Annotated in this window: 48 protein-coding genes and 1 pseudogene (2 of these 49 only partly in view); 26 read left to right on the top strand and 23 right to left on the bottom strand. The window is 65.1% G+C overall.

Translation table 11 applies throughout. The features are described 5' to 3' along the window. The 4 genes from GKC70_RS01555 to GKC70_RS01540 all read left to right on the top strand — a co-directional run. Positions 1-665: the 3' portion of a helix-turn-helix domain-containing protein gene (locus tag GKC70_RS01555; RefSeq protein WP_029612851.1), read on the top strand. Its footprint begins 139 nt before the window's first position; 665 of the gene's 804 nt are visible here — the last part of the coding sequence; its start codon lies beyond the left edge, outside the window; its stop codon occupies positions 663-665. Between the two features lie 166 nt (positions 666-831). Further along, complete coding sequence (locus GKC70_RS01550; protein ID WP_039581397.1) at positions 832-1302, top strand: YMGG-like glycine zipper-containing protein; 471 nt, start codon at positions 832-834, stop codon at positions 1300-1302. A gap of 215 nt (positions 1303-1517) precedes the next feature. Next, on the top strand, positions 1518-2321 hold the full coding sequence (locus GKC70_RS01545) for a protein-glutamate O-methyltransferase CheR (protein ID WP_342650244.1): 804 nt from the start codon (positions 1518-1520) through the stop codon (positions 2319-2321). 118 nt (positions 2322-2439) lie between these two features. Next, positions 2440-3096 carry a response regulator transcription factor gene (locus GKC70_RS01540; RefSeq protein ID WP_029612855.1) on the top strand — a complete coding sequence of 219 codons (657 nt, stop codon included), beginning with the start codon at positions 2440-2442 and terminating at the stop codon, positions 3094-3096. Here the strand turns inward: GKC70_RS01540 and GKC70_RS01535 are convergent. The 3 genes from GKC70_RS01535 to hslO all read right to left on the bottom strand — a co-directional run bounded on the left by GKC70_RS01535 (position 3086) and on the right by hslO (position 6281). Next, the gene (locus tag GKC70_RS01535; RefSeq protein WP_342650243.1) at positions 3086-3520 is read right to left on the bottom strand and encodes a thioesterase family protein; all 435 of its coding nucleotides are present in this window, start codon (positions 3518-3520) and stop codon (positions 3086-3088) included. The genes GKC70_RS01540 and GKC70_RS01535 overlap by 11 nt on opposite strands. 134 nt (positions 3521-3654) lie before the next feature. Then, positions 3655-5202, bottom strand: a complete 1548-nt coding sequence (locus GKC70_RS01530; RefSeq protein WP_342650242.1) for a phosphoenolpyruvate carboxykinase — start codon at positions 5200-5202, stop codon at positions 3655-3657. A 179-nt stretch (positions 5203-5381) separates the two neighbouring features. Further along, entirely contained in the window at positions 5382-6281 is a 900-nt protein-coding gene (hslO, locus tag GKC70_RS01525) for an Hsp33 family molecular chaperone HslO (protein WP_029612857.1), read from the bottom strand. A 117-nt stretch (positions 6282-6398) separates the two neighbouring features. Here hslO and GKC70_RS01520 point away from each other — a divergent pair, with 117 nt between their 5' ends. Continuing rightward, entirely contained in the window at positions 6399-7199 is an 801-nt protein-coding gene (locus GKC70_RS01520) for a phosphatase PAP2 family protein (protein ID WP_029612858.1), read from the top strand. Between the two features lie 63 nt (positions 7200-7262). On the opposite strand, the gene GKC70_RS01515 is transcribed toward GKC70_RS01520, so the two are convergent. Then, entirely contained in the window at positions 7263-7664 is a 402-nt protein-coding gene (locus tag GKC70_RS01515) for a S4 domain-containing protein (protein ID WP_342650241.1), read from the bottom strand. A gap of 175 nt (positions 7665-7839) precedes the next feature. Between GKC70_RS01515 and GKC70_RS01510 the strand changes: the two genes are divergently transcribed. Then, the gene (locus GKC70_RS01510) at positions 7840-8256 is read left to right on the top strand and encodes an ATP-dependent zinc protease (RefSeq protein WP_240327028.1); all 417 of its coding nucleotides are present in this window, start codon (positions 7840-7842) and stop codon (positions 8254-8256) included. Beyond that, the gene (gene rimK / locus GKC70_RS01505; protein ID WP_295481226.1) at positions 8253-9158 is read left to right on the top strand and encodes a 30S ribosomal protein S6--L-glutamate ligase; all 906 of its coding nucleotides are present in this window, start codon (positions 8253-8255) and stop codon (positions 9156-9158) included. The genes GKC70_RS01510 and rimK overlap by 4 nt, the downstream gene beginning before the upstream one ends. Before the next feature lie 35 nt (positions 9159-9193). On the opposite strand, the gene GKC70_RS01500 is transcribed toward rimK, so the two are convergent. Together GKC70_RS01500 and ompR are read right to left on the bottom strand one after the other, a co-directional pair. Continuing rightward, positions 9194-10507: an ATP-binding protein gene (locus GKC70_RS01500; RefSeq protein ID WP_029612861.1), complete on the bottom strand. Its 1314-nt coding sequence runs from the start codon at positions 10505-10507 to the stop codon at positions 9194-9196. A 97-nt stretch (positions 10508-10604) separates the two neighbouring features. Next, positions 10605-11345 (bottom strand): two-component system response regulator OmpR, encoded by a 741-nt coding sequence (gene ompR / locus GKC70_RS01495; protein ID WP_342650240.1) that lies wholly within the window; start codon positions 11343-11345, stop codon positions 10605-10607. Positions 11346-11572: 227 nt separating this feature from the next. Here ompR and GKC70_RS01490 point away from each other — a divergent pair, with 227 nt between their 5' ends. From GKC70_RS01490 to GKC70_RS01475, 4 genes and pseudogenes are all read left to right on the top strand, one after another. Beyond that, positions 11573-13906, top strand: coding sequence for a Tex family protein (locus GKC70_RS01490; protein ID WP_342650239.1), 2334 nt, complete (start codon positions 11573-11575; stop codon positions 13904-13906). Then, positions 13906-14289 carry a PaaI family thioesterase gene (locus GKC70_RS01485; RefSeq protein ID WP_342651578.1) on the top strand — a complete coding sequence of 128 codons (384 nt, stop codon included), beginning with the start codon at positions 13906-13908 and terminating at the stop codon, positions 14287-14289. The genes GKC70_RS01490 and GKC70_RS01485 overlap by 1 nt, the downstream gene beginning before the upstream one ends. Before the next feature lie 216 nt (positions 14290-14505). Further along, a pseudogene (gene gshA / locus GKC70_RS01480) lies at positions 14506-16082 on the top strand (glutamate--cysteine ligase). Further along, complete coding sequence (locus GKC70_RS01475; RefSeq protein ID WP_342650238.1) at positions 16082-16714, top strand: TetR/AcrR family transcriptional regulator; 633 nt, start codon at positions 16082-16084, stop codon at positions 16712-16714. Before gshA ends, GKC70_RS01475 begins: the two are co-directional and overlap by 1 nt. Positions 16715-16750: 36 nt before the next feature. Here the strand turns inward: GKC70_RS01475 and GKC70_RS01470 are convergent, their stop codons facing one another. From GKC70_RS01470 to GKC70_RS01435, 8 genes are all read right to left on the bottom strand, one after another. Further along, the gene (locus tag GKC70_RS01470) at positions 16751-16966 is read right to left on the bottom strand and encodes a molybdopterin-binding protein (RefSeq protein ID WP_008095172.1); all 216 of its coding nucleotides are present in this window, start codon (positions 16964-16966) and stop codon (positions 16751-16753) included. Between the two features lie 31 nt (positions 16967-16997). Next, positions 16998-17810, bottom strand: coding sequence for an aliphatic sulfonates ABC transporter ATP-binding protein (gene ssuB, locus GKC70_RS01465; RefSeq protein ID WP_342650237.1), 813 nt, complete (start codon positions 17808-17810; stop codon positions 16998-17000). Further along, positions 17807-18604 carry an aliphatic sulfonate ABC transporter permease SsuC gene (gene ssuC / locus GKC70_RS01460; protein WP_317871409.1) on the bottom strand — a complete coding sequence of 266 codons (798 nt, stop codon included), beginning with the start codon at positions 18602-18604 and terminating at the stop codon, positions 17807-17809. The genes ssuB and ssuC overlap by 4 nt, the downstream gene beginning before the upstream one ends. A gap of 10 nt (positions 18605-18614) precedes the next feature. Beyond that, positions 18615-19763 (bottom strand): FMNH2-dependent alkanesulfonate monooxygenase, encoded by a 1149-nt coding sequence (gene ssuD / locus GKC70_RS01455; RefSeq protein WP_342650236.1) that lies wholly within the window; start codon positions 19761-19763, stop codon positions 18615-18617. Positions 19764-19824: 61 nt separating this feature from the next. Further along, a complete protein-coding gene (locus GKC70_RS01450) occupies positions 19825-20790 on the bottom strand; it encodes a sulfonate ABC transporter substrate-binding protein (RefSeq protein WP_039581436.1) in 966 nt (321 codons plus the stop codon). An 85-nt stretch (positions 20791-20875) separates the two neighbouring features. Beyond that, on the bottom strand, positions 20876-21469 hold the full coding sequence (ssuE, locus tag GKC70_RS01445) for an NADPH-dependent FMN reductase (protein WP_342650235.1): 594 nt from the start codon (positions 21467-21469) through the stop codon (positions 20876-20878). Positions 21470-21693: 224 nt separating this feature from the next. Continuing rightward, on the bottom strand, positions 21694-22332 hold the full coding sequence (locus GKC70_RS01440; RefSeq protein WP_029612867.1) for a peroxiredoxin: 639 nt from the start codon (positions 22330-22332) through the stop codon (positions 21694-21696). A gap of 164 nt (positions 22333-22496) precedes the next feature. Next, the gene (locus GKC70_RS01435; protein WP_342650234.1) at positions 22497-23828 is read right to left on the bottom strand and encodes an OprD family porin; all 1332 of its coding nucleotides are present in this window, start codon (positions 23826-23828) and stop codon (positions 22497-22499) included. 477 nt (positions 23829-24305) lie between these two features. Here GKC70_RS01435 and tauA point away from each other — a divergent pair, with 477 nt between their 5' ends. Genes tauA through tauD form a run of 4 tightly spaced genes read left to right on the top strand, consistent with a single transcriptional unit; the run spans position 24306 to position 27807 of the window. Next, positions 24306-25277 carry a taurine ABC transporter substrate-binding protein gene (gene tauA / locus GKC70_RS01430; protein ID WP_342650233.1) on the top strand — a complete coding sequence of 324 codons (972 nt, stop codon included), beginning with the start codon at positions 24306-24308 and terminating at the stop codon, positions 25275-25277. A gap of 39 nt (positions 25278-25316) precedes the next feature. Further along, positions 25317-26108 carry a taurine ABC transporter ATP-binding subunit gene (tauB, locus tag GKC70_RS01425; RefSeq protein ID WP_029612871.1) on the top strand — a complete coding sequence of 264 codons (792 nt, stop codon included), beginning with the start codon at positions 25317-25319 and terminating at the stop codon, positions 26106-26108. Then, the gene (gene tauC, locus GKC70_RS01420) at positions 26105-26944 is read left to right on the top strand and encodes a taurine ABC transporter permease TauC (protein ID WP_342650232.1); all 840 of its coding nucleotides are present in this window, start codon (positions 26105-26107) and stop codon (positions 26942-26944) included. Before tauB ends, tauC begins: the two co-directional genes overlap by 4 nt. Before the next feature lie 29 nt (positions 26945-26973). After that, positions 26974-27807 carry a taurine dioxygenase gene (gene tauD / locus GKC70_RS01415; protein WP_342650231.1) on the top strand — a complete coding sequence of 278 codons (834 nt, stop codon included), beginning with the start codon at positions 26974-26976 and terminating at the stop codon, positions 27805-27807. 57 nt (positions 27808-27864) lie between these two features. Here tauD and betT read toward each other — a convergent pair whose 3' ends face one another. Together betT and epsC are read right to left on the bottom strand one after the other, a co-directional pair. Further along, positions 27865-29826 carry a choline transporter BetT gene (betT, locus tag GKC70_RS01410; protein WP_209435543.1) on the bottom strand — a complete coding sequence of 654 codons (1962 nt, stop codon included), beginning with the start codon at positions 29824-29826 and terminating at the stop codon, positions 27865-27867. A 268-nt stretch (positions 29827-30094) separates the two neighbouring features. Next, positions 30095-31027 carry a serine O-acetyltransferase EpsC gene (epsC, locus tag GKC70_RS01405; RefSeq protein ID WP_039581456.1) on the bottom strand — a complete coding sequence of 311 codons (933 nt, stop codon included), beginning with the start codon at positions 31025-31027 and terminating at the stop codon, positions 30095-30097. Positions 31028-31262: 235 nt separating this feature from the next. On the opposite strand from epsC, the gene tcyJ reads away from it, so the two are divergent. The 9 genes from tcyJ (at position 31263) to GKC70_RS01360 (ending at position 40527) form a co-directional block, all read left to right on the top strand. Then, entirely contained in the window at positions 31263-32057 is a 795-nt protein-coding gene (tcyJ, locus tag GKC70_RS01400; RefSeq protein WP_029612873.1) for a cystine ABC transporter substrate-binding protein, read from the top strand. Then, positions 32057-32722 carry a cystine ABC transporter permease gene (gene tcyL, locus GKC70_RS01395; protein WP_342651577.1) on the top strand — a complete coding sequence of 222 codons (666 nt, stop codon included), beginning with the start codon at positions 32057-32059 and terminating at the stop codon, positions 32720-32722. Before tcyJ ends, tcyL begins: the two co-directional genes overlap by 1 nt. 2 nt (positions 32723-32724) lie before the next feature. Beyond that, positions 32725-33486 carry an L-cystine ABC transporter ATP-binding protein TcyN gene (gene tcyN, locus GKC70_RS01390; protein ID WP_342650230.1) on the top strand — a complete coding sequence of 254 codons (762 nt, stop codon included), beginning with the start codon at positions 32725-32727 and terminating at the stop codon, positions 33484-33486. Between the two features lie 646 nt (positions 33487-34132). After that, entirely contained in the window at positions 34133-35374 is a 1242-nt protein-coding gene (locus GKC70_RS01385) for an SfnB family sulfur acquisition oxidoreductase (RefSeq protein WP_342650229.1), read from the top strand. A gap of 45 nt (positions 35375-35419) precedes the next feature. Then, positions 35420-36601, top strand: a complete 1182-nt coding sequence (locus tag GKC70_RS01380) for an SfnB family sulfur acquisition oxidoreductase (RefSeq protein WP_342650228.1) — start codon at positions 35420-35422, stop codon at positions 36599-36601. Further along, entirely contained in the window at positions 36601-37989 is a 1389-nt protein-coding gene (locus GKC70_RS01375) for an LLM class flavin-dependent oxidoreductase (protein ID WP_342650227.1), read from the top strand. Before GKC70_RS01380 ends, GKC70_RS01375 begins: the two co-directional genes overlap by 1 nt. Next, positions 37982-38782: a MetQ/NlpA family ABC transporter substrate-binding protein gene (locus tag GKC70_RS01370; RefSeq protein ID WP_342650226.1), complete on the top strand. Its 801-nt coding sequence runs from the start codon at positions 37982-37984 to the stop codon at positions 38780-38782. The genes GKC70_RS01375 and GKC70_RS01370 overlap by 8 nt, the downstream gene beginning before the upstream one ends. Before the next feature lies 1 nt (position 38783). Then, a complete protein-coding gene (locus GKC70_RS01365) occupies positions 38784-39893 on the top strand; it encodes an ATP-binding cassette domain-containing protein (protein WP_342650225.1) in 1110 nt (369 codons plus the stop codon). Continuing rightward, entirely contained in the window at positions 39883-40527 is a 645-nt protein-coding gene (locus tag GKC70_RS01360) for a methionine ABC transporter permease (RefSeq protein ID WP_295481242.1), read from the top strand. The genes GKC70_RS01365 and GKC70_RS01360 overlap by 11 nt, the downstream gene beginning before the upstream one ends. Before the next feature lie 76 nt (positions 40528-40603). Here GKC70_RS01360 and dibA read toward each other — a convergent pair whose 3' ends face one another. Next, on the bottom strand, positions 40604-42499 hold the full coding sequence (dibA, locus tag GKC70_RS01355; RefSeq protein ID WP_342650224.1) for a phosphodiesterase DibA: 1896 nt from the start codon (positions 42497-42499) through the stop codon (positions 40604-40606). A gap of 250 nt (positions 42500-42749) precedes the next feature. On the opposite strand from dibA, the gene desA reads away from it, so the two are divergent. Together desA and GKC70_RS01345 are read left to right on the top strand one after the other, a co-directional pair. Then, positions 42750-43934: a delta-9 fatty acid desaturase DesA gene (desA, locus tag GKC70_RS01350; protein WP_342650223.1), complete on the top strand. Its 1185-nt coding sequence runs from the start codon at positions 42750-42752 to the stop codon at positions 43932-43934. Between the two features lie 98 nt (positions 43935-44032). Then, the gene (locus GKC70_RS01345; protein ID WP_029614953.1) at positions 44033-45061 is read left to right on the top strand and encodes a diguanylate cyclase; all 1029 of its coding nucleotides are present in this window, start codon (positions 44033-44035) and stop codon (positions 45059-45061) included. Positions 45062-45221: 160 nt separating this feature from the next. Here GKC70_RS01345 and GKC70_RS01340 read toward each other — a convergent pair whose 3' ends face one another. The 6 genes from GKC70_RS01340 to GKC70_RS01315 form a co-directional block, all read right to left on the bottom strand. After that, positions 45222-45833 (bottom strand): GAD-like domain-containing protein, encoded by a 612-nt coding sequence (locus GKC70_RS01340; RefSeq protein ID WP_342650222.1) that lies wholly within the window; start codon positions 45831-45833, stop codon positions 45222-45224. A gap of 78 nt (positions 45834-45911) precedes the next feature. Further along, a complete protein-coding gene (locus tag GKC70_RS01335; protein WP_342650221.1) occupies positions 45912-46295 on the bottom strand; it encodes a DUF596 domain-containing protein in 384 nt (127 codons plus the stop codon). A 5-nt stretch (positions 46296-46300) separates the two neighbouring features. Then, positions 46301-47182, bottom strand: a complete 882-nt coding sequence (locus GKC70_RS01330) for a PoNe immunity protein domain-containing protein (protein ID WP_342650220.1) — start codon at positions 47180-47182, stop codon at positions 46301-46303. Beyond that, positions 47182-56109, bottom strand: a complete 8928-nt coding sequence (locus GKC70_RS01325; RefSeq protein WP_342650219.1) for a hemagglutinin repeat-containing protein — start codon at positions 56107-56109, stop codon at positions 47182-47184. Before GKC70_RS01325 ends, GKC70_RS01330 begins: the two co-directional genes overlap by 1 nt. A 21-nt stretch (positions 56110-56130) precedes the next feature. Further along, on the bottom strand, positions 56131-56649 hold the full coding sequence (locus GKC70_RS01320) for a toxin-activating lysine-acyltransferase (protein WP_029614153.1): 519 nt from the start codon (positions 56647-56649) through the stop codon (positions 56131-56133). 9 nt (positions 56650-56658) lie between these two features. Next, on the bottom strand, positions 56659-57223 hold the final stretch of the coding sequence (locus tag GKC70_RS01315; protein WP_342650218.1) for a ShlB/FhaC/HecB family hemolysin secretion/activation protein. It continues 1190 nt past the right edge of the window; the window shows 565 of its 1755 coding nt (coding positions 1191-1755); its start codon lies off the right edge, out of view — the gene reads right to left on this strand; its stop codon occupies positions 56659-56661.

The raw sequence follows: 57223 nt of genomic DNA, 5'->3' as shown, positions 1-57223 counted from the left end.
ATCCGGCAGCACGTTATGTGCTGGCCAACAGCACCTTGGTGCAGCGTTGCGGCTTGAGGCGCCTGCAGCCACTGCTGGGCAAGACCAGCGCCGAGGTGTTCCCGGCGCAGTTGGGGCCGGGCTATACCGAGCAGGACCGGCGAGTGTTGCAGGAGGGGCGGGTGCTGGAGGACCAGTTGGAGCTGCATCTGTACGGCAGCCGCGAGCCGGGCTGGTGCCTGACCCACAAGCGCCCGCTCTACAATCATCTGGATGAGATCATCGGCCTGGTGGGCATTTCGGTCGACCTGCAGGCCGCTGCCGACAGCCACCCCGCCTATCGACGCCTGGCGGCGGTGGACGAGCATATCCGCAGGCACTTCCATCAGCCGATCAGCCTGCGCGAGCTGACCCGCATCGCTGGGATTTCCGTGGCCCAACTGGAGCGCTACTGCAAACGGGTGTTCCACCTGACACCGCGGCAGATGATCCACAAGGCGCGATTGGAGCAGGCGCATCGGCTGTTGCTGAGCGACAGGCCGATCACCGAGGTGGCGATGGCGTGCGGCTACACCGATCACAGCGCCTTCAGTCGTCAGTTCAAGCAACTGACCGGCTTCACCCCACGCCAGTATCGTCAGGCCACCTCGCGCAGTGCAGACGACGCAGTGCCGAATCGGTGCTGAACGAGGCACGTGAAGTAATCTAGGACTGCCGAAAAAGCACAAAGTTTCATACGCAAATCAACAACTTAGAAGATTGTGTACAACTCGTGCCAATCGTCGGATTTCCGTTGCCAGCCCCCGCTTCGAGCGGCAAATTCCGCCTCGTCATCCCTATGAGGCTCTGTTGATGAAGAAGTACTCCTCGATTCTGTTGTTGTCTCTCGGCCTGCTCAGCGGCGCTGCCATGGCCGGCGGTACCACCGAAGCCGGCGTTGGCGGCGCATTGGGCGGGGTACTCGGCTCGGTGGTCGGCCAGTCCATCGGCGGCAACACCGGCTCGGCCATTGGTGCGGGCTTGGGTGGTGCAGCGGGCAGCGCCGTCGGCGCCGACAAACGCCAGCGCGGTGAAGCGGCCATTGGCGGCGCACTGGGCGCAGCGGGCGGTAACGTGGTGGGTCGCCAGTTGGGCGGCAGCACCGGCAGCCTGGTGGGCGCAGCGGCCGGCGGCGGCGCCGGTGGCGCGTTGGGCAACTACATGGGCAATCGCGCCGACCAGGACGATCGCCGCTACCGCCGCGACGACCGTCGTCACTGGGACCACGGCCCGCGTGATCGCCACTACGGCCACCGCAAGCACGGGCGCCACGGCCGGCACTGATACACGCCACGCCCTACGCCTGACACCTAAGGCCTCGCCCTCACCCGGCGAGGTCTTTGCGTTTGGGCAAATGCCAGGGCTTAGGGGCCTCCCCGATATGGAGGCCGAGAGTCACTGGATATGATTTCCCATCCGCCATCAGAACACGGGACGCAGGGAATGCGCACGAGCATCGTCGATCCAACATGCCAGCCCGGCCCCGGGGAGGCCCTAGGATGACGGACGCCACCTGCACTCCAACGCTGGATCAGGCCTGCTTCGAGCGTATCCGTCAGCGGGTCTGCCAGGCCACGGGCTATCGCCTGGCCGACGAGCGCCGCGCGGTGGTCGCCAGTCGCCTGCAATCACGCCTTCAACACCACGGCCTGACTAGCTTCGAAGCCTATCTCGAACGCGTCGACGAACAGCCCGCCGAACAGGCGTTGCTGTTGAGCCTGCTGATCGCCCGCGACACCTATTTCTTCCGCGAACACCGCCACTTCGAGCATCTGTTCCGCTGGCTGCCGAGCCTGGATCATCCACCGCGTCTGTGGAGCGCCGCCTGCGCCAGTGGCGAGGAAGCCTGGAGCCTGGCCATGGTGGCCGACCAGAGCGTACCGACCGGCTGGGAAGTCCTGGCCAGCGACTACGACAGTGGCTTGCTGCAACAGGCCGCCCGTGGTCGCTACGACCTGTCCCAGGCACGCTATTTCCCTCCTGGCTGGATGAGCCGCTACTGCCTGTGTGGTGCCGAGCCCCCTGCCAGTCGTCTACAGATCGCCTCCGGTCTGCGGGAGCGGGTACGCTTCGAGCTCATCAATCTGATCCAGCCATTGCCGGATGAGCTGGGTGAGTTCGACGCGATCCTGCTGCGTAATCTGCTCGCGGGTTTCGACCAGCGATGCAAGGCCGATGTGCTGCTGCGCCTGATGCCCCACTTGCGCCCCGGCGGGCTGCTGATGATCGGTCACAGCGAAAGCATCCACGGCCTGGACCTGCCACTGCGGCCGATACTGCCGTCAGTGTTCGAACGCTTATGATGAACAGCACTGCCGCATCGAACGGCAGACAAGGACTGGTCGCGCTCCCGCGCGGCAGTGCGCTTGTGGATCGAGCAGGCCTGCCGCCCCCCTTCCCTTGCGAAACAGGCCTTGACCCATGCCTTGCCGAATCCTGCTTGCCGACGACTCGCCCCTTTTCCGCGCCGGCCTGCGCGCCCTGCTCGAACAGAAGAAGGAATACGCCGTCGTAGCCGACACCAGCGATGCCATGAGCGCCGTGGCCCTGGCGGAAAAGCTGCGGCCGGAAATCGTCGTGCTGGACATGAACAGCGACACCCTGAACCGCCAGCAAGTGCTGCAAGAGCTCTTCATCCGCGTACCGGGCAGCCGCGTGCTGATGCTGTCGGCGCGCTCGGAACTGGAGCATGTGATGAACTGCCTGCAGCTCGGGGCACAGGGTTTCCTGCTCAAAAGCGCCACGGTCTGCGAATTCGAACAGGCCTTGCAGACCTTGCGCAGTGGCGGTCAGTACCTGTCATCGACGGTGCTGCCGATGGTCATCGGCCAGGCCCTCAAGCATAACCGCAAGCGCCCGGCCAGCCCCGCACAGGCCCCGCTGACCCCACGCCAACTGGAGATCCTGCGCCTGATCGCACGAGGCGAAAGCACCCGTTCGATCGCCGATGGCCTGGGCCTGAGCGTCAAGACCGTCGAAGCCCATCGCTCGCAGATCATGCACCGCCTGCAGATCCACGATGTCCCCGGACTGGTGCTGTTCGCCGTCCGCGAGGGCATCATCTGCCTCAACGATTGAGCGACAACCCGGCCAGGATCAATTGCAGGGTTTCGGGCAGCGGTGCAGCACGGCCCGTGGCGCGCTCGACGAACACCTGCACCACTCGGCCCATCGCGCAGGCTTCTGACTCACCCGGACGATACAGTGCCAGACGGAACTCGACGGTGCTGCCACCCAGGCGCGAGACACCCAGCGCCACTTCGAGCACATCGGGGAAGCCTGGCAAGGCGAAGAAATCGGCCGCCGAACTGACCACCAACGCCGCCAGCTCGCCTTCACGCAGGTCGAGTTCGGCCTGCTCGATCAGAAAAGCCTGGATGGCGGTTTCGAACAGGGCATGCACGGTGGAGCCGGCCATGTGGCCGTTGTGGTCGTTGTCCTGCGGGCGGGTGAGGATGGGGTGGAAATGCGAGAAGGCACTGCGCTGGATGGACTCGGTCATGGGGTATCCAAAGCGGGTGGCGGGAAAACAAGCTTCCCACATTTGCCCGAAGACACTCCAGAGCCACGCGCAGCCCCCTCGCCAGTCACAAAAAAGCCGCCCCGAGGGACGGCTCTTCGTCGCGTGGGACGCGCTTACAGCTGCGGACCGGCCGCCTTGATGGCGTCGGAGACGTCGAACTTGTTGAAGTTCTCGGTGAACAGCTTGGCCAGGCCTTTGGCGGCCTCGTCGTAGGCCGCCGGGTCAGCCCAGGTGTTGCGTGGGTTGAGCAGTTGAGTGTCGACGCCCGGAACGGCCTTCGGCACGTCCAGGTTGATGATGTCCAGGTGCTCGGTTTCGGCACCGATCAGCGCGCCGCTCTGGATCGCAGCGATCACGGCACGGGTAGTGGGGATGCAGAAACGCTTGCCAACGCCATAGCCACCGCCAGTCCAACCGGTGTTGACCAGGTAGACCTTGGAGCCGAAGCCTTTGATACGCTTGATCAGCAGCTCGGCGTACTCACCCGCCGGACGCGGGAAGAACGGTGCGCCGAAGCAGGTGGAGAAGGTCGACTTGATGCCGCTGCCCGAGCCCATTTCGGTGGAACCGACCAGCGCGGTGTAGCCGGACAGGAAGTGATAGGCCGCCTGCTCGTTGTTCAGGATCGACACAGGCGGCAGCACGCCGGTCAGGTCGCAGGTCAGGAAGATGACGGCATTCGGCTCGCCACCCAGGTTGGCCTCGGAACGCTTGGCGACGTGCTCCAGTGGGTAGGCGGCGCGGCTGTTCTGGGTCAGGCTGAAGTTGGCGTAGTCGGCATGGCCGGCCTCGTCGATGATCACGTTTTCCAGCACTGCGCCGTGCTTGATGGCTTTCCAGATGACCGGCTCGTTCTTCTCGGACAAGTCGATGCACTTGGCGTAGCAGCCGCCTTCGATATTGAAAACGACGCCCTCGCCCCAGCCGTGCTCGTCGTCACCGATCAGGTAACGGCTTTCGTCGGCCGACAGGGTGGTCTTGCCGGTGCCGGACAGGCCAAAGAACAGGGTCACGTCGCCTGCCTCGCCAATGTTGGCGGCGCAGTGCATAGGCAGTACGTCAGCAGCCGGCAGCAGGAAGTTCTGCACCGAGAACATGGCCTTCTTCATTTCGCCGGCGTAGCACATGCCGGCGATCAGCACCTTCTTCTGGGCGAAGTTGAGGATGACGCAGCCATCGGAGTTGGTGCCGTCACGCTCGGGCACGCACTCGAAATTGGCGACGTTCAGCACCTGCCACTGGTCGCGACCGGCCGGGTTGAACTGGCCGTCTTCCGGGGTGATGAACAGGCAGCGGCCGAACAGGTTCTGCCAGGCGGTCTGGGTGGTCATCTTGACCGGCAGGTAGTGCTCCTGGGCAGCACCGACGTGCACGTAGGAAACGAAGTGTTCCTGGGCGTTGTTGAACGCCTCGACGCGGTCCCACAAGGCATCGAACTTTTCGGCCGGGAACTTGCGGTTGATCGGGCCCCAGGCAATGGCGGCAGAGGTGCTCGGCTCATCGACGATGAAGCGGTCAGCGGGCGAACGACCGGTGCGGTGACCGGTTTTCACGACCAGTGCGCCAGTATCGGCCAGCACGCCTTCCTTGCGAGACAGCGCTTGTTTCACCAGCTCGTCGACGCTCAGGTCGGTGTACACGGTGTTGTTGGCTTGCGTCATGAGATACCCCATCCGGCCCGAGGCCGAGTGCTCCAAACGTTTTTGTAGTGGTCTGTTTCAAACTACTACAGCGAAAAATTGGCCGGATTATGCCAGAAACGCCCAAAAAAAGTAGACCCCTCCTGTCGTATCTGCGCTTTTGCGCAGTTAGACAGGAGAATCTCCTGCGATGAAGCGTTTCAGTGGAGAGTTTCTGATGCCCCATCCGTGCCACCGCCAGCGAACAATTGCGCCACATCGGTTGCATCGAAGAGATAGCGCTCGTTGCAGAACTGGCAATCGATTTCCACCGTGCCGCCGCATTCCTCGACCAGCGCCTTGGCATCGGCCTCGCCGAGGCTGACCAAGGCATTGCCGGAGCGCTCTCGGGAGCAACTGCAACTGAAGCGCAGTGGCTCGACATCGAACAGGCGCACAGCGTCCTCGTGATAGAGGCGGTGCAGCAGGGTTTCGTTGTCCAGCGCCCACTCCTCGGCCTTGAGGGTACTGGCCAGGGCCACTACATGCTGCCAACTCTCATCACGTTCTTCGTCATCGGGCTGGCGATCGCGCGGCAACTGCTGCAACAACAGGCCACGGGCCTTGCCGGCGGAAGCATCGAGCCAGAAGCGGGTGTTCAACTGCTGGGACTGCACGAAGTAGTTGGTGAAGCACTCGGACAGGTTCGCGCCATCCAGGTCGACGGTGCCCTGGTAGCGCTGGCCTTTGATCGGGTCGATGGTCAGCGTGAGGTGACCGTCGGGCATCAGCTCGGCGAGGCCGGCCTCGTTGGCGATCTGGTCGGCCTCGTAGCGGGCCATGCCGCGGATGTCGCGCTCGCCCGAGCACTCGACCATGAGCAGCGGGATAGGCCCTTGCGAGCGCGCCTGGAGAATCAGCAAGCCGTCGAACTTGAGTGCACCGACCAGGAGCGAGGTGGCGGCCATCAGTTCACCCAGCAGCGTGGCGACCGGCTGCGGATAGGGATGACGCGCCAGCACTTCGCCGTAGCTGTGGTCGAGGGAGACCCATTCGCCACGCACGTCGCGGTCTTCGAAAAGGAAGCGTTGGGTGAAATCGGTGTCAGGTAAATCGCTCATGGTTTCCCGGCTATCTGAATATTCTGAAAAGGATGACAAAATGATTGCAAGAGCCTACAAAGGCCCGTCGAAAGCGCCCACAAGGCGCTGAACTCAAGCTGGCGATCGAGGTATTTTATGGATAATCGGCCACTGTTCCAACCAAGGTGGTCCTGGGGACCACTGGCATTCTGCACCCTGCTGCCTATTGCACTACTGTGTTTCTGGTTGTGGCCGTTTGGCCAGATCCTGTTTCTGACTTTCGACGAGTGGCTGTTCCGCAGCCTCAACACGCCATTGGCCGACAACGCCGTGTGGCGCTGGATCTGGACCGTGGGCAGCCTGCGGCCCTTCGATATCGTCGTCGGCCTGATCCTGCTCGCCTTGCTGATCAAGGGCGACTGGGTGTTCAAGGCCGTTCAGGTTCGCCAGGCATTCTTCGGCTTTTTCGTCAGCCTGCTGCTGTTAGTGGTGGTGCGCGCGCTGTTTTCCAAGTGGGTCGATGCATCCGGTTGGCAGCATGACAGCCCGTCGATCGTGTTCGACGACGCCGTGCGCCTGAGCCAGTACTACCCGCACCTGGAAGAACACTGGGAACTGAAGGACCGGTCGAGCAAGAGCTTCCCAGGCGATCACGCCTCGGTGTTGCTGCTCTGGGCACTGTTCATGAGCCTGTTCAGCCGGCGCCTGGTCCAAGCCCTGGCGATCTGGGCACTGGCCACGCTGTTCATGCTGCCACGGCTGGTGGCCGGCGCGCACTGGGGCCAGGACGACTATGTCGGCGGGCTGGGCATGGCCGTGCTGGCACTGGGCTGGACCGTGCACACACCGCTGGCGGCCAAGGCCAGCACGGCGCTGTTGCGCTGGACCGCGCCGCTGTTCCGACTGCTGGGCAAGCTGCCGCTGATTGGACGCATGAGCGTGATTCGCGGCGCCTGAACCGCGTTTTGTCGGTCAACCGCGCCGAGCCAACGGCGCGGCTGACCGCACGGTTGAAATTGCCTAGTCGAAACTGCCCTGCAACTGATGAATCTGCCGGCGCTGTTTCTTGTTCGGCCGTCCATCGGTGGTCATCCCCACCGCGCCCGCCTTGCGCAGCTCGGCCGCGTGCTGACGACGCTGCAGGCTCTCGGCGGTTTCCTCGTAAAGGGTCTGCGCCTCAGGCGCGCCGCGCCGTACCAGTGACAACGCCTTGACCACCACGGTCTTTTCATCGAAACCGGTGCGCAGCACGAATTCATCGCCCACCCGAGGTTCCTTGCCCGGCTTGCAACGCTCGCCGCGACAGTGCACCTTGCCACTTTCGATGGCCGCCTTGGCCAGCGCGCGGGTCTTGTAGAAGCGCGCCGCCCACAACCACTTGTCCAGGCGTACCTTGTCGTCTTCTTCCGACTTTTGTGCCATCTCTGTGCCTCGAATTCTGTCTTTAACCGAACTGTACTACCGTAGCTGTCGGATGCAAAAAGTCCGTGTGATGCTTACAGTTCACCACCTCGTTCGCAGGCTGTGCTAATTGAAAACATTTGATCATCTGACAGTGATTGGCCTGCGCGAATGGATCGCCTTGCCCAACCTCGGCCTGGCAGGCCTGCGCGCCAAGATCGACACCGGCGCCAGCACCTCGAGCCTGCATGCCACCGACATCGAGCCGTTCGAACGCGATGGCCAACCCTGGGTGCGCTTCACCGCGCACCTGGGCTCGGTGGTGCAGCTGCGCCACCGCCGCTGCGAGGCGCCGTTGGTGACCATGAAGACCATCAAGAGCTCCAACGGCCACGCCCAGACCCGCTATGTGATTCGCACGCCGCTGGCACTGGGCGATCGGGTATGGGAGGTGGAGTTCACCCTGGCCTGTCGCAAGAGCATGCGCTACCGACTGTTGCTGGGATCGAAGGCGCTGGTGCACGGTCAACTGGTAGTGAACCCGGGCCTTAAGTACGTCCAGGACAAACCGGCCTTCGTGGCCACCCTCCCCCCTGTCACAGGTGCTGCATGAAGATCGCCGTGCTTTCGCGTAATCCGCGTCTGTATTCCACCCGCCGGCTGGTCGAAGCCGGCATCCAGCGCGGTCACGAGATGGTCGTGATCGACACCTTGCGCGCCTACATGAACATCGCCAGCCACAAGCCGCAGATCCACTACCGTGGCAAGCCGCTGGAGGGCTTCGATGCGGTGATCCCGCGCATCGGTGCCTCGGTCACGTTCTACGGCTGCGCCGTGTTGCGCCAGTTCGAGATGATGGGGGTCTATCCGCTCAACGAGTCGGTGGCCATCGCCCGCTCGCGGGACAAGCTGCGCTCGCTGCAGCTGCTGTCACGGCGCGGCATCGGCCTGCCGGTCACCGGCTTTGCCCACTCGCCTGACGACATTCCCGACCTGATCCAGATGGTCAACGGCGCCCCGCTGGTGATCAAGGTGCTCGAAGGCACACAGGGCATCGGCGTGGTGCTGTGCGAGACCACCAAGGCCGCCGAGTCGGTGATCGAGGCGTTCATGGGTCTCAAGCAGAACATCATGGTCCAGGAGTACATCAAGGAAGCCGGCGGCGCCGACATTCGCTGCTTCGTGGTGGGCGACAAGGTGATCGCCTCGATGAAGCGTCAGGCCAAGCCAGGGGAGTTCCGCTCCAACCTGCACCGAGGCGGCGTGGCCAGCCTGATCAAGATCACCCCCGAAGAGCGCATGACCGCCATACGCGCGGCCAAGGTCATGGGCCTGAGCGTGGCGGGTGTGGATATCCTGCGCTCCAACCACGGACCGCTGGTGATGGAGGTGAACTCGTCACCGGGTCTGGAAGGCATCGAGGTCACCACCGGCAAGAACGTGGCCGGGATGATCATCGAGCATCTGGAGAAACATGGCGGGCCGAATCAGACCCGCACCAAGGGCAAGGGCTGATCCATAGGGTTCGCGGCGCAGGCCGCGAACCCGGCTCACACCGCGTTGCGCGGCAGCAACAGGCCCAGCGGCAGGCGCACGCGGGCCTCGATACCCCCGCCGGAGCGGTTACGCAACTCCACATTGCCGCCATGCTGCGCCGCAATACGCTTGACGATCGCAAGCCCCAGGCCCGTCCCCTTGCCACCGCGTGCGCGATCGCCACGGATGAACGGGTTGAAGATGGTTTCCAGCTCGGACTCCTCGATACCGGCACCGCGGTCCAGCACGCTGAGCACCACATAGGGCGCGCTCTGGTCGCCCGACACGTAAGCCGCCACTTCCACACCCTGCCCGGCGTGGTGCAGGGCATTGCCGATCAGGTTGCCGAGCATGCGCTTGAGTGAGACGCGCCGCAGCGGGAACGGCGGGATCGGCTCCAGGCACAGCCGCACCCGCTCCTCAGGCTGGTTGTAGGGTGCGACCACTTCGCGGATCAAGTGCTCCAGGTCGACTTCCTCGACCGGCTCGTCGCGGCCGTCGCGGATGAACGCCAGGAACTGGTCGAGGATGGCGTCCATGTCTTCGATGTCACGCACCATGTCCTCGCTCAACTCGCTCTCGTTGCCCATCAGCGACAGCGACAGGCGCAACCGGGTCAGCGGCGTGCGCAAGTCATGGGAGACCCCGGCCAGCATCAGCTCGCGCTCGCGCCCGGCCTGCTCGACATCCTCGGCCATCTGATTGAAGGCACGGTACACCTCGGTCATCTCGCTGGGCGTATCGCTGATGGGCAGGCGCACGCTGCGGCCCTGGCCCAACTGGCGGGCGGCGAACACCAGGCGCTTGAGCGGCTGGTTGAGCTGGCGCACGAAGATCCAGGCCGACGCCGTGGACAGCAGGCCGATCGCCAGGAACCAGCCAAGCACGTTCCAGATTTTCTGGCCCCGCAGCGGATGCGGGTACAGCGGCACCTTCAGCCAGCCCGGGCCCAGGCTCGGCGCGTTGACCCACAGTGCCGGCGGGGCATGCACACGCAGGCGTACTTCGGTGTCCTCACCCAGCTCGGCCTGCATCTGCCGCTGGTAGATCTCGCTGTAAGGCCAATGCTGTTCGCCTTCGGGCACGCCCGCGCCGGTGACCCGGATCAGCCCGGCCGCTTCGGCGATCTGGTCGCGGTTTTCCTCGTCTGCCGCCCAGTAGGCGCGCAGGGTGAGGGCCACGCCGTGGCTGTACTGGCGATCGACCAGCACGTCCTCGTTCATCAATAGATAAACCAGGGTCAGGGCCTTGGAGAACAGCACGACGATCAGCACCAGCCACAAGGTGCGGGCGAAGAAGCTTTGCGGAAACCAGAGGGGCGTTTTCATCAGGAGCACTGCTGCGAAGCGGGAACAGGAAGGCCGGCGACCACAGACGAAAACAGGGCGACCCTTGCGGGCCGCCCTGCCGCGTCATGGCAGAGGCTCATTTGCCGGCATGTCCATCCGGCACGAAGACGTAGCCCACACCCCATACCGTCTGGATGTAACGGGGTTTGGACGGGTCGGGTTCGATCATCCGGCGCAAGCGCGAGATCTGCACGTCGATGGAGCGCTCCAGCGCGTCCCACTCGCGACCACGGGCCAGGTTCATCAGCTTGTCGCGGGTCAGCGGCTCGCGGGCGTGCATGACCAGCGCCTTGAGCACGGCGAACTCGCCGGTGGTGAGCATGTGCACTTCGTCGCCACGGGTGAGCTCGCGCGTGGCCAGCGACAAGGCGTAGTCGCCGAAGGTCACGACCTCGTCCTCGCTGCCCGGCGCCCCGGGCACGCTCGGCGCCTGACGGCGCAGCACCGCCTTGACCCGCGCCACCAGCTCGTCAGGGTTGAAGGGCTTGGCCAGGTAGTCGTCGGCGCCCAGTTCCAGGCCTTTGATGCGGCTGAGCTCATCGCCCTTGGCGGTGAGCATGATGATCGGAATCTGGTTGTTCGCCGCGCGCAGGCGGCGGCAGGCGGAGAGGCCGTCCTCGCCAGGGAGCATGAGGTCGAGCACCACCAGGTTGAAGACTTCACGGGCCAGCAGGCGGTCCATCTGCTCGACGTTGGGCACGGCACGGGCGCGGAAGCCCTTGCTGGTGAAGAAACGCTCCAGCAGGCTGCTCAGCCCCGGATCGTCGTCCACGATGAGAATCTTTTCGCCTTCAGCATTGTTTGCGGTGCTGGTCATCAATAACTCCTCTGAGATCGCCGCGCATTATGGCGTAGCCATTGCAACGCGTGCCGTGTGCATTGTTAGCAGATTTTTCCCTCGGCGCCACTTCCCCGCCACGCGCATGGCCCAGCGCTATCACCGCAAGCCGGACGCGATCGGTATAATGCGCCGCTTTCATCCAGCGCCGTCGGGCTCCAAGTGCCGCCGCGGCCTCATGCATTCATATTTGTCAGGTGGTTCTCATGGACAGCATCAACAGCCGTATCGCCGAGGAACTGGGCGTACGCCCACAACAGGTGGAAGCGGCCGTAGGCCTGTTGGACGAAGGCTCGACCGTGCCCTTCATCGCCCGTTACCGCAAGGAAGTGACCGGCAGCCTGGACGACACGCAACTGCGCCACCTGGAAGAGCGTCTGCGTTACCTGCGCGAACTCGACGAGCGCCGCGCCAGCATCCTTTCCAGCATCCAGGAACAGGGCAAGCTCACTCCCGAACTGTCCCGCGAGATCGCCCTGGCCGACACCAAGACCCGCCTCGAAGACCTGTACCTGCCGTACAAGCAGAAGCGCCGCACCAAGGGCCAGATCGCCCTGGAAGCCGGCCTCGGCGAGCTGGCCGACAGCCTGTTCGACGACCCGCAACTGAATCCGGAAGCACACGCAGCACGCTTCGTCGATGCCGACAAGGGCGTGGCCGACGTCAAGGCCGCGCTGGAAGGCGCCAAGTACATCCTCATGGAGCGCTTCGCCGAAGATGCCGCCCTGCTCGACAAGCTGCGTGGTTTCCTCAAGCACGAAGCGGTGCTCACCGCACGCGTGGTGCCGGGCAAGGAAGAAGAAGGCGCCAAGTTCCGCGACTACTTCGCCCATGACGAACTGCTGCGCAACGCCCCGTCGCACCGCGCCCTGGCAATCTTCCGTGGCCGCAACGAGGGTGTGCTGAGCGCCTCGCTGAAGGTCGGCGAGGAACTGCCGGGCACCCTGCACCCTTGCGAGGTGATGATCGGCCAGCACGTGGGCGTCGAGAACCGCGGTCGTCCGGCCGACAAATGGCTCGGCGAGGTGGTGCGCTGGACCTGGAAGGTCAAGCTCTACACCCACCTGGAGACCGACCTGTTCGGCGAGTTGCGCGACAACGCCGAGGGCGAGGCGATCAACGTCTTCGCCCACAACCTGCACGACCTGCTGCTGGCCGCCCCGGCCGGGCCGCGCGCCACCCTGGGCTTCGACCCGGGCCTGCGCACCGGCTGCAAGATCGCCGTGGTCGATGCCACCGGCAAGCTGCTGGACTACACCACCGTGTACCCGCACGCCCCGAAGAACGAGTGGGACCGCACCCTGTCGATCATGGCCGCGTTGTGCGCCAAGCACTCGGTGGAGCTGATCGCCATCGGCAACGGCACCGCCAGCCGCGAGAGCGACAAGCTGGTGGCCGAGCTGGTCAAGAAATACCCCGCGCTGAAGATCACCAAGGTCATGGTGTCCGAAGCCGGTGCCTCGGTGTATTCGGCCTCCGAGCTGGCCGCCCGTGAATTCCCTGACTTGGACGTGTCGATCCGTGGCGCCGTGTCGATCGCCCGCCGCCTGCAAGACCCGCTGGCCGAGCTGGTGAAGATCGATCCTAAGTCCATCGGCGTCGGCCAGTACCAGCACGATGTGTCGCAGGTGAAACTGGCGCGCGGCCTGGACGCGGTGGTCGAGGACTGCGTGAACGCCGTCGGCGTGGACGTCAATACCGCTTCGGTGGCGCTGCTCACGCGCATCTCCGGCCTCAACGCCACCCTGGCGCAGAACATCGTCGCGCATCGCGATGCCAACGGCCCGTTCGCCACCCGCGCGGCATTGAAGAAAGTCAGCCGCCTCGGCGAGAAGACCTTTGAACAGGCCGCCGGCTTCCTGCGCGTGATGAACGGCGACAACCCGCTGGATGCCTCGGCGGTGCACCCGGAAGCTTATCCACTGGTGCAGCGCATCGCCGCCGGCACCGACCGCGACATCCGCTCGCTGATCGGCGACAGCAGCTTCCTCAAGCGCCTGGACCCGAAGACCTTCACCGACGAGACCTTCGGCCTGCCCACCGTCACCGACATTCTCCAGGAGCTCGACAAGCCCGGCCGCGACCCGCGCCCGGAGTTCAAGACCGCCACCTTCCAGGACGGCGTCGAAGACCTCAAGGACCTGGAGCCGGGCATGATCCTCGAAGGCGTGGTGACCAACGTCACCAACTTCGGCGCGTTCGTCGACATCGGCGTCCACCAGGACGGCCTGGTGCATATCTCGGCGCTGTCGGAGAAGTTCGTCAAAGACCCGCGCGAGGCGGTCAAGGCGGGCGATGTGGTCAAGGTCAAGGTCATGGAGGTGGATATCCCGCGCAAACGCGTCGGCCTGTCCATGCGCATGGGCGATACTCCGGGCGAGAAAGTCGAAGGTCAGCGTGGCGGCGCACGCGGCAAGGGCGACAAGAGCGGCAACCGCCCGCAGCAGGCCACACGCCCGCGTGAAACCGTCAGCGCAGCGCCAGCGAACAACGCCATGGCGGCGCTGTTCGCCAACGCCAAGCAGTTGAAGAAGAAATGATGGAGGTGCCTCGGGAATACGTCGAGAGCGCTTTCAGCCAACTGCTGGGCTGCCGCCTGCAGCACCTGGAAACGGGTGTGGCGGCGGTGGCCCTGGCGCTGACGCCACCGCTGCGCAACCGCGGCCAGAAGCTGCACGGCGGGGCGATCTTCAGCCTGGTCGACATCGCCATGGGCCTGGCCTGCTCGGCCAGCCATGGCTTCGACCAGCAGAGCGTGACCCTCGAGTGCAAGATCAACTACCTGCGCGCCGTCAGCGACGGCGAGGTGCTGTGCACGGCCAGGGTGATCCATGCCGGGCGCCGCACCCTGGTGGTCGACGCCGATGTAACCCAGGGCGACAAGCGAGTGGCCAAGGCGCAGGGAACCTTCGCGGTTCTCTAGCTCACCAAAGGATAACTGCGGTATGTTGCTGGCATCGAGCCATTGGGGTCGTTTGCCAGTCCTTCGCGCCTATGGCGCGCAGGGCCCATGCAAAGCCCCGGTTGCACCACCGGAACCGCGTAAACCAGGCGACAACGCCAGTTCCTTTGTACCTACCCTTGTAGACCGTCATCCCTACCCCCATATCAGGGCGACCGACGCGTGAAGGAATACACCTTGAGCGACCTCCTCAATCGCCGCCTGAGCTTGCTCGGCAACCACCTCCCGCTGCTCAAGCAGTGCCTGCACGGTATCGAGCGCGAGTGCCTGCGGGTGACCGCCGAAGGCCGTCTGGCCCAGACCCCGCATCCCGAAACCCTGGGTTCGGCGCTGACCAACGAGCAGATCACCACCGATTATTCCGAGTCGCTGCTGGAGTTCATCACTCCGGCGCTGGCCGACCCGGCCGAGGTGCTCGACAACCTCGAGCAGGTCCACCGTTTCGTCTACACCCAACTGGGCGACGAGTACCTGTGGAGCCCGTCGATGCCCTGCGCGCTGCCGGCCGAGGAAGACATTCCGATCGCCGAGTACGGCACCTCCAACATCGGCAAGCTCAAGCACGTGTACCGCAAGGGCCTGGCCCTGCGCTACGGCCGCACCATGCAGTGCATCGCCGGCATTCACTACAATTTCTCGCTGCCCGAAGCGCTCTGGCCCTGCTGCGCCAGGACGAGGCCAGCGCCGAAAGCGACCGCGACTACCAATCGGCCGCCTACATCGCCCTGATCCGCAACTTCCGGCGCTACAGCTGGCTGCTGATGTACCTGTTCGGCGCTTCGCCGGCCCTGGACAAAGGCTTCCTGCGTGGCCGTGCGCACCAGCTCGAAGAGCTGGACGGCGAGACCCTGTACCTGCCTTACGCCACCAGCCTGCGCATGAGCGACCTGGGTTATCAGAGCAATGCCCAGGCCGGCCTGACGCCGTGCTACAACAACCTGGCCAGCTACACCGACAGCCTGCGCAAGGCCGTCGGCACGCCCTACCCGCCCTATGTCGAGGTCGGCACCCATGTCGACGGCGAATGGGTGCAGTTGAACACCAACATCCTGCAGATCGAGAACGAGTACTACTCGAACATCCGCCCCAAGCGTGTCACTTACACCGGCGAGCGGCCGATCCAGGCCCTGACCGCGCGTGGCGTGCAGTACGTGGAAGTGCGCTGCCTGGACATCAACCCGTTCCTGCCGGTGGGCATCGACCTCACCGAAGCGCGCTTTCTCGACGCTTTCCTGCTGTTCTGCGCCCTCGACGAGAGCCCGCAACTGGAGAACGGCGAATGCAGCCAGTGCTCCGGCAACTTCCTCAGCGTGGTCAAGGAAGGTCGCCGACCGGGCCTGGAGCTGCAGCGTGACGGCCAGCCGATCACGCTCAAGGCGTGGGCCAGCGAGCTGCTCGGCCGCATCGGGCAACTGGCCGAACTGCTCGACCGCGCCCACGGCAGCGACGAGCACGCCACAGCCCTGGCCGAGCAGCAGGCCAAGGTCGACGACCCGGAGCTCACGCCGTCCGCCCAAGTGCTGGCGCGCATGACCGAGCACGAGGAGTCCTTCGTCAAGTTCGCCCTGCGCCAGAGCCAATTGCACGCCGACAACTTCCGCCAGCAGCCGCTGCCAGCCGAACGCCAGCAGGCGTTCGAAACCCTGGCGCGCGATTCGCTGGCCGAGCAGTCGCGCCTGGAGCAGCAGGAAGTGGGTGACTTCGACCTGTTCGTCGGCGCCTACCAGGCCAGCATCCTGGCCATCAGCAACTGATGAGCCGCGCCGCCGTCGCCCGCAAACCGCGCGCCAGCAGTCAGGCGAGGATCGCCACGATCCTCGCCGCGGCGCGCGAACTGCTGACCGACGGCGGCGTCGGCGCCCTGTCGATCTACAGCGTGGCCGAGCGGGCGCAGATCCCGCCCTCGTCGGTGTATCACTTCTTCGCCAGCGTGCCGGCGTTGCTCGAAGTCCTGACCGCCGATGTGCACCGGGCCTTTCGCGAGGCCCTGAACGCCCCCATCGACAGCCACGGGTTCGCCACCTGGCATGAACTGTCCCGCTTGGTCGAGCAGCGCATGCTCGCCATCTATCACGAGGACGCCGCCGCGCGGCAGTTGATCCTGGCGCAGCATGGACTGAGCGAAGTGGTGCAGGCCGACCGACAGCACGACATGGAGCTGGGCAAGCTGATGCACAAGGTGTTCGACCAGCATTTCCACCTGCCGGTGATGCCGGCGGATGTCGATGTGTTCGCCTTGGCGATGGAATTGAGTGATCGGGTGTACGCGCGCTCGGTGCAGTTGCACGAAGCGATCACCCCGCGCATGGCCGAGGAAGCCCAGCGGGTGTTCGAGGCGTATCTGGGGCTGTATCTGCCCCCGTTTCTGGCCAAGCGTATCTTCTGAGGTACTGGGGCCGCGTCGCGGCCCCCGATACCCGTATCACAGCTTGGCGATGGACACCTCGGTCGATTTCACGAAGGCGATCACCTCGCTGCCGACCTGCAGTTCCAACTCCTTGACCGAACGCGTGGTGATCACCGAAGTGACGATACCGGAGGCGGTCTGCACGTCGATTTCCGACAAGACCGGACCTTCGAGGATTTCTTTAACGGTGCCCTTGAACTGGTTGCGTACGTTGATCGCTTTGATGGTCATGGGATGCTTCCTTCTCTTTGGCTTCGGGGGTTCAGTGAGCCCAACGCAATTGCGTGGGCAGAGGGGCAACAGGTTCCGGTGCCGGCGGGGTGCCGGGTACCGAAAGGACACGGTCGAGCACTGCGCTTTCCAGCAAGGCCAGGCGCTGCGAACCTCGCGCCCGGGGCCTTGCCAGGTCGACGGCGAGGTCCAGACCGACCTCACCGTCCTCGATCAGGATCACCCGGTCGGCCACGGCGACGGCCTCGCTGACGTCGTGGGTGACCAGCAGCACGGTAAAGCCGTGCTCACGCCAGAGGCGTTCGATCAGTTGCTGCATCTCGATCCGGGTCAGGGCATCCAGCGCACCCAGTGGCTCGTCGAGCAGCAGCAGACGCGGTTGATGGATCAGCGCCCTGGCCAAGGCCACGCGCTGCTTCTGTCCGCCAGACAATGCGGCGGGCCATTCATGGGCACGGTCCGCCAGACCGACCTGCGCCAGCGCCTGCAACGCCCGCGGGCGCCAGTCGCCGTTGAGGCCAAGGCCGACGTTGTCGATGACCTTCTTCCACGGCAGCAGCCGGGCGTCCTGGAACATCAGGCGAGTTTCTTCGCGCGCTTGCTCCAGCGGCGCCGCGCCAGCGAGCAGGTCGCCGGCACTGGGTTGATCGAGGCCGGCCAGCAAGCGCAGCAGGGTGCTCTTGCCGCAGCCCGAGCGCCCGACGATGGCAACGAACTGGCCGGCCGGGATGTGCAGGTCGATGCCCCGCAGCACCTCACGCTGACCGAATGCCTTGCGCAGGCCCCGGGCCGCCAACGGAATGCCGCGCAGCAGGTGCGGCGGTTGCTTCTCGAGCACGCTCATGCGCCCTCCTTCCTGGCCACTTGGTAAGCGGGATGCCAGCGCAGCCAGACCCGTTCCAGCCCGCGCGCAGCCAGGTCGGCGAGCTTGCCGAGCACGGCGTACAGGACGATGGCCAGCACCACCACGTCGGTTTGCAGAAACTCTCGGGCATTCATCGCCAGGTAGCCGATGCCGGCGTTGGCCGAAATGGTTTCGGCGACGATCAGGGTCAGCCACATGAACCCCAGGGCGAAGCGCACGCCGACCAGGATCGACGGCAGCGCGCCGGGCAGGATCACCTGACGGAACAGGGCCAAGCCCGACAGCCCGTAGCTGCGCGCCATCTCCACCAGGGCCGGGTCGACGTTGCGGATGCCGTGGTAGGTGTTGAGGTAGATCGGGAACAAGGTGCCCAGGGCGACCAGGAAGATCTTCGCCGACTCATCGATGCCGAACCACAGGATTACCAAGGGGATCAGCGCCAGGTGCGGCACGTTGCGGATCATCTGCACCGAACTGTCGAGCAGGCGTTCACCCCAGTTGGACAATCCGGTGATGAAGCCCAGCACCAGGCCGATGCTGCCGCCGATGACGAAGCCCACGGCAGCGCGCCAGCCGCTGATCGCCAGGTGGGTCCACAGCTCGCCGCTGCGCACCAGTTCGACCCCGGCGGCCACCACCGCGCTCGGGGCGGGCAGGATGCGCGTGGACAGCCAGCCGGCGCTCACCGCCAGTTGCCATACCGCCAGCAGCAGTACCGGCAGCGCCCAAGGCGCCAGGCGCTGGCTCAAGGTGGAGGACGTTGCACGACTCATCAGGCGCCCCTCAGCTCTGCGACACGGATTTGGGCAGGATGTCGTTGGCCACCATCTCGCCGAACGGACTCACGTAGCCGCCCGTCTTGACCGGTTCCGGGCGCTGCACGTCCAGGTGCGGGAACAGCAGCTCGGCGACGCGATACGACTCTTCCAGGTGCGGATACCCGGAGAAGATGAAGGTATCGATGCCCAGGTCCGCGTATTCCTGCACCCGCGCGGCCACTGTTGGGCCGTCGCCGACCAGCGCTGTGCCGGCACCGCCGCGCACCAGGCCGACACCGGCCCACAGGTTGGGGCTGACTTCCAGGTTGTCGCGCCGGCCCTTGTGCAGCGCCGCCATGCGCTGCTGGCCGACCGAGTCGAAGCGCGCCAGCGAAGCCTGGGCGCGGGCGATGGTGTCGTCGTCCAGGTGCGAGATCAGCCGCTCGGCGGCGGCCCAGGCCTCGGCATTGGTTTCCCGCACGATCACATGCAGGCGGATGCCGAAGCGCACTTCGCGGCCCTGGGCCTTGGCTTTCTCGCGCACCGCTGCGATCTTCTCGGCCACGGCCGAAGGCGGCTCACCCCAGGTCAGGTACAGTTCGACCTGCTCGGCGGCCAGGTCCTGGGCGGCCTCGGACGAGCCTCCGAAATACAGGGGCGGGCGCGGTTGCTGGATCGGCGGGTAGAGCAGCTTGGCGCCTTTGACCTGCAGGTGCTTGCCGTCATAGTCGACCACCTCGCCTTCGAGCACCTTGCGCCAGATACGGGTGAACTCCACCGACGCCTCGTAGCGCTCCTGATGGTTCAGGTGCAGGCCGTCTCCGGCCAACTCGTCGGGGTCGCCGCCGGTCACCAGGTTGAACAGCGCGCGGCCATTGGACAGGCGATCCAGCGTTGCCGCCTGGCGCGCCGCCACGGTCGGCGAAATGATGCCTGGGCGCAGGGCCACGAGAAACTTCAGGTGCTGGGTCACCGGAATCAGCGACGCAGCCACCAGCCAGGAGTCCTCGCAGGAGCGACCGGTGGGGATCAGCACGCCACCGAAACCGAGGCGGTCGGCCGCCTGGGCGATCTGGGTCAGGTAACCGTGGTCGACGGCGCGGGCGCCCTCGGTGGTGCCCAGGTACTTGCCGTCACCGTGGGTGGGCAGGAACCAGAAAATGTTCAGACTCATTGGAGTGGTCTCCTCAAAAGGGGCAGGCACCGTAACGACGCTACGGCGCGCGTATCAGGGTTCAGGGCGCGCTGGCGACCTTGGCTGCCGGGGTCCAGATCACATCCTTGATGCTCAAGGGCTTGGGAATCAGCTTCAGGGCCTGGAAGGTGTCGGCGATCTTCTGTTGCGCGGCGACCACGTCGGGGCTCAGCGGCGCGGCGCCGTAGCCCTGGCGCTTGACCGAGGTGAGCGTGATGTCCGCCGGCAGGCCCAGCAGCGGCGCGACTTGATCGGTGACCTGCTGCGGGTTGGCCTGGGCCCATTGGCCCACTTCGCGGACTTGCTCGATGAGCGTGCCGATCACGGCCGGGTGCCGCGTGGCGAAGTCTCGCGTGGCGAGATAGAACTGGTGGTTGTCGACCAGACCCTCACCATCACGCAAGGTACGGGCCTGCAATTGCTGCTCGGCGGCAGCCTGGTAAGGGTCCCAGATCACCCAGGCATCGACGCTGCCGCGCTCGAAGGCGGCGCGGGCATCGGCGGGCGGCAGGTACACCGGCTGGATATCGCTGTACTTCAAACCGGCGTCTTCGAGGGCGCGCACCAGCAGGTAGTGCACGTTGGAGCCCTTGTTCAAGGCCACCTTCTTGCCTTTGAGTTCCTTGACCGAATGAATCGGCGAATCCTTGGCCACCAGGATCGCTTCGCTGTGCGGGGCGGGCGGCTCGTAGGCCACGTAGAGCAGATCGGCGCCGGCAGCCTGGGCGAAGACAGGCGGGGTCTCGCCGGTGACGCCGAAGTCGATGGAGCCGACGTTCAGCCCTTCGAGCAGTTGCGGCCCACCGGGGAACTCGGTCCATTGCACGTCGATACCTTGCTCGGCCAGGCGTTTTTCCAGCGCGCCCTTGGCCTTGAGCAGCACCAGGGTGCCGTATTTCTGATAGCCGATACGCAGGGTATCGGCCTGGGCTTGGGTGATGACGCCGAAGGTCACGGCCGCCGCGAACAGGGCGACCAGACCACGACGCAAAAGGACGGTGCGCATGGCGCTCTCCTGTGCGAATGAGGTTCGGGTTGCACCTGCTTGCCTCGTTGACGGGCGAGTAAGGTGGCGAAACGGTGAAGCGGGTTCAGATGCTCCAGCGAGCGCTGATCAGGCGTTCTTCGAGTACGCCCGGGGCCAGCGGCCTGGGCCGTCGGGCCAGGGCGGCGTGGAAGGTCTGCAGCGAGTCCAGCAGGCGCGCCTGCAAGGCTTCGGCCAGGCGCGCAGGCTGGCTGGCGTCGGCGTAGGCGACCTGGCTGTCGTCGGCGAAGATCCCTTGCAGGGTTTCCTGCGCCTTGAGCGTCGACAGCACGGGTTTGAGGGCATAGTCCACGGCCAGCATGTGGGCGATGCTGCCGCCGGTAGCGATGGGCAACACCACCTTATGTTCCAGGGCGCGCTCGGGCAGCAGGTCGAGCAGCGTCTTCAGCGCGCCGGAGAAGGAAGCCTTGTACACCGGCGTGGCGACGATCAGCCCGTCGGCCTGGGCCACCAGTTGCTGGAAGTGTTGTACCTGGGGGCTGTCGAAGCGCGCATGCAGCAGGTCTTCGGCAGGGAATTCCCGCACCTGGAAAGTCACCACTTCCACGCCGCGATCCTGCAACCACTGGCGCGACTGTTCGAGCAGCACGCCGGAACGTGATCGTGTACTGGGGCTGCCGCCTATTGAAACAACCAGCATCTGAACGATTCCTTGAATGAATTTCCGGGGAGGCCCCTTGGGATGACTGCGACATTAGCACTCGATGTCATATATCCATAAATCATATTTTTTTATTTGTTTATTCTTTTAGCTGATATACGACAACAGCGGTGCGCGACCACTTTCACTGAAACTCACCCATAAAAAAGGGCCGTCGAAACGGCCCGAGTACCCTGCATGGCTAGGAGCAGTGCAACGAGAATTCAGCGATTGGGTTGCGGCGTCAGGCGCAAGTATGGCTTCACCGCCCGATACCCTTTAGGGAAGCGCTGGCGGATTTCCTCCTCGTCCTTGAGTGAGGGCACGATCACCACGTCGTCGCCATCCTGCCAGTTGCCCGGCGTGGCCACTTTGTGGCTGTCGGTCAGTTGCAAGGAGTCGATCACCCGCAGGATCTCATTGAAATTGCGCCCGGTACTGGCCGGATAGGTGATGGTCAGGCGCACCTTCTTGTTCGGGTCGATCACGAACAGAGAGCGGACGGTGAGGGTATCGCTGGCATTGGGGTGAATCAGGTCGTAGAGGTCCGACACCTTGCGGTCGGCGTCGGCGATGATCGGGAAATTCACCACCGTGTTCTGCGTTTCGTTGATGTCCTCGATCCACCTGTGGTGCGAATCGACCGGGTCCACCGACAAGGCGATGGCCTTGACGCCGCGCTTGGCGAACTCATCCTTGAGCTTGGCGGTCAGCCCCAGCTCGGTGGTGCAGACTGGGGTGAAGTCGGCCGGGTGCGAAAACAGCACGCCCCAACTGTCGCCCAGCCACTCGTGAAAGCGCAGGGTGCCGACGCTGGAATCCTGTTCGAAGTCGGGGGCGATGTCGCCAAGTTTGAGGCTCATGGAAGCGGCTCCTGTGCATGTCTGGCCTTGTAGGATCGACTGTGCCTGCTTCCGAACAAAAACAAAAAGAATAGATCACGATTTATTTATAACTATTTTGCACATCGAATCGCAGGCATAAAAAAGCCTCGCAAGGTGCGAGGCTTCTTGGGTGTCGCTACGACTTACATGAAGTTGTAAGTGTAGTTGACGATGAAGCGGGTCTGGTCCTGATCGGCCAGCGAGCTGGTGCCAGTACCACGGTAGACACCGTGACGCAGGGTAGCGCCCAGGCCTTTGAAGGTACCTTGCTGGATCACGTAGTCGATGCGCGCGTCGCGCTCCCACTCGCTGAAGGTGCCGTTGCCGTTGGCGTTCTTGCCGTCTTCGCCTTTGAGGTAGGAAACCGAAGCCTTCAGGCCCGGTACGCCCAGACGTGCGAAGTCGTAGGAGTACTGACCGAAGGTGGTGTTCTCACCGGCCTTGGCGAACTGGTTGATCATGCTGTCGGTGAACAGGTAGAAGCTGGCACCGCCGGCGCCTTCCGGACGACCGTTGCCGTCGCGAACGCTGCCTTGGTTCAGCCAGACGAAGCCACCATCGTCGTTGACGCGCTGATGACCCAGCAGGAAGGCGTGACCACCCAGGGTATAGGTGAAGATCGCCGACCAGGTCTTGTTGTCGACCTCGCCCGGGGTCTTGGCATAGCCACCGTTGTTGTTGAAGTTGTAGCCACCGCCCTTGCCGTTGCGGCCGTCGCTGCTGCTGTCGAAGTAGCGCAGGTCGGTCTTGAACGACTGGTCGTCGGCGATCTTGAAGACGTGGGTGGCGCCCAGGAAGTGCTGTTTGTAGAAGTCTTCCAGGTTCGAGTAGTAGTACTGCAGTGTCAGGTCAGGCGTGAGCTTGTAGTCCAGACCACCGAAGCGGAACTTGTTGCTGTCGGCAGTGGCACCGTTGACCGACAGGCCGGTACGGTTGCTCGACGCGCGACCCATGGCGTGGGTCAGCTGACCGGCGTTGATGGTCAGGTTGTCGATTTCTTTCGACTGGATGGTGCCGCCTTCGAAGGTCTGTGGCAGCAGACGGCCGTCGTTGGAGACCAGGATCGGCAGGTTCGGGGCCAGGGCGCTACCGAAGTGCACTTCGGTCTTGGAGAAGCGGGCCTTGGCGTTGGCGCCCAGGCGTGCCCACTGGCTGGCAGAGGAACCGTCGCTGTCGCTCGGGAAGAAGCTGCTGTTGTCCGGGTGCTTGCCACGGCCGCCGTCGAGGTGGATACCCCACAGTGCCTGGGCGTCGACGCCGAAGCCAACGGTGCCCTGGGTGAAACCGGAGATGTAGTCGAGCTTGAAGCCCTGACCCGACTCACGGTTGTCGGCACCGCCATCGCGGTTGTCGTTGTTGAAGTACATGGTGCGCGAGCTGACGGACAGTTTGCTGTCCTCGATGAAGCCGGCGGCGCCTGCTTGTTGGGCGAGAACCCCCACTGCCACGGCCAGGGCCAGGCTGGACTTGTACATGCTTTGCTCCTCTACGTTCTAATTTTTGTACTCTCCAGGCGGTGGGATCTTCATGCCCCACTCACCCCGGGTAAGCGATTTAGCACCAAGGTGTGACCGGTAAGTCAATCGTTACCGGGTAGTACACGACTTTGGTCTAAGGCTTCCTGCGCTACAGGATAATGACAATCCTATAAATCCAAAATGACCGTTTTGTGAAACGGTCAGATTATTACGGAATAACGATGGAACCTTCAGCTGCTTTTGTTGTATCGGCGCGACGACTGATCGCTGAAGGTTATGTGCAAACCTTTGCCTGTCACATTCGAACAAAAGTCGTCAGAGCTTAGCCTTTCACGAAAATTTCACAAGGGCTCGATGACCGCTGCAAGTACAAAAAATTGCCGCCTAAGCTAATTCTTAAAAGTTATTTATTTTTGAATTCTTAGATCATTTAGGCTCGCCGTCATTCTTTCCAGCTTGACGCGAGGTTCGCCCATGCCATCCCCTGTCCTGCCGCGCCTGTTCGCCACCTTGCTGCTCGGCAGCCTGAGCGGTCTCGCCCAGGCTGCCGACGTGACCGTGGCCTACCAGACCACCGTCGACCCGGCCAAGGTCGCCCAGGCCGCCGGTCGCTACGAACAGGCCAGCCACGCCAGCATTGATTGGCGCAAGTTCGACAACGGCGCCGACATCATCGCCGCCGTGGCCTCCGGCGACGTGCAGATCGGCTACCTGGGTTCCAGCCCGCTGGCCGCCGCCACCACCCGCAAGGTGCCGGTGCAGACCTTCCTGATCGCCACCCAGATCGGCGCCGGTGAGGCGCTGGTCGCGCGCCAGGGCATCGATACCCCGCAGGATCTGATCGGCAAGAAGGTCGCCGTGCCCTTCGTCTCCACCGGGCACTACAGCCTACTGGCGGCGCTGAAAACCTGGAACATCGACCCCGCCAAGGTGCAGATCCTCAACCTCGCACCGCCGGCGATCATCGCCGCCTGGAAGCGCGGCGACATCGACGCCACCTATGTCTGGGATCCGGCCCTGGGCGTGGCCAAGGAAACCGGCAAGGTGCTGATCACCTCCGGCGAGCTGGCGCAAAAAGGCGCGCCCACCTTCGACGCCTGGATCGTGCGCAAGGACTTCGCCGAGCAGCACCCGCACATCGTCAAATCCTTCGCCCAGGTCACCCTCGACGCCTACGCCGTCTATCGCAAGGATCCGCAAGCCTGGCTGGCCGATGCGCACAACGTGAGCGCGCTGGCCAAGTTGTCCGGGGCCAAGGACACCGACATCCCCGGCCTGCTGCAAGGCAACGTCTACCCGCTGGCCGCCGAGCAGAAGGCCTTGCTGGGCACGCCCAGCACCGAGGCGCTCAGCCACACCGCGGCCTTCCTCAAGGAACAGGGCAAGGTCGAGGCAGTGCTGCCGGACTACGCGCCCTACGTCACCGCCCAGTACCTGCCCGACTGATCAGTTGAAGGCGCCACGCGGCGCCAATCGGAGCCCGCCATGGCCTTGCTCGAACTGGAGCGCATCAGCGCACAGTACCCCGGCGCCAGCACCCCGGTGCTGGATGACATCAACCTGACCCTGGCCCCCGGCCAACTGCTGGTCGCGCTCGGTCCCTCGGGCAGCGGCAAGACCTCGCTGCTGAACCTGATCGCCGGTTTCGTCGCGCCCAGCGGCGGGCGCATCACCCTCGATGGCCAACCCGTGCGCGGCCCCGGCGCCGACCGTGGCGTGGTGTTTCAGGACGACGCGCTGCTGCCCTGGCAGACCGTGCTCGGCAACGTCGCCTTTGGCCTGGAACTGGCCGGCATTCCCCGCGCACAACGTGAAGCCAAGGCCCGCGAGATGCTGGCCCTGGTCGACCTGGCCGGGTTCGCCGAGCGGCGCACCTGGCAACTCTCGGGCGGCCAGAAACAGCGCGTCGGCCTGGCCCGCGCCCTGGCCGCCGACCCACGGCTGTTGCTGATGGACGAGCCGTTCGGCGCCCTCGATGCCTTCACCCGCGAGCAGATGCAGACCTTGTTGTTGCAGGTGTGGCAGCGCACGGCCAAGCCGGTGCTGCTGATCACCCATGACATCGAAGAAGCGGTGTTCCTGGCCAGCGACCTGATTCTGCTGGCGCCCAATCCGGGACGGGTGGTCGAGCGCCTGCAACTGGACTTCGGCCAGCGCTACGCCGCTGGCGAATCGGCACGGGCGATCAAGTCCGACCCGCGCTTCATCGAAACCCGCGAGCACGTGCTGTCGCGCGTGTTCGCCCAACGCGGTGTGCACCGCGAGGAGTCCGCATGAGTACGCTGGAGCTGCCAGTCACCGGCAAAACGCACGCCTCGGCGTCGCCGACCGTCAACCCACGACGTGCGCTGTCGACCCGCTGGATCAGCGCCCTGACCCTGGCCAGTCTGCTACTGGCCTGGTGGCTGGTGACGGCCGCCGGCTGGGTCGAGCCGCTGTTCCTGCCGTCACCCGGCGATATTCTGGCCAAGGGCTGGGTGCTGCTGACTCAGGGCTACATGGACATGAGCCTGTGGCAGCACCTGAGCGCCAGCCTCGGGCGCATCGGCGCCGCCCTGCTGGCGGCCACGCTGACGGCCATTCCGGTCGGCGTCGCCATCGGTTGCAACCGCGTGGCGCGCGGCGTGCTCGACCCGCTGATCGAGTTCTACCGGCCCATCCCGCCACTGGCCTATCTGCCGCTGATCGTGATCTGGTGCGGCATTGGCGAGCTGTCGAAGGTGTTGCTTATCTACCTGGCGATCTTCGCCCCGATCGCCATCGCCACGGCCACCGGTGTGCGCACCGTCGATCCAGCGCGGCTACGCGCCGCGCAGTCGCTGGGGGCGAGCCGGGCGCAACTGATTCGCCATGTGATCCTGCCCAGCGCCCTGCCCGACATTCTCACGGGCGTGCGCATCGGCCTGGGCGTCGGTTGGTCGACCCTGGTCGCCGCCGAACTGATCGCCGCCACCCGCGGCCTGGGCTTCATGGTGCAGTCGGCCGCGCAGTTCCTGGTCACCGATGTGGTGGTGCTCGGCATCGTGCTCATCGCGCTGATCGCCTTCGCCCTGGAAATGGGCCTGCGCGCCCTGCAACGCCGCCTGGTGCCTTGGCACGGACAGAGCCACTGACCTTCGCCCCCTGCATAGCGAGCCCCGACATGAGCCTGACCCTCACTCCCCTCAGCCCGGCGCTGGGCGCCCAGATCGACGGCATCGACCTGTCGCGCGAACTCTCTCCCGCGCAGCGCGATACCCTCGAACAGGCCTTGCTCGAGCACCAGGTGCTGTTCTTTCGCAAGCAATTCATCACCCCGGCGCAGCAGGCGCGTTTTGCCGCGCACTTCGGCGACCTGCACATCCACCCGATCTACCCCAACGTGCCAGAAACGCCCCAGGTGCTGATCCTTGACACGGCGGTCACCGACGTGCGCGACAACGCCGTCTGGCACACCGACGTGACCTTTCTGCCGACCCCGGCGCTGGGCGCGGTGCTCAGCGCCAAGCAAGTGCCCGCCTATGGCGGCGATACCCTGTGGGCCAGCGGCATCGCCGCGTTCGAGGCACTGTCGGCACCGTTGCAGCGACTGCTCGACGGCCTCAGCGCCACCCATGACTTCACCCGCTCGTTTCCGCTGGAGCGCTTCGGCAGCACAGCCGAGGACCTGGCACGCTGGGAAGCCACCCGGCGCAACCACCCGCCGCTGTCGCACCCGGTGGTGCGCACCCACCCGGTCAGCGGACGCAAGGCGCTGTTCGTCAACGAAGGCTTCACCACGCGCATCAACGAACTGGCCGAACACGAGAGCGAGGCGCTGCTCAGGCTGCTGTTCGCCCACGCCACGCGGCCGGAGTTCAGTATCCGCTGGCGCTGGCAGGAGGGGGATGTGGCGTTCTGGGACAACCGCGTGACCCAGCACTACGCGGTGGACGATTACCGCCCGCAACGGCGGGTGATGCACCGCGCGACGATTCTCGGGGATGCGCCGTTCTGAACACCTGCGCGGGTCACCCTCGACCCGCGCAGGCCTTCACCACGACAACGCCGCGTGCTACCTGACCAGATGCAGGAACTGCATGTGCCGCTCGTACTGGTCGAGGATGTCGTTGATGATCTGCTCCTTGCTGTAGCCGACCAGATCGTAGTTCTGACTGCCCTCGGCCAAGTGCACCTCGGCGCGGTAGTAACGGCGGTTCTTCAATTCCTGGGCGCCCAGCCCGCCCAGGGCGAAGGACGGGGTGAAGTAGCCGCGCATCTGCACTTGGTAGATGAACGGCTGTTCCTCGCCGTGGCCGACCTTGAGGCTGACGTTGTCATGGCTCGGGTCGTCCTGGGTGATCAGGGTCAGCCCCTTCTGCTCGAACACCTCGGTCACATCGGCGATCGCCGGACGCACCACGTCGTCCATGAAGCGGTATACCTCGTCGCGCGATGGGAAGTGCACCGCCTGGCTCAGGCGATGCCGCCAGCCACCCCGGCCCCGGCGGGTCTGGGCGAACGGCGCCAGGGAGTGCATCTGCGCGATGCGCCGCTGGCTCTCCAGGTAGAACGCCTTGTGCAGCCCCCACATCATGCACAGCAGAATCAACGAGAACGGCAACGAGGTGAGCACCACCGCCGACTTCAGCGAATCGATGCTGCCGGCGAACAGCAGCGCACTGGTGACCAGCGCGGTCATCGCGCCCCAGAAGATCCGCAGCCAGTTCGGGCCGTCTTCGTCGGCATCCCCGCCCTTGGCCGACAGGGTCGACAGCACCACGGTGCCGGAGTCGGCGGAGGTGACGAAGAACACGAAGCTGATGAACACGGTGACGGCGATCACCGTCTTGCTCCAGGGGTAGGTTTCCAGCAGCAGGTACAGGCTCATGGACGGGTTGTCCAAGGCTGACTGGCCCAGCGCGGTCATGCCGTGATTGATGACCTGGTCCAGGGCGCTGTTGCCGAAGATCGACATCCAGGCCAGGGTGAAGCCCAGCGGAATCAGCAGCACGCCGAAGACGAATTCACGGATGGTGCGCCCGCGCGAGATGCGCGCGATGAACAGCCCCACGAACGGCGACCAGGCAATCCACCAGGCCCAGTAGAACACCGTCCAGCCGCCCAGCCAGTCACGGTTCTCGCCGTAGGCATACACGTCGAAACTCTTGCGCGGCAAGGCGCCCAGGTAGTCGCCCAGGTTCTGGATCAAGGTATTGAACAGGTGCTGGGTGGGACCGGCGAACAGCACGAACAGCAGCAGCGCGCAGGCCAGGAACAGGTTGATGTCGCTCATCACCCGCACGCCCTTCTCCACCCCGGCGACCGCCACGGCCACCGCCGCGCCCATCATCAGCACGATCAGCAGCACCTGCACCCATTGGCTGTGGTCGATGCCGAACAGGTAATCCAGGCCGGAATTGAGGTGCAGCACGCCGAAGCCCATGTCCGCGCCCAGGCCGAACACCGTGGCGATGATGCCGAAGCCGTCCACCGCATAGCCGATCGGCCCGTTGATGCGCTTGCCGATCAGCGGATACAGCGCCGAGCGCAGCGCCAATGGCAGGTTGTGGCGGTAGGCGAAGTACGCCAGGGCCATGCCGACGAAGGCGAACACGCCCCAGCCGTGCAGGCCCCAGTGCAGGAACAGGATCTGCATGGCCTGGCGCCCGGCCTCGACCGTGCCCGCTTCGCCCTGGGGCGGCTGCAGCATGTGGGTCAGCGGTTCGGACACGCAGAAGAAGAACAAGGTGATGCTGATGCCGGCGGCGAACAGCATGCCGGCCCAGGACAGGTAACTGAACTCGGGCTCGTCATGGTCGGCGCCGAGCTTGATCTTGCCGTAGCCGGACACGGCCGTGACCACCACGAACACCAGGTACAAGGTCATGGCCAGCATGTAGTACCAGCCGACCGTGTTGGCCGCCCAGTTCTGCGCGGCCAGCAGCCAGTCGCCCGCCGCCTGGGGATTGGCGATGACGACGAGACCGAAGATAAGGATGAAGCTTGCCGCGAAATAGAACACCGGCGGGTTCATGCGGACCTTGCCGTTGGCAAGGGAAGTGGTCGGTGCACTCATGGACGGCGCACCTCGACAGCGGTGAAAAGGTTCGGGTTGAACGGGTTCAGCAAAGGGAATCCTCCTGTTGAACACCGGCAGCGGACCAGCGTTTTAAATTGAACAAGCGTTCAAGTTAAACACGGTTCGAGCTTCGATGCGACCGTTGGCCGCTGACCGGGCGAGTGATTGACCTTGCTTTTTCGCCAGCAGTTCCAGGCACATCGCCACAGGAACCGCTGATCCCTCACTGCTTGTCCTGACAATCCAACTGCAAATTGGCCTGGGTGATATTGCTCTCGGCCGGCACGCTGCGGGTCAGCCAGACGTTACCGCCGATGGTCGAGCCCTTGCCGATGGTGATGCGCCCGAGGATGGTCGCACCGGCGTAGATCACCACGTCGTCCTCGACGATCGGGTGCCGCGCCAGGCCCTTGTGCAGGGTGCCGGACTCGTCGCTGGGGAAACGCTTGGCGCCCAGGGTCACCGCCTGATAGATACGCACCCGCTCGCCGATGATCGCCGTCTCGCCGATCACCACGCCCGTGCCATGGTCGATGAAGAAACTCGGGCCGATCTGCGCGCCGGGGTGAATGTCGATGCCCGTGGCCGAGTGCGCCAGCTCCGAGCTGATCCGCGCCAGCAGCGGCAGGCCGGCTTTGTACAGGTGGTGCGCCAGACGGTGATGGATGATCGCCAGGATGCCGGGATAGCACAGCAGCACCTCATCCACGCTGCGCGCCGCCGGGTCGCCGTGATACGCCGCCAGCACGTCGGTGTCGAGCAGCACGCGCATCTGCGGCAGGGCAGCGGCGAAACCCTGGATCAGGCTCAAGGCGTGGGCGTCGACATCCTCGACGTCGACAGTGCCGTGCCGCGCCGCATAGCGCAGTTCCAGGCGCGCCTGGGTCAGCAGCGAGGTGAGCGCGGCATCCAGGGTGTGCCCGACATAGAAGTCTTCGCTTTCCTCGCGCAGGTCCACCGGGCCCAAGCGCATGGGAAACAGCGCGCCGCACAACTGTTCGAGGATCTCGCGCACCGCCTCGCGCGACGGCAGCTCGCGACCGCCCTGCTTGTTGCTGCAGCGGCCATTGCGGCTGCGCCACTGGTCACGGGCCTGGCGCAGCTCGCTGACGATGGTCGGCAATTGCCAATGGCCGGTGGAAGGATGTTCGCTCACGGTGGTCTCCTGGCTGGCGGCGGCCGGATGAATCGGCGCAGATGATAGGCGAATCACTCTACGGCAATTCTTCCCTTGGAAAAAACACCGCTTTATTCCATTCTGCGCCGAGTGCCGCAGCGCCGGTGCGCAGCTCAATAGCGCAACGGAATAACAGCTTCGTTTTTAGTATTTCCCGAGCTAACGGCTCACCCCTATAGTCGCCACCTACTCTAACAACAGTGCGGGAACAGCCATGACTCGACTTACCAAGCCCCTTCTGAACGCCAGCCTGGCCCTCCTGCTGGGCGCCGGCCTGTTCAACGCCGCCTTCGCCGGCGAGGAACTGAAGACCATCCAGGAAAAAGGCGTGATCAATGTCGGCCTGGAAGGCACCTACCCACCGTTCAGCTTCGTCGACGAAAACGGCAAGCTGGCGGGCTTCGAAGTGGAACTGGCCGAGCTCCTGGCCAAGCAATTGGGGGTCAAGGCCAAGGTTCAGCCGACCAAGTGGGACGGCATCCTCGCCGCGCTGGAATCCAAGCGCCTGGACGTGGTGATCAACCAGGTCACCATCTCCGAAGAGCGCAAGAAGAAGTACGACTTCTCCGAGCCCTACACCGTTTCCGGCATCCAGGCGCTGGTGCTGAAGAAGAAGGCCGAGCAGTTGAACATCCAGACCGCCCAGGACCTGGCGGGCAAGAAGGTCGGCGTGGGTCTGGGCACCAACTATGAACAGTGGGTCAAGCAGGACGTGCCCAAGGCCGACGTGCGCACCTACGAAGACGATCCTAGCAAGTTCGCCGACCTGCGCAACGGCCGCATCGACGCCATCCTGATCGACCGCCTGGCGGCGCTGGAGTACGCGCAGAAGGCCAAGGACACGCAACTGGCTGGCGCTGCCTTCTCGCGCCTGGAGTCCGGCGTGGCGCTGCGCAAGGGCGAACCGGAGCTGCTCGCGGCAATCGACAAGGCCCTGGAAACGCTCAAGGCTGACGGCACGCTGGCCAAGCTGTCCGAGAAATACTTCGGTGCCGATGTCACTCGATGATGCCTGAGACCCTGCAACTGGTGATCGACTCCGCGCCCTTCCTGCTCAAGGGCGCGGGCTACACGGTGCTGCTCAGCGTCGGCGGTATGTTCTTCGGCCTGGTGCTGGGCTTCGCCCTGGCGCTGATGCGCCTGTCGAAGATGCTGCCGCTGGACTGGCTGGCGCGGCTCTACGTCTCGTTCTTCCGCGGCACGCCCTTGCTGGTGCAGTTGTTCGTGATCTATTTCGGCATGCCGCAGATCGGCATCGAGCTCGATCCGATCCCCGCCTCGCTGATCGGCCTGTCGCTGAACATGGCGGCGTACATCTGCGAGATCTTGCGCGCCGCCATTTCCTCCATCGACCGAGGCCAATGGGAGGCGGCGGCCAGCATCGGCATGACCCGCACCCAGGCCATGCGCCGGGCGATCCTGCCCCAGGCCATGCGCACCGCCCTGCCGCCGCTGGGCAACAGTTTCATCTCGCTGGTCAAGGACACCGCCCTGGCCGCGACCATCCAGGTGCCGGAGCTGTTCCGCCAGGCGCAGTTGATCACCGCGCGCACCTTCGAAGTGTTCACCCTGTACTTGGCCGTGGCGGTGATCTACTGGATCCTCTGCAGCGTCCTGGCCTACTTCCAGAACCGCATGGAAGCGCGCGTCAACCAGCATGACCAGGAGCACTGAAGATGATCGTCGTAGAGGGCCTGACCAAGCAGTTCAAGGGCCAGACCGTGCTCAAGGGCATCGACCTGAACGTCGCCGCCGGTGAAGTCATCGCCATCATCGGCCCCAGCGGCTCGGGCAAGACCACCTTCCTGCGCTGCCTGAACCTGCTGGAGACGCCCGATGCGGGGCGAATTCGCATCGGCGACATCGACATCGATGCCGCACGCCCGCTCAGCGCTCAGCAAAGCGCCATTCGGCGTCTGCGCCAGCAGGCCGGGTTCGTGTTCCAGAGCTTCAATCTGTTTCCCCACCGCACCGCCCTGGAGAACGTCATCGAAGGGCCGGTGATCGTCAAGAAGACCCCGCGCGAGCAGGCCGTGGCCTTGGGTCGTCAACTGCTGGCCAAGGTCGGCCTGGCCGGCAAGGAAGACGCCTACCCACGGCGCCTGTCCGGCGGTCAGCAGCAGCGAGTGGCCATTGCCCGCGCCCTGGCCATGGAGCCGCAGGTGATCCTGTTCGACGAGCCCACCTCGGCCCTCGACCCGGAACTGGTGGGCGAGGTGCTGGCCACCATCCGCGGCCTGGCGGAGGAAAAGCGCACCCTGATCATCGTCACCCACGAAATGAGCTTCGCCCGCGACGTGGCCAACCGCGTGGTGTTCTTCGACCAGGGAGTGATCGTCGAGCAGGGCGAGGCCAAAGCGCTGTTCGCCAACCCGCAGCACGAGCGCACCCGCCAGTTCCTGCGCAAGTTCCTCGGCACCACCGCTGCGCAAGACTGAACCAAGGCGGCGCAACACCCCTTGCAGCTCCCTGTCTTGATGCGTTCTGAAATCTTAAGCGGCCCTGTAGGAGCGGCCTTGTGTCGCGATTGGACCGCAAAGCGGTCCCGGCAATGGCAGCGGCAAGCTGAAAATCTGGGGCCGCTGTGCGGCCCAATCGCGACGCAAGGCCGCTCCCACGAGGGCGTGCAGACCCCAAGAAAGTTGAGCAAGACCGCTGGTAAGTGGTAGGTGAATCATGCGTTTGTTGCTCATCTGCAGCGCATGATTTCCAGAAGCCAGCGCGGTTTTTGTGGGAGCGGCCTTGTGTCGCGATTGGACCGCAGAGCGGTCCCAGCAATGCCTGCGGCAAGCTGAAAACCTGGGACCGTTGCGAGGTCCCAATCGCGACACAAGGCCGCTCCTACAAGTGATTGAGCGGCGCCCGCGCACAGCGACGAATGCCAAGCCCCTCTTCTATGCATATTCCAAAGCGTTAGTTCATAAAGGTTTTATAAGCGCATAAGGTATATCCACCGGACCACCGGACCCGCACTCATCCGTCGCAATCAGCTGCACGCGATGCATTCACTTCGTGAGGTTCAGGAATGGTCAGCCACACTCTCTCCCCGCTCGGGGCGTCGAGTGCCGCCAGGGAGCGGCACTGATGTCCAGCCAAGCCAACAGTCAATCGAACCACGATACCGACAGCATGCCGCGGCTGCTGCCGGCGGCGATCCTGCGCGACGACGCCCAGGCGCTGCAGGCCGCCCGCGAACTGGCCGACACCGCCAGGACTCAGGCCGCGCAGCGCGATCGGCAGCGCCAGTTGCCGTGGGCCGAAATCGAACAGTTCACCCGCTCGGGCCTGGGCAGCATCAGCGTGCCCAAAGCGTTCGGTGGCCCCGGCGTATCCTTTGTCACCCTCGCCGAAGTGTTCCGCCTGATCAGCGCTGCCGACCCGGCCCTGGGACAGATCCCGCAGAACCAGTTCGGTCTGCTGCAGTTGCTGCGCGACACCGCAACTCCGGCCCAGCAGGCCCGCCTCTACCGCTCGGTGCTGGACGGCTGGCGCATCGGCAACGCCGGTCCCGAGCGCAACACGCAGAACACCCTCACCCTCAAGGCACGCCTGACCCGCGACGGTAGCGGCTATCGCCTCAGCGGCGAGAAGTTCTACTCCACTGGCGCCTTGTTCGCCCATTGGGTGTCGGTCAAGGCGCTGGACGACGAAGGCCGCCAGCGCCTGGCCTTCGTGCGCCGCGGCAGCCCCGGCCTGCGCATCGTCGACGACTGGTCCGGCTTCGGCCAGCGCACCACCGCCAGCGGCACGGTGCTGCTCGAGCATGTCGCGGTGGAAGCGGACCTGGTGATCGACAACTGGCGCCAGAGCGAGCGCCCGAACATCCAGGGCGCTGCCTCGCAGTTGATCCAGGCCGCCATCGACGCCGGTATTGCCGAAGCGGCCATCGACGACGCCATCGACTTCGTGCGCCACAAGTCGCGGCCCTGGATCGACGCCAAGGTCGAGCGCGCCAGCGATGACCTCTACGTGATCGCCGACATCGGCCGTCTCAAGCTCGACCTGCACGCCGCCGAGGCGCTGTTGCGCAAAGCCGCACAGGTGCTGGACGAGGTCGATGCCGGGCCGGTGGATGCCGCCGCCGCGGCCCGTGCCTCCATCGCTGTGGCCGAAGCCAAGGTGTTGACCACCGAGATCGCGCTGCTGGCCAGCGAGAAGCTGCTGGAGCTGGCTGGCAGCCGCGCCACCCTGGCCGAGTTCAACCTCGACCGCCACTGGCGCAACGCGCGGGTGCATACCCTGCACGACCCGGTGCGCTGGAAGTATCACGCGGTCGGCGCCTACTACCTCAACGGCACGCTGCCTGCGCGGCATTCCTGGATCTGATTGCTCGCCGAGGGCTGCTTTGGCGGCCCTCCGCCCGGAGCCCCCATGACGACATCACTGATCACCAGCGACGCCCAGGCCCTGGCCGTCGCCGAAGACCTCGCCCGCCACCTGCAAGGCGGTAGCGCCCTGCGCGACCGCGAACGGCGCCTGCCCCACGCCGAGCTGGAACTGTTCACCCGCTCCGGCCTTTGGGCTATCAGCGTGCCCAAGGCCTACGGCGGCGCGCAGGTGTCCAACGTCACCCTGGCCAAGGTCATCGCCCGCATCGCCCAGGCCGACAGCTCGCTCGGGCAGATTCCGCAGAATCACTTCTATGCCCTCGAAGTGCTGCGGGTGAACGGCAGCGCTGCGCAGCAGCAGCGCCTCTACGCCGAGGTGCTCGGCGGGCGACGCTTCGGCAACGCCCTGGCCGAACTCGGCACGCGCACCGCCCACGACCGCACCACGCGCCTGACCCGCGACGGCGACGGCTACCGCATCGACGGGCGCAAGTTCTACGCCACCGGGGCGCTCTACGCCCAGCGTATCCCCACCTCGGTGATCGACGACGACGGCGTGCAGCAACTGGCGTTCGTCCCCGCCGACAGCCCTGGCGTGCAGGTGATCGACGACTGGAGCGGCTTCGGCCAGCGCACCACCGGCAGCGGCTCGGTACTGTTCGAGAACGTGCGCGTCGAGGCCCAGGACATCGTGCCGTTCCAGTCCGCCTTCGAACGGCCGACCCCGGTGGGGCCGCTGGCGCAGATCCTCCACGCCGCCATCGACACCGGCATCGCCCGCGCCGCTGTCGAAGACGCCCTGGCCTTCGTCCGTCAGCACAGCCGCCCATGGATCGACTCCGGCGTCGATCAGGCCTCGGCCGACCCGCTCACCCAGCATGCTTTCGGCCGCCTGAACATTCGCCTGCATGCCGCCGAAGCCCTGCTGGAACGGGCCGGCGAAACCCTCGACCGGGCCCAGCGTGACGCTAATGCCGACTCGGTGGCCGCCGCCTCCATTGCGGTCGCCGAGGCGCGGGCGATCAGCACCGAGATTTCCCTGGCGGCCGGCAGCACCCTGTTCGAGCTGGCCGGCAGCCGCGCCACCCTGGCCGAGCACAACCTCGACCGCCACTGGCGCAACGCGCGGGTGCACACCCTGCACGATCCGGTGCGCTGGAAGTACCACGCCATCGGCAACTACTACCTGAACCGCGAAAACCCGCCGTTGCGAGGGACGATCTGATGCCCAGGCAGATCCTGCTCAACGCCTTCAACATGAACTGCGTCGGCCACATCAACCACGGCCTGTGGACCCATCCACGGGACACCTCGACCCGCTACAAGGACATCGAGTACTGGACCGACCTGGCGCGCCTGCTCGAACGCGGGCTGTTCGACGGCCTGTTCATCGCCGATATCGTCGGCACCTACGATGTCTATGGCCACTCGCTGGACGTCACCCTCAAGGAGTCGATCCAGCTACCGGTCAACGACCCGCTGCTACTGGTCTCGGCCATGGCCGCCGTGACCCGCCACCTGGGCTTCGGCCTCACCGCCAACCTCACCTACGAGCCGCCGTACCTGTTCGCCCGCCGCCTGTCCACCCTCGACCACCTGAGCAAGGGCCGCGTGGGCTGGAACATCGTCACCGGCTACCTGGACAGTGCCGCCCGCGCCATGGGCCTGGCGCAACAGCCCGAACACGACCGGCGCTACGACCAGGCCGACGAGTATCTGGAGGTGCTGTACCAGTTGCTCGAAGGGAGCTGGGCCGACGATGCGGTGGTCGCCGACCGTCAGCGGCGCGTCTACGCGCAGCCTGAACGGGTGCGCAAGGTCGAGCACCACGGCGAGTTCTACAAGGTCGACGGCTACCACCTGTGCGAGCCCTCACCGCAGCGCACGCCGGTGCTGTTCCAGGCCGGCAGTTCCAGCCGGGGCCTGAGCTTCGCCGGGCAGCATGCCGAATGCGTGTTCATCGGTGGCCAGACCCACGCCGGCACCCGCGCCCAGGTCGACAAGGTGCGCGCCGCAGCCCAGGCAGCGGGCCGCGATGCGCAGGCGATCAAGGTGTTCATGGGCATCAGCGTGATCGTTGCCGCCACCGAGACCGAAGCGCGCGCCAAGCACGCCGAGTACCTGCGCCATGCCAGCGCCGAGGCCGGGGTGGCGCACTTCGCGGCCTCCACGGGCATCGACTTCGCCGCGTTCGACCTTGACGAGCCGATCCACGCCGGCCCGGGCAACGCCATCCAGTCGGCCAACAAGATGCTTCAGGACAGCACCTGGACCCGCCGCCGTCTGTTGCAGCAGCACGCCCTGGGCGGGCGCTACGTGACTCTGGTGGGCTCGCCCGAGCAGGTCGCGGAACAGTTGATCGGCTGGATCGACGAGACGGGCCTGGATGGCTTCAACCTGACCCGCACCGTCACCCCGGAAAGCTACGAGGACTTCATCGAGCTGGTGATTCCCGAGCTGCAACGTCGCGGTCGCTACAAGACCGCCTATGCCGACGGCACCTTGCGCCAGAAGCTGTTCGCCAGCTCCAGCGCACACCTGCCAGCCGATCACCCCGGCAGCCGCCATCGCTTTCCCGACCCTGTCCCGACCGGAGCCCTGCGCCATGCTTGAGAAACTCTACCGGCCCGCCGTGGCCCTGCTGCTCAGCCTGGGCCTGTCCAGCGCTGCCCTGGCCGAGCCGCCGCTGAAGATCGGCACCACCGCCGCGTTCGCCATCCCCCTGGAAGCGGCGGTCGAAGAAGCGCACAAACAAGGGCTCGAGGTGAAGCTGATCGAATTCAGCGACTGGATCGCGCCCAACGTCAGCCTCAACAGCGGCGACATCGACGTGAACTATTTCCAGCACATCCCCTTCCTGGAAAACGCCAATGCCGCCGCCGGCTTCGACCTGGTGCCCTACGCGCCGGGCATCATCAACAACGTCGGGCTGTACTCAAAGCGCTACAAGCGCTTCGCCGACCTGCCCGACGGCGCCAGCGTGGCCATCGCCAACGACCCGATCAACAGCGGACGCGGCCTGCAACTGCTGGCCAAGGCCGGATTGATCAGCCTCAAGCCGGGCGTGGGCTACAAGGCCACCGAAGCCGACATCGTCGACAACCCGAAAAAGCTCAAGATCATTCAGGTGGAGGCCGTGCAACTGGTGCGCGCCTACGACGATGCCGACCTGGTGCAGGGCTACCCGGCCTACATCCGCCTGGCCAACACTTTCGACGCCACCTCGGCGCTGCTATTCGACGGCCTGGAGAACAAGGAATACGTGATCCAGTTCGTGATCCGTCCGCAGAGCAAGGACGATCCACGCCTGGCCAAGTTCGTCGATATCTACCAGCATTCGCCGGCCGTGCGCGCCGCCCTGGACAAGGCCCATGGCCGCCTGTACCAGGCCGGCTGGGAGGGTTGAGATGAGCAGCGCCAACGCCCTGCGGGCGCCCCTGGCCCCCAGCGAACCTGCCCGGGCGCGCGAGCACGCGCTGCGCCCGGACGTGAACCAGGCCCACGTGCGCTTCATCGGCCTGGCCAAGACCTACCCCGGCCAGCGCCAGCCGGCACTGCACGGCATCGACCTGAACATCCGCCGTGGCGAGATCTTCGGCATCATTGGCCGCAGCGGCGCCGGCAAGTCGTCGTTGCTGCGCACCATCAACCGCCTGGAGCAACCCAGCCATGGGCGCGTGCTGATCGACCAGGTGGACATTGCACCGTTCGACGAAACGCAACTGGTGGCGCTGCGCCGACGCATCGGCATGATCTTCCAGCACTTCAATCTGATGTCGGCCAAGACCGTGTTCCAGAACGTCGAGCTGCCGCTGAAGGTGGCCGGCGTGGCCAAGGCCGAGCGCCAGCGCAAGGTCCGCGAGCTGTTGGAGCTGGTGGGGCTGGAGCAGAAACATGGGGTGTATCCGGCGCAGTTGTCGGGCGGGCAGAAGCAGCGCGTCGGCATCGCCCGCGCCCTGGTGCACGACCCGCAGATTCTACTGTGCGACGAGGCCACCTCGGCACTGGACCCGGAGACCACCGCTGCGATCCTCGACCTGCTGCGCGACATCAACCAGCGCCTGGGCCTGACCATTGTGCTGATCACCCACGAAATGGCGATGATCCGCGAGATCTGCCACCGCGTGGTGGTGCTCGAGCGCGGCGAGGCGGTCGAGCAGGGCGAGGTCTGGCAGGTGTTCGGCACACCGCGCCATGCCGTCACCCGCAGCCTGCTCGCGCCTCTGCAAGCCAAGCTGCCGGACAGCTTGCAGCGCACGCTGCAGGCCCGACCCGGCCACCCCGAAGCGGCCGTGGTGCTGCGCCTGCACGTACTCGGCGAACCGGACTTGACGGCGCTGTGGCATGACCTGGGCGGGCGCGTGACCCTGCTGCAGGGCGGCGTCGACATCCTCGGCAGCCAGACCCTGGGCCAGTTGATACTGGCCGTGCGCGGCTCGCCACACAGCGCAGCGCAACTGCTCGAGCGCGCCCGGCGCTGGACGACCGACGTGGAGGTGCTCGGCCATGTGGACTGAACGCCTGCTGCAAGGCCTGCTCGACACCCTGCTGATGGTCGGCGTGTCTTCCTTGATCGCGTTGCTGGTGGGCATCCCGCTGGCGGTGCTGCTGGTCACCAGCGACAAGGGCGGCATCTACCAGGCGCCCCTGCTCAACCGCGTGCTGGGCGGCTTCGTCAACCTGTTCCGCTCGGTGCCGTTCCTGATCCTGATGGTGGCGCTGATCCCCTTCACCCGCCTGATCGTCGGCACCACCTACGGCGTGTGGGCTGCCGTGGTGCCGCTGACCATCGCGGCCACGCCGTTCTTCGCGCGCATCGCCGAAGTGAGCCTGCGTGAAGTGGACCATGGCCTGATCGAGGCGGCCCAGGCCATGGGCTGCCGGCGCTGGCACATCGTCTGGCACGTATTGCTGCCCGAAGCGCTGCCCGGCATCGTCGGCGGCTTCACCATCACCCTGGTGACGCTCATCAACTCCTCGGCCATGGCCGGTGCCATCGGCGCCGGGGGCCTGGGCGACATCGCCTATCGCTATGGCTACCAGCGCTTCGACAGCCAGATCATGCTCACGGTGATCGTCATGCTGGTGGCGTTGGTGGCGGTGATTCAGGTGGGCGGGGATCGCCTGGCCAGGGGCTTGAACAAGCGCTGAGGGGCCGTGATTGCAGGCGGGTCATAACGAAGCGCTCCTTTCGATTGAAGAGTGAGTGCGCGAGCGCACGATCTCGTCACCCCCAGTTCAACGCCTGCGGCGCCACCGGCCGGCCGAACCAGTAGCCCTGCCCCAGGTCGCACTGCTGCTCCAGCAGAAAGCGCGCCTGTTCGGCCTGCTCGATGCCCTCGGCGTGCACCTGCATGCCCATGCTGCGCGCCAGGGCGATGATCACCCGAACGATGGCCACGTCGTCGTCATCCTGCGGCAAGCCGGCGACGAAACCTTGGTCGATCTTGAGCTTCTGCACCGGCAGGCGCTTGAGGCGCAGCAACGACGAATAGCCGGTGCCGAAATCGTCGATCGCCAGGCGCAGGCCCAGTTCGCGCAGGCGGTGCAGTTGCTGCATGGCCACCTCCGGGTCCTCCATCACCGCGCTCTCGGTGACCTCCAGCTCCAGCAGCGCCGGGTCCAGGCCGGTGTCGTGCAGCACCTCGGCGACTTGACGATACAGTTCGCGCTGACCGAACAGCCGGCTCGACAGGTTCACCGCAACGAAGCTCAGCGCGCGCCCTTCGGCCTGCCACTGGACCATCTGCCGGCAGGCTTGCAGCAGCACCCAGGCGTCGATATCGGCGATCAGGCCGGTGCGCTCGGCAATCGGGATGAACTCGCCCGGCGGCACCAGGCCGCGCTCGGGGTGCTGCCAGCGCACCAGCGCCTCGACGCCGACCAGGGTGCCGGTCAGCAGGTCGTGCACCGGCTGGTAGAACACCCGCAGTTCCTCCTGGGCCAAGGCGCGGCGCAACTCGCCGGCAGTCTCGACGCGGTGCTGGGCATGGGCGGTCAGCTCTTCGGTGTACAGCGCATAGCAGGCACGACCATTGCTCTTGGCCTTGAACAGCGCCGAGTCGGCATTGCGCAGCAGTTGCTCGGCGCTCTGTGCATCGCTGGGGAACAGGCTGATGCCGATGCTGGCGCTGATGAACAGGCGTTGGTCCTCGACCTCGAACGGTTCGTGCAGACGCTCGATCAGGCACTGCGCGGTGCTCGCGGCCTGGGCCACCTGCTGGCCGCCTTCGAGCAGCACAGCGAACTCGTCACCGCCGAGCCGCGCCAGGGTCACACCGGTGCCGACCTGATCGCGCAGGCGGTCGCCCACCAGCTTGAGCAACTGGTCGCCCACGGCATGGCCGAGGCTGTCGTTGATGCTCTGGAAGTGATCGACGTCCAGCAGCAACAGGGCGCAGCCGCGCTTGCTCGACTGCGCGGCGGCCAGCGCCTGTTCGGCACGGTCGCTGAACAGCAGACGATTGGGCAGGCCGGTGAGCGGGTCGTGGTGGGCCAGGTAGGTCAGTTCTTCCTCGGAATGCTTGATCGCGCTGATGTCGCTGAACACTGCGACGTAATGACTGAGCGCGCCCGCGTCGTCGCGAATGGCGCAGATGGTCTGCCACTGCGGGTAGATCTCACCGCTCTTGCGCCGGTTCCAGATCTCGCCGCTCCATTCGCCACAGGCTTCCAGGGTTTCGTAGATCTGCTTGTAGAACGCCGCGTCGTGGCGGCCGGACTTGAACTTGTTAGGGCGCTGGCCGAGTACTTCGTCCTGCTGGTAGCCGGTGATGCGCATGAAGGCGCGATTGACGTGCACGATCAAACCGTTACGGTCGGTCACCAGCACGCCTTCGAGGGTGCTGTCGAACACGGCGGCGGCCATGCGCAAGCGCTCGCGGTCTTCGCTGCGCAAACGCGCACCGACGCCGATGAAGTTCAGCAGGCGCACCCGCGAGACGAAGATCAGGCCGGCGCTGAGCAACACCCAGACCACCAGGTTGATCTGTCGGCCGACGGTCAGGGCCAGGTCGTCGTCGGTCATGCCACGCAACACCACCTCCGACAGGGCCAGCCAGAGGAACGACAACACAACGTAGAGCGCAGCCATGCGCAAGGCGTCGCGAACAGAAACAGACATGTCGGGCGTATCGGTCCTGGGAAAATGATGGCGCAGTATAAATGCTGAAACATGCCGTGACTTTAATTCCGGGCTCATTAATAAGTCGTGTTTCGCGCCAACGCCTCCCGGCTGGCCTGCCTTCGCGGCCTGGCCGGTGGCCAGTACCAGACCGATGGCATGCCTGCCCGGCGACGCTCGACTGGTTTTATTTCCCGTCCCAGGGATAATGCGCCCGTTGTCCACCCTACTCTCGAGGGCTTTTCCAACCATGTGGCATAACGGTCTACTCGACCTCTCGGCCTGGCAACTGGTCGCGGTCACCCTGCTGATGACTCATGTGACCATCGTCAGCGTCACCATCTACCTGCATCGCTATTCCGCGCATCGCTCCCTGGAGCTCAACGCCGGGCTCAAGCACTTCTTCCGCTTCTGGCTGTGGCTGACCACGGCGCAGAACACCCGCGAATGGACCGCCATTCACCGCAAGCACCACGCCAAATGCGAAACCCCCGACGACCCGCACAGCCCGGTGCACAAGGGCCTGGGCACCGTGCTGCGCAAGGGCGCGGAGCTGTACCGCGAGGAGGCCCGCAACCCGGACACCTTGCGCATCTACGGCAAGAACTGCCCGGACGACTGGATCGAGCGCAACCTGTATTCGCGGTACAAGCTCGGCGGTATCGCCCTGATGGCGGTGATCGACCTGGCGTTGTTCGGCACCATCGGCATCACTATCTGGGCCATCCAGATGATGTGGATTCCGTTCTGGGCCGCCGGCGTGGTCAACGGCCTGGGCCATGCGGTGGGCTACCGCAACTTCGAGTGCCGCGACGCCGCCACCAACCTGGTGCCCTGGGGCATCATCATCGGCGGCGAGGAACTGCACAACAATCACCACACCTACCCCAATTCGGCCAAGCTGTCGGTGCGCCGCTGGGAGTTCGACATGGGCTGGATGTGGATTCGCCTACTGTGTCTGCTGCGCCTGGCCAAAGTGCAGCGCGTGGCGCCCATCGCCCATCGGGTCGAGGGCAAGGCATCGCTGGACATGGACACCGCCATGGCGATCCTCAACAACCGTTTCCAGATCATGGCCCAATACCGCAAGCTGGTGATCGCCCCGCTGGTCAAGCAGGAACTGAACAAGGTCGATGCCTCGATGCGCCACCAGTTCCGCCGTGCCAAGCGCCTGTTGTCGCGTGAACCCAGCCTGCTGCAGGACCGCCATCACCTGCGCATCGAGTCGATGCTCGAACACAGCCAGGCATTGAAAACCATCTACGAGAAACGCCTGGCTCTGCAGCACATCTGGGCACGCACCAGCGCCAACGGCCACGACATGCTGGCGGCGATCAAAGACTGGGTACATGAGGCCGAGGCCAGCGGCATCCAGTCGCTGCGCGACTTCGCCGCTCAGCTCAAGACCTACTCCCTGCGCCCCGGCGTCGCCTGACCGCCGTTGATCGGCGTGCCCCCGTTCGGGGCACGCCCTCCGGAACTTCACCCCCTGCCTCGACTCGAAATCGGATCATCGCCCGCGTGGCGGGCTGTCTGGCGGCCGCACGCCCTCTCGTCGAGAACCGATCCGTGCTCATGGCCAAAGAACGTCCCTCTTCGCACACCGGCGACTCCCGCCCCGAAGCCGCTCAGATGCTCCTGGCCCTGCTGCATGCCCAAGGCGAAGTCGCGCGCCTGAGCGAACGCGAACAACTGTTCAGTTCGTTGCTCGACAGCGTCAACGCGGTGCTCTGGGCCTTCGATTGGGAAAAGCGTCAGGTGCTCTACATCAGCCCCGCCTACGAGCGCATCTACGGACGCTCCGCGAGCCTGCTGATGGCCGACTTCAACGAATGGCGCGACGCGATCCACCCGGACGATCTCGACTACGCCGAGCGTAGCCTGGCCCAGGTGCTGGTCAAAGGCACGGTCGAGGACCGCGAGTACCGCATCGTCAACGGCCAGGGCGAAGTGCGCTGGCTCAGCGACAAGTGCTACATCAACCAGCAGCGCGAGGGCGAACGGGTGATCATCGTCGGCATCGCCGAGGACATCACCGAAAAGAAGCGCCTGGAAGGCGAACTCAAGCGCCTGGCCACCACCGATGTGCTGACCCAGAGCAGCAACCGCCGGCACTTCTTCGAATGCGCCCGCCAGGCCTTCAACCGCGCCCGCGACAACGGCACGCCGCTGGCCTTCCTGCTGCTGGACATCGACGACTTCAAGCTGATCAACGACAGTTATGGCCACCCCGAGGGCGACCAGGTGCTGCAGCGCATCGCCGATAGCGGCAAGACCATCCTGCGCCGGGGCGACCTGTTCGGCCGCATCGGCGGCGAGGAGTTCGCCGCCGTGTTCCCCGGCTGCAGCGCCGAGGTGGCCGCACAGATCGCCGAACGCCTGCAACGGGAAATCGAACGCCTGGCCTTCAGCCATGGCGAGCAGCGCTACAGCGTCACCATCAGCCAGGGCCTGACTGCACTTTCAGCCCAGGACACCGACCTGGACAGCCTGTTCAGCCGCGCTGATGCGGCGATGTACCAGGCCAAGCGGGAGGGGAAGAATCGGATTGTGTGTGGGTAGGAGAGCACGCTGGCGCTGCGCTACGGAAAAAACTCATCGCTCTTGATAGCGGTCATGGGCACGTGTCCTTCGACGATTTACGGCCCGAGTCCAGAATCTCGATTGGCTCCGATAGCGACCGTGGCACAAAGACGCACGAACCCAGACAGCATCAGTCAACTCAACGCCTGAATGGGTCAAGCAGTGCCAGATGTACATCCATATCGACTTTTACCAGACCATCTAGGTCCGCACGCCCCCCCAGACTCAGCGCGGGCTCAAAAGCGTACATTTCGCTCTCCGATAAGGGCCCTAGCTTGGCGAGCGCACGCTCGAACAAGGGGTTACCCATACGGTCTTCGAAGTCGAAGTCGGCTTTTGTAGCGGTTGCGAAAAAGATGCCCAGCGCCCGGTCAGGATTCTTCTGGCGTTGTTGCAGTTGGCCCTTCAGCGCGACGATGCCACCCGCCAGGCTCGATATCGTGATGTTACGCTGGTAGTGCTCGCCCCAGGCATACAGAGAACCAAAGGCGTCTCTCGCAATGACATGATAGTTATCGACATGCTCTAAGTCCGAGCCACTCAGCCATTGCTTCAGCGTGGCCGTGTACTGATCGGGATCGACGATCCAGAAAAGACCGTCCGCGTAAGCACTCCAACCCTCACTTTGCCAAACGCTAAGCAACGCGTCGGGAAGCTTCGAGCGATATTTTTCGATACTTGAGACTGGAGCGCTTCTCCGACCGTGCGGCTCGCCAAAATGGGCAGTAAATGTCCGGAAATATTCATCCATTTTTGAGCACCCGCCATAGTTTCACGACTTATCGAATGGAGCGAAAACACCCACGCATCTTTATTGTATTCAATCGGATCACGTCCACGCTTCACGACCGTCCTCAAAGCACCAAACGAAGCCTCCTGGCACCCAGCATTTACCATCCCTGTTTAGCCAGAATATATCTTCATCCAACTGGTGTTCATCAGGAAAGGCTAGGCGGTAGGCTTCAACTTGATCCTCAACGCTGCCATCCAAAAATGAATCAGCCGCTAACTTGACCCGTCCCTCGGTAAGTAGCCTGCGCAAGATCTGTAGAAAAAAAGCCTTGCGCTCCTCGAATGCTGACTCCGGTAACGCATGAAATATATTGAGCCACAGCGCATTTACATCGAACCCCTCGCTCAACTCGACGATCTCACAAGCGGCTTGATCACTGACAGGCGGGGAGTTCAATCGAAATGTGCTGATCGTCACCACGAGCCTTACCCTGACTTCCGATTGAATAACCGCGACCAGAATCCTCGACGCTCCTCGGGTTGCGCTTCCAGGCTCTGCTGCGCTGGCAGCGTCTCGGGGTGGAGCAACGCTTGGGGATAGTGCTCCTGCCCTAGACATAGCCTGTCGTCGAGCCCAAACGCCTTCACCGCCGCCACAGCCTCCACGCACCAACGGCCGAAATAGGCTCCCCCCTCAAAGTTTTCATCACCATAGCGGTACCAATAAGGGTGCTTGAATGCCGTTGCCTGCTTACCCACACCTGAGCGCGCCCCTGCACCGACTTCGCCATACCAATGTTGAACGAAATCCAACAATGCAGACGCTCGTTGGTCAGGCTGTTCATCGATCGCCTTGAGCAAGCGGGCATAGGGTTTGGGATAAAGCAGCACATCACCTATACGCCGTTGCGGGGAGCGGGAGGCGATGATTCGGTCCAACAGATGGTCTTCGCCCTCATTCCCTACGAGTGTGAGCAATTGCTCCCACTGCTGGTCCGGTATTTCCAGAGCCAATGCCAAGCCGACCAGCCAGAAGCAAACGATGTAGTGGTCGTAATTAACCCGCCAGGCGTTGCGCGTGTACTGCTCATCCTCGTTCCACTGCTCAGCCCCCAGTCGCTTGGAGCGGTCCCAGGCGTCGAGCAAGCCGGGAAAGTAGGCGGTCATTTGCGCCACTGCATTTCCCGCTGAATAGAGTCTCAGCATCTGATGCAAGTGCTTCTGCATCAATGTGAAAAGGTAATGTGGCTCATAGCTGGGGTCGCCAGGAGGGGTATCGACGTTTGCCCTGGCCTTGAGAAGATATTCTTCGCTATAAGCCACCCACTCCTGCCAGTAGTCCTGACCGCCCAAAGGTGATCGCACCATCATTTGCTCCCCAGTAATTTCGACGTGGCGACAGGATCGGGAACGTATCTACCCGCTTTATCCAACACCCCTACACTGACTCTACCGAACGGATCAGTGTGCACAAGCCATTTCTCCACACGCCCTGCCCTCAAGGCGTCGTTGATGCCGTCAGCAACTCGCGCGTTGCCGTTCACGGACTCTAATATGCGGTTGTAGTTCGTGTTACCACCCTGCAACCAACTATCACTCATCTGCATCCCATCACGAGTGTTTTTCAACGTCGAGGCGCCAAACTTATACTCAACGATCAGATAATCCACACCAGGTTTGTTGACCTTGTACAAATCATCAATACCCGTCTGCCCAATGTCTGGTGCGCGACCAATTTTCTGAGCACCCGGGACTGCCTGCTGGATCCGCTCACCCCCCATCAGGTCCCCAATAATACTTTTCTGCGCATTAGTCAGGGAGCGGAAGTCCATGATGGGCGTCCCATTCGGGTTGAATTGCCCACCTTTTGCAAGCAGCTTTTCGAAGCGCCCAAGACCCGCCATGTTTTCCAGGCTATTGGTCGCCAATTTGATGCCGACATTCGCTAGCTTGACTCCACCTTTGGCGACACCACCGACCCCAGTAACAACGCTTCCCACCTGCCACACCAACTCACCCAGGTCACGCCCCAACTCGAAAGCCTTTTCATCCCCGCCCTTCTCCAGCGCCTCGGCCATGCGGTCGATCTTCTGGTCCAGGGCGGCGATCACATCGTCGCCAAACTGCTGGCGCGCTGCCGGATCGTCGATCAGTTGCTTCATGCCTTGCAGCCCCTGGATCGGGTGCATGACGAACTGGGCCAGGCCCTTGATATCGTCGAAGCCAGCGCCCACCAGGCCAGCGCCAATACCGCTCTGGGTCAGCAGGTCCTGCTTCTTGCTGATATAGGCCCACTTGCCCAGCACTTTCAGCTCGGCAATACGCCCATCGGCCTCCTTCAGTTCCTTCCTGGCCTGCACCAACTGCTGCGTCGCCAACCAGTTGTTATCCACAGCCCCGGAGGCCGCCGCAGTGGCCGTGGCGGCGTCCAGGTTCGAGGTGGCGGCGAGCCCTGTGACCAGGCTGACGATCAGGTTGCGCTTGGCCTCGCGCTCGCGTTCGCTCTCGTTGGGACTGGCTTCGGAGAACAGCCCGGTCAGCAGGCTCGAGACCGCCGCGCCAGCAGCCCCGCTGCCGCAGCTCTGGCTGCTGGCGGCAGCACCGGCGCAGGCCAGGATGCCATGCAGTGCGGCGTGCAGCGGGGTGCCTTCGACCAAGGTGCCCTTGGCCACCAGGTCGCCGATGTAGCCAGCGCCCTGCTGCTGCACGTAGTTGACCACCATGCCCTGGAGGAAGGCGCCGTTGCTGGCGCTGATATTGCCGCTGGCGGCCGCCACCAATGCCGTGGTGATCTGCCGGTAGGTGCCGCCGGCGCCCCAGTTGCCGGCGATGCCATCGGCTTCGTTGCGCAGGTTTTGCGCACGGGTGCGCAAGGCCAGCGCAGCGGTGGGGTCTGCGGCCTTGTCCGCTTGGGCCTCGGCCTCTTCGGCGGCTTTGCGCTTGGCATCGACCTCCTTGGCCTTGTTCGCCAGCAAGGTACCGGCCTCGTTGGCGAAGGCCTGGACGATCTCGAAGCCCGAGCGGATCTGCTCTTCGTCGAAGATCGGCTTGAGTGCATTGCTGCCGTCACGCTCGCTGGACACCTCGCGGTCCAGGCCCGCCAGGGTCTGCTCGGCGCTCTGACCGCTGCGCTCGCGCTGGGCGGCTTCGTCGGTGATCAGGATCGAAGCGCCGCTGATGCCGCTGCGGGTCACGCTGCTGGCGCTGTCGCTCGCGCTGATGGCGATCGGCAGGCTGGCGCCCAGTTCGCGCTCGTTGGTCGGGATCTCGGTGCCTGGCGTGATGCTGCCACCGGTCTGCACGTTGCCCTGCTGGTCCTTGCCGATCTCGTTGAAGCCACCGCCGACGTTGAAGGTGCTGGCGTCGTACTCGGCCTTGTTGCGGATATCGCTGCTGGTCAGGCTGCCGGTGACCAGACGGTTGCGGCCCTCGGCCACGGCCTGCTCGCTGCTGGCGATCACCGCGCCCTTGAGGTCGGTGTTGCCACCCACGCGGACGTCGAACCCGCCGTCGCCGGCCTTGATCCCGGACTGCTCGGTGACGCTGGCGAAGTCCGAATCCATGTCGGTACCGCCGAAGTTGGCGCTGGCCCCGCTGATCGAACTCATGCCCACGCAGAACGGCGGAATGCACAGGCTGACGCCGAAGCCCATGCTCTTCTCGTCGACCTTGAAGGTGTCGGTGTCCTGCAGGCTTTCGATGTTCAGGTCACCGCCGACATCGGCCATCACTTCCCGCCCGCTGACCACCGCACCGCGCAGGTTGCTGTCGCCCCCGGACACCAGGGTGGCGCGGTTGCCAGCCTCGACCACGGCGTTGCGGTGGGTGAGCGTCTCACCGTCGGCCTCGCCACGGTTGCCGTTGACCCCGACATCCAGGGTGAAGCCGTTGCGCGTGCCGCCCAACGACAGGCCGATGCCGACACTGGCGCTGCTGCCCTTGCTGTCGCTGTCCAACTGGCTGGTGTTGCGGGCGGCCAGCAGGTTGATGTCGCCGTCGGCGGCCAGCGTGGCATCGCGACCGGCGCGGATCTCGCTGCCCTGCACCGTGATATCGCTGTCGGCACCTGCGCCGGTGGCACGCAGGCGCACGTCGTTGCCCGCCACCACCTTGGAGCCGGCCGCGGTGTCGCTGTGCTGTTCGGTGGTGCTCTGCTGTTTCTTGGTGCCCAGCGACAGGCTGATGTTGACCCCGCCCGCCGCGCCCGGATCCTGCGCCACCGCCGTGGCCGCGTTGTTCACCGCCAGCGCGGCGGTGGAAGCGGCCAGCACCTGCATGCGCCCGTCCTCGGTTTTGTTCGCCGCCCGCTGCATCTGCTGGGTGGTCTGGATCGCACTGATCACCGGGTTGGTGATGGTCACGGTGAAGCCGGTCTGCTTGAACAGCGTTTCGCGGGTGCGGTCGGTGGTTTCCCGAGCCTCGGTAATGGCGATCTGTTGAGCCAGGATGTCCACGTCGCCCTTGGGCGCCATGACGTCGCTGCCAAACTGACGATACTGGCGTCCGGCCTCGATCAGCACATCGCCCTCGGTGCTGCCCACCGTGCTGGCGCGCGCGGTTTCACGGGTGGTGAGGTCCTTGACGCTCTGCTGCTGGGTGCCGATGGTCAGCGCCAGGCCACCGCCGCTGAACAGGCCGCTCTTCTTCACCGATTTGTCATGGCGCTCGCTGCTGCTCTGGCTGGCCGCCTCGACGTTGATATCGCGATCGGCCACCAGCACGGTCTGCTGGGTCGACACCACGTCGCTGCCACGCACCTGGATATCGCGCCCGGCCTGCAGGTAGGTCTGCTCGGCGCTGACGGTGCTGCCCTGGGCCTGGGTCTGGCTGACGGTGTCGCGCAGGGTGGTGGTCTTGCTGGAGAACAGCCCGCTCTTGCCCTTGAACTTGTGGGCTTCGTCGGCGAACTGATACTGCTCGGCGGCGCTCAGGCTGATGTCGCGCCCAGCCTCGGCCATCACCATGCCCTGGTCGCTGGCCACCGTCGCGCCACGCGCGGCGATGTCCTGCCCGGCCTTGATGCGCAGATCGCCGGTACTCTGCACGGTGCTGCCCACTTCGCCGCGACTGGCCTCGTTGCGCCAGTTGCTGGCGTTCCAGCTGATCGCCTGCTGGTGCTGCTCGGCGACGGTGCCCAGGTTGACGTCGCGCCCAGCCTCGAGCTGGCTGACGCCACCAGCACCGGCATTGACCACCTGGGCGCCCAGCAGGTTGAGGTCGCGACCGGCGGCCACGCGCATGGCGCCACCTTCGCCACTGACGAACAGGCCGGCGACCCGCGAGACATTGCTGCGACTGCCCTGCTCGCTGCTGCTGTCGCGGGTCAGGGAGCGCACGTTGATGTCCTGGCCAGCTTCGATCGCCAGGCTGTCGGTGGCGCCGATCAGGCCGCCGAGGTTGTTCAGGTTGTCGCGGGTCTTGAGCGCGACGTTGTTGCCCTGGATGCGCCCACCGAGGTTGTCGATGTTCTGCGCGGTCAGCGCCACCACGCTGCGCCCACCCAGGCTGCCGCTGTTGAGCAGGTCGCCGGAGAGGTCCAGACGCAGTTGCTGACCGGCGATCAAAGCGCCGTTGCCGTCGAGATCGCCGTCGCGCACCCGCACGTAGACCTGCGGCACCAGCACCTGACGCGTCTGGCCGTTGGCCAAGGTGACGTCGCGCGACACAAGCCAGACGATATCGCTGGTCAGTTGGGCCATCTGCTCGGCGGTCAGGGCCACGCCTGGCACCAGGTTCCAGGTGTCGGCGACGGTCACTGCGTTGTCGATCAAGGCGCGGTACTGCGCTTCGTCGTTGGCGAAGCCGTCGAGGAAACGCCGCCCGGTGAGCTGGGCGATCTGCTCGCGGATCAGCTTCTGCTCGTAGAAGCCATCGCCCAGGCGCTGTTGGGTCTGCGCCGGATCGACCTGCAGGCGGTCGAGCATGTAGTCCGACGACAGCCAGTTGCGGTAGCTGGTGAAGCGCGGATCGCTCTCGATCAAATAGCCGCGCACGGCATCGGGGTTGGTCTGGAACAGGCTGTTGCTCGGCAGCGCCAGGTTCAGCCCACCGCTGCGCACCTGGTCGGCGACACCCTGGCCGTCAGCCAGCTTGACCGAGACCACCGCGCCGACACGGTACTGCTCAGCGACCGGGGTATCGACCGCGCCCACCGTGGCCACCTGCTGGCCGACCTGCTGCTGGTCGCGCCCGGCGATCTGCGTGCCGCTGCCGTTGATGGTGGCGTGCTCGCCGTACTCGGTCGGCGTCAGGTCGATGTCCTGGATCAGCGGCGCCGGGCGGTAAGCCGCGACGTTGGTGCCCTGGCGGTCGCGCCCTTTGCGCTGGATGCGGTAGAAGTTAGTGGCCGTACCCGCATCGGTGGTCACCCGCCGACCATCCACTTCGGTGTTGGTCACCTGCGCCGCGCCAGCCTGCAACAGGCCACCGGCGAGGATGCGGCTCTTGTCGTTGAACACCGTATCGCCGCTGAAGGTCAGGTCGCCCCCGGCGAGGATCTGGCCTGGCGCGGAAGTGGCGATGCGGGTCTCGCTGACACTGCGGGTGTAGTCGTAGCGGTTGAAGTTGTCGCGGGTGCCTTCGGGCGTATTGAGGTGGTCCACTTCGTCGTTGTAGACGGAAATCTGGTCCGGCCGGTAGCGATTCGGCGAGCCGCTGAGCTGGTATTCGCGCAACTGCTCGGTGCTCACCAGCACCTCGGTGGTGCTGAAATGCTCGTTGGTGTTGCGCAGCTCGCCCACCGCCAGGCGCAGGTCGCCCAAGGCTTCGAGGGTGGCGCTGGCATTGCTGAGCAGCGTGGCGCGGCCGCTGGCATGGTCGTCGCTGTCCAGCGCACCGCCGATGGCCAGGTCGCCAGCACTGAAGATCAGCGCCTGCTCGCGGTTGTCCAGTTGCTGGCTGCCGATGTCGAGTTGCTCGCGGGCGGCGATGGTGGCCGCGCGGTCATGCTCGTCGCGGTTGACCACGCTGCGGCTGGCGATGGCCAGGCGGTCGCCGTACACGCGCCCGGTGCCGAGGTTGAACAGTTCATCGGCCTGCACGCGCACCTGCTGGCCGTCGATCAGGCCACGGTTGGTCAACTGGCCACTGAGGCGCAGATCGACCTGGGTCGCCGACAGCTCGCCCTCGGCGCGGTTGTCCAACTGCGCGGCGCGCAGGCTCAGGGCTTTGCCGGCCAGCAGCTTGCCGCTGTTGTTCAATTGCCCGCCAACCTCCAGCGTCAGCGTGCCGTTGGCTTGCACCTGACCGGCCAGGGTCAGGTCGCCCTGCTGTTGCAGCAGCAGATCGCCCAGGCTCAACGCCCGGCCGCTGCCACTGAAATAGGCGACGTTCATCGCCAGCAGACGCCCAGCGATCAGCGTGCCGCTGCCGTTTTCCAGCCGCAGCCGCGACTGCGCCGCGTCACGGTCGGCCAGGCGCAGTTCGCCGCCCGCCGACACCAGGCCCTTGTCGTTGTTCAGGGTGCCTGCCAGGCCCAGGTTGATGGCCTGATCCGCGCGCAGGGCGCCTTCGCGGTTGTCCAGCGCGTCGGCGCGCAGCAGCAGGGATTGCGCTTCGATGCCTTTGTCGGTGACGGCCGTGGCGCGGTTGTCCACCTGGGCGGTCTGCAGGCTGAGCTGCCCGGCGCTGCGCAGCAGGCCGTCGCGGTTGTCGAGTGCGTCGCGCAGCGTCAATTGCAGGTCGCCGCGGGCCTGCATTTTGCCGCCCTGGTTGTCCAACTGCTCGCCCTGCACCTGCACCTGACGCTCGCCGACCACCTCGCCGCGGTTTTCCAGCACGGGGGCGACCAACAGCACATTGCCTTTACCGGCGATGAAACCACGGTCGTTGAGCAAGTGGCCGCTGCGCAGCTCGACCGCGTCCTGGCCGACGATGCCTTTGTCGCTGCCGGAATTGGCGTTGCGCAGGGCCTGGCTACCGGTGTCGATGAATAGGCGGCCACCGGCCTGGATCAGGCCGGCACTGTTGCGCAGTTCGCCACTGCGCACGTCGAGCGTGGCGCCGGCGTCGAGGGTGCCGCCGTCGTTGTCGAAGGTCTGGCGGCGGCTGTCGAGCGACAGTTGGCCCGCGCTCAGGGTGCCCTGGCGGTTGTCCACACCGTTGGCCGCGACCTGGACCAGGCCTGCGGCTTCGATACGGCCGCCCGCGTTCAGCAGGGTGCCGTCGGTGACGTCCAGACGCACGCTGCTGGCGACCGAGCCCAGGGTGCCCCCGGTGTTGTCCAACTGGCCGGCGATGATCTGCATGGCCTGGGTGGCGGCAATGGTGCCGGCAAGGTTATCCACACGGTCGCTGCGCAGGTCGAGGGTGCCACCTGCGCTGAGGGTGCCGCCGTCGTTGCGCACTGCGGTCGCGGCGATGTCCAGGCTGCCGCCTGCGGCCAGCGTGCCGCCGCGGTTGTCCAGTTGCGTGGCGTTGCGCACCTGCAAGGCGCCGCCCTGGGTGGCGATCACAGTGGCGTTGCGGGTATCGAGCTGAGGGCTGTCCAGGGTCACCTGGCGGCCCTGGACCTGGCCCTGGGCGAGCACGGCCTTCTGCGCGCTGATCTGCAGCGCACCATTGCTGGCCAAAGTGCCAGCGGTGCCGTCGATTTCGCGGGCGCGCACGTCCAACTGGCCGCTGCCGGCATGCTCGACCTTGCCCTGGCGGTTGTTCAGGGTGCTGCTGTCGAGGCTGAGGTTGCGCGCGTTGCTGGCGATGCGACCGTCACTGTTGTCGAGGTTGTCGCGGACCTTGATACGGCTGTCGGCACTGCCGGTCTGAACCAACTCCCCACCCTGGTTGCTCAAGCCGACCGCATCGACCTGCAACTGGCCGACGTTGACCTGCGCACGATCGCTGCGCAGCGTGCCGCCCGTGCTGGCCTGCAACGCGCCGGGGCTGTCGAGGGTGCTGTCGCTGAGGTCCAGGTCGCCCTTGTCTGCGCTCAGCGCCAGCGTCGCGCCTTGGGTCTGGCTGTGGCGCAGGTCCAACGTGCCAGCCTTGAGATCGACCGCGCCGCTGGCGTGGTTCTGGCCGTTGGCGGCGATCTGCTGCGCCTGGACCTGCAAGGTGGCGTTGCCGCTGGACACACCTTGCGTATCGACACCGGCCGCCAGCAGGGCGTCGCGGGCGCTGTCGAGCTTGGCCGCCTGGATGCGCACATCGCCTTGGGCCGCCACGGTGCCGGTGTTATCCACAGCCCCGGCCGTGCTTACCTGCACCGCCCCCTTGGCGTAGACGCTGCCGCGGTTATCCACACCGCCGCCGGTGGCCAAACCGGTGTCGGCGGCACTGCTGATGGCACCCTGGTTGACCAGTCGTCCGTCGGCGGTGACGGTCACTTCACCGGCCATGGCGCCGATCTGCCCGGCGTTGCGCACGCCGACGCCCGCTTCGGTGCCCACCAGCTTGATCTTGCCGGCATACATGCCGCCCAGCTCGGCGACGTCGATGGCCACCTCGGGCTTGGCGCTGCCGTCATCGGCCAGGGCGTTGGCCTGGCTGTTGTCGGCATTGACCTGGTTGCGACCGGTGGTGACCTTGAGGTCGTTCGCCCAGACCCCGGCGTTGACCTGCACGGTCCGGGCGATCAGGTCGGTGTAGTCGCTGTCGCGGGCATCCAGGCCCTTGCCGGTGATGGTCAGGGTACCGCCTTCGACACGGTAGCCGACGATGCGCCCGTCTTCGAGCTGGGCGCGGCCAGTGGTCAGGGTGGAGCGGTCGGCGTTGATGAAGCCGCAGCCGTCGCACGTGATACCGGCCGGGTTGGCGATCACCACCTCGGCGCGTTGTCCAGCGACCTCGACATAGCCGCGCAACTGGCTGGGATTGCTGGCGTTGACCTCGTTGAGGATGACCCGCGCGCTGCCGTTGCCCAGGTAGGGGTTGCCCTCGATCCAGCCACCGAGCTGGGTCTGGGCATTGTTACCGGCGTTGTTGAGGATGGCGCCGCGCGAGTCGACGTCGAACTGGCTGTACTGGTTGCGCGACACCCCGGCCGCGCTCGGCGTCTGGATGTTCACCTGCGGCGTGCCGTTGGCGCTTTCGATGATCATCGGCCGTTGCCCGCCGGGCGCGCCGGGGTCGGCGACGATACCGTTGGCCCAGGCCGGCGCCACGCCAAGGCTGATCAGCCCCAGCGCGCCCATCAGCGCGAAGCGCAGGCCGCCGAGGGTGACCACGCACGACGCGTCGGCCTGGCTGGCGGCCTCACGGGTGCCCGGCGCCTTGCCCTGGCCGCTGACGTTCTCGGCCACGACCATGAGCAGGCCACGGGCCTTGTTGAAGATGACGCGATGCAGATGCTTGTTCATGCAAGTCCCTTTGCTGGCGACTCAGGCGCCGGTGGCCAGTGGATGAGCGGCGAACCAGGCGCGCGCCTGTTCGGGGATCACGCCGATGCCGTGAAATGTCTTGATCTTCAAACCGCGCTGCTCGCCCTTGTGATACAGCGCGCGGGCGCAGCGGTCGGGAAACACGCGGCTGAGCAGCAGGCGGCTGAGCACCGCCGTGTGGCCAAACGGGGCGATCCAGTCGTTGACCCAGAGGCGCTCGCCGCTGTGCCAGTCGTCCGGGTCCATTTCCACCGGGGAGCGGGTCAGGTAGCGCCGTTCGGCCTCCTCGCTCAGGCTCAGCCACGACAGGTAGAACACGGGTTTGCCGTGCTCGCTGCCGAGCACGAACTGGCGCTGCTTGAGCGCCGGCAGCAGCAGGCTCGACAGGGTGTGCAGCGGCGCATCGCGGTGCGCCTCGGACTGCATCCACAACCAGGTGGCGCAACCCAGCACCGTGGCCTCGTTCCACGGCTCGTCAAAGACGGCCGGGGCGGTGATCTCGAACGTGTCCAGACGCATGGCGTGACCTCAGAACGACAGGGCGACCGTGAAGGCGCTGGTGAAGTGGGCGGTGTCGAAGCCGTCAGGTTTTTTCAGCGGCGTGCCCCATGACCAGTCGTAGGTCAGGTTGCGGTAGCCGCCGCGCACGCCGACCACCGCGCCGGCCAGGCGGCGGCCCACCAGGTAGTCGGCGGCGTTACCACCCACTTCGCCATAGTCGATACCGGCGTAGGCTTCCTGGCCGCTGTTGCCCAAGGCCAGGCCCAGTTCGTTGCTCAGGGTCCAGCCACGGTCGCCGGAGAGAATGTTCTCGCCATCGAAGCCGCGCACCGAGTAACGGGTGCCGATGGTGAAACGGTCCTGGGGCACCAGTTCGGTACGGTTCCACTGTGCGCGCCAGGCGCCGATGTAGCGCAGGCGCTGGTCCTGGACGGTGAACGGCACTTGCAGTTGGGCGTCGGCGAGGATGATCTTGGCGCGCGCGCTGCCATCGCCGAAGGCTTCTTCGGGTGCGGCCAGGGCGCCGTGCGCGCCGGTGCCGCGTCGATAGCTCAGGCCCAGGTCGAGCGTGGAGGCGCCGATGAATTCGCGG

This window comes from Pseudomonas sp. REB1044, assembly GCF_038813925.1.
Lineage (GTDB): Bacteria > Pseudomonadota > Gammaproteobacteria > Pseudomonadales > Pseudomonadaceae > Aquipseudomonas > Aquipseudomonas boreofloridensis.
This window is presented reverse-complemented; position numbering and strand designations above follow the sequence as displayed.

What these genes read in the sequence shown, in the direction of transcription:
- GKC70_RS01550 (WP_039581397.1), top strand. Translation starts at nt 832, where the DNA reads ATGAAGAAGTACTCCTCGATTCTGTTGTTGTCTCTCGGCCTGCTCAGC.
- GKC70_RS01545 (WP_342650244.1), top strand. Translation starts at nt 1,518, where the DNA reads ATGACGGACGCCACCTGCACTCCAACGCTGGATCAGGCCTGCTTCGAG.
- GKC70_RS01540 (WP_029612855.1), top strand. Translation starts at nt 2,440, where the DNA reads ATGCCTTGCCGAATCCTGCTTGCCGACGACTCGCCCCTTTTCCGCGCC.
- GKC70_RS01535 (WP_342650243.1), bottom strand. Translation starts at nt 3,520, where the DNA reads ATGACCGAGTCCATCCAGCGCAGTGCCTTCTCGCATTTCCACCCCATC.
- GKC70_RS01530 (WP_342650242.1), bottom strand. Translation starts at nt 5,202, where the DNA reads ATGACGCAAGCCAACAACACCGTGTACACCGACCTGAGCGTCGACGAG.
- hslO (WP_029612857.1), bottom strand. Translation starts at nt 6,281, where the DNA reads ATGAGCGATTTACCTGACACCGATTTCACCCAACGCTTCCTTTTCGAA.
- GKC70_RS01520 (WP_029612858.1), top strand. Translation starts at nt 6,399, where the DNA reads ATGGATAATCGGCCACTGTTCCAACCAAGGTGGTCCTGGGGACCACTG.
- GKC70_RS01515 (WP_342650241.1), bottom strand. Translation starts at nt 7,664, where the DNA reads ATGGCACAAAAGTCGGAAGAAGACGACAAGGTACGCCTGGACAAGTGG.
- rimK (WP_295481226.1), top strand. Translation starts at nt 8,253, where the DNA reads ATGAAGATCGCCGTGCTTTCGCGTAATCCGCGTCTGTATTCCACCCGC.
- GKC70_RS01500 (WP_029612861.1), bottom strand. Translation starts at nt 10,507, where the DNA reads ATGAAAACGCCCCTCTGGTTTCCGCAAAGCTTCTTCGCCCGCACCTTG.
- ompR (WP_342650240.1), bottom strand. Translation starts at nt 11,345, where the DNA reads ATGACCAGCACCGCAAACAATGCTGAAGGCGAAAAGATTCTCATCGTG.
- GKC70_RS01490 (WP_342650239.1), top strand. Translation starts at nt 11,573, where the DNA reads ATGGACAGCATCAACAGCCGTATCGCCGAGGAACTGGGCGTACGCCCA.
- GKC70_RS01485 (WP_342651578.1), top strand. Translation starts at nt 13,906, where the DNA reads ATGGAGGTGCCTCGGGAATACGTCGAGAGCGCTTTCAGCCAACTGCTG.
- GKC70_RS01475 (WP_342650238.1), top strand. Translation starts at nt 16,082, where the DNA reads ATGAGCCGCGCCGCCGTCGCCCGCAAACCGCGCGCCAGCAGTCAGGCG.
- GKC70_RS01470 (WP_008095172.1), bottom strand. Translation starts at nt 16,966, where the DNA reads ATGACCATCAAAGCGATCAACGTACGCAACCAGTTCAAGGGCACCGTT.
- ssuB (WP_342650237.1), bottom strand. Translation starts at nt 17,810, where the DNA reads ATGAGCGTGCTCGAGAAGCAACCGCCGCACCTGCTGCGCGGCATTCCG.
- ssuC (WP_317871409.1), bottom strand. Translation starts at nt 18,604, where the DNA reads ATGAGTCGTGCAACGTCCTCCACCTTGAGCCAGCGCCTGGCGCCTTGG.
- ssuD (WP_342650236.1), bottom strand. Translation starts at nt 19,763, where the DNA reads ATGAGTCTGAACATTTTCTGGTTCCTGCCCACCCACGGTGACGGCAAG.
- GKC70_RS01450 (WP_039581436.1), bottom strand. Translation starts at nt 20,790, where the DNA reads ATGCGCACCGTCCTTTTGCGTCGTGGTCTGGTCGCCCTGTTCGCGGCG.
- ssuE (WP_342650235.1), bottom strand. Translation starts at nt 21,469, where the DNA reads ATGCTGGTTGTTTCAATAGGCGGCAGCCCCAGTACACGATCACGTTCC.
- GKC70_RS01440 (WP_029612867.1), bottom strand. Translation starts at nt 22,332, where the DNA reads ATGAGCCTCAAACTTGGCGACATCGCCCCCGACTTCGAACAGGATTCC.
- GKC70_RS01435 (WP_342650234.1), bottom strand. Translation starts at nt 23,828, where the DNA reads ATGTACAAGTCCAGCCTGGCCCTGGCCGTGGCAGTGGGGGTTCTCGCC.
- tauA (WP_342650233.1), top strand. Translation starts at nt 24,306, where the DNA reads ATGCCATCCCCTGTCCTGCCGCGCCTGTTCGCCACCTTGCTGCTCGGC.
- tauB (WP_029612871.1), top strand. Translation starts at nt 25,317, where the DNA reads ATGGCCTTGCTCGAACTGGAGCGCATCAGCGCACAGTACCCCGGCGCC.
- tauC (WP_342650232.1), top strand. Translation starts at nt 26,105, where the DNA reads ATGAGTACGCTGGAGCTGCCAGTCACCGGCAAAACGCACGCCTCGGCG.
- tauD (WP_342650231.1), top strand. Translation starts at nt 26,974, where the DNA reads ATGAGCCTGACCCTCACTCCCCTCAGCCCGGCGCTGGGCGCCCAGATC.
- betT (WP_209435543.1), bottom strand. Translation starts at nt 29,826, where the DNA reads ATGAACCCGCCGGTGTTCTATTTCGCGGCAAGCTTCATCCTTATCTTC.
- tcyJ (WP_029612873.1), top strand. Translation starts at nt 31,263, where the DNA reads ATGACTCGACTTACCAAGCCCCTTCTGAACGCCAGCCTGGCCCTCCTG.
- tcyL (WP_342651577.1), top strand. Translation starts at nt 32,057, where the DNA reads ATGCCTGAGACCCTGCAACTGGTGATCGACTCCGCGCCCTTCCTGCTC.
- tcyN (WP_342650230.1), top strand. Translation starts at nt 32,725, where the DNA reads ATGATCGTCGTAGAGGGCCTGACCAAGCAGTTCAAGGGCCAGACCGTG.
- GKC70_RS01385 (WP_342650229.1), top strand. Translation starts at nt 34,133, where the DNA reads ATGTCCAGCCAAGCCAACAGTCAATCGAACCACGATACCGACAGCATG.
- GKC70_RS01380 (WP_342650228.1), top strand. Translation starts at nt 35,420, where the DNA reads ATGACGACATCACTGATCACCAGCGACGCCCAGGCCCTGGCCGTCGCC.
- GKC70_RS01375 (WP_342650227.1), top strand. Translation starts at nt 36,601, where the DNA reads ATGCCCAGGCAGATCCTGCTCAACGCCTTCAACATGAACTGCGTCGGC.
- GKC70_RS01370 (WP_342650226.1), top strand. Translation starts at nt 37,982, where the DNA reads ATGCTTGAGAAACTCTACCGGCCCGCCGTGGCCCTGCTGCTCAGCCTG.
- GKC70_RS01365 (WP_342650225.1), top strand. Translation starts at nt 38,784, where the DNA reads ATGAGCAGCGCCAACGCCCTGCGGGCGCCCCTGGCCCCCAGCGAACCT.
- GKC70_RS01360 (WP_295481242.1), top strand. Translation starts at nt 39,883, where the DNA reads ATGTGGACTGAACGCCTGCTGCAAGGCCTGCTCGACACCCTGCTGATG.
- dibA (WP_342650224.1), bottom strand. Translation starts at nt 42,499, where the DNA reads ATGTCTGTTTCTGTTCGCGACGCCTTGCGCATGGCTGCGCTCTACGTT.
- desA (WP_342650223.1), top strand. Translation starts at nt 42,750, where the DNA reads ATGTGGCATAACGGTCTACTCGACCTCTCGGCCTGGCAACTGGTCGCG.
- GKC70_RS01340 (WP_342650222.1), bottom strand. Translation starts at nt 45,833, where the DNA reads ATGGATGAATATTTCCGGACATTTACTGCCCATTTTGGCGAGCCGCAC.
- GKC70_RS01330 (WP_342650220.1), bottom strand. Translation starts at nt 47,182, where the DNA reads ATGGTGCGATCACCTTTGGGCGGTCAGGACTACTGGCAGGAGTGGGTG.
- GKC70_RS01325 (WP_342650219.1), bottom strand. Translation starts at nt 56,109, where the DNA reads ATGAACAAGCATCTGCATCGCGTCATCTTCAACAAGGCCCGTGGCCTG.
- GKC70_RS01320 (WP_029614153.1), bottom strand. Translation starts at nt 56,649, where the DNA reads ATGCGTCTGGACACGTTCGAGATCACCGCCCCGGCCGTCTTTGACGAG.